The organism is Cyanobium sp. Maggiore-St4-Cus (assembly GCF_024345615.1).
GTDB classification, from domain to species: Bacteria; Cyanobacteriota; Cyanobacteriia; order PCC-6307; family Cyanobiaceae; genus Cyanobium_A; species Cyanobium_A usitatum.
This window is the reverse complement of the sequence record NZ_JAGQBL010000001.1, coordinates 1-54800: the sequence shown is the minus strand read 5'-3', so window position 1 is coordinate 54800 and position 54800 is coordinate 1. Positions and strand designations below refer to the sequence as shown.

Below are 54800 nucleotides of genomic sequence, written 5' to 3'. Positions count from 1 at the left end.
GAGGTCATCGAGCAGGCTGATCCCAGCGCTCTGCAGCCAGGTGGTAACACCGCTGGCGGCCCGCAACCGGCTGCGGTCCACCGGCGGGCTGATGCTGGTGGAGATAACGCTGGAATGGCGTTCGTTGCTATCTGAGTCAACCGTGCGGCACACCACATTGATCCTGGGGGTGTAGAGATCGCCGGCCACGTTGAGAGAGTCGATTGCCCCAAACCGCTGTTGAACCATGCAGGGGTCATGGCGAAAACGTTGTTCCACCTGTTGCATGAGCAGCTTGAGCTGTTGCTGGTTGTAGAGCAGAGCGGTATAGACCACCGCTGAGATGGCTGCCACCAGCACAGCCGCAATCAGAAAGAAATGCCAGTAGGCCAGCACAAAACCCAGGCCAAGCAAAGCCAGCAGGCCACCGCAACCGATACCGCAACCATTGTTCTGCTGGGCCATGGCTGCCTATAACCAACCACCAGCTTGGCCTGCTGGGCAATGACCACCAGAGAGCTATCGCAGGAAAGCCCGGAGGGAGGGAAAGAAGGGTGGCGGTAATGGCTGGGCTGGCGAACGACACAGCCGTCGCGCCTTGGCAGCTCAAGGGCACGCAGCGACTCGCGACAGCCCTTGCGGGGCGCGCAAGCCGGGGCAGACCGTGTGGCGTGATCGCCAGCGCCATGGGCTCACAAACCATCCAATGGATAGCCGCTAGCTAAAGACTTGGCCTGCCTGACGTACTGCGCCAAGTGGACCGATTTATGCAGTCGCCGCATAAAAACGACGAGGCAGATAGGCAGGCCCAGGCCCTCGCCGCACCCGCGAGGACGCTTCCTCAATTGTCACATTATCCCAAAGATAGTCTAATGAGAGCATTTTAAGCCCCCTTGCGCTGCAAGGGATCTCGGGGATTGGCGATATTTCGAGATACACGGGCCCGTAGTGCGCAGCCCTGAAAAACTCGTTTGCACGCCATCACAACGCGCGAGTCTATGCACAAACACCAAAATTTAGCAACATTTCGCAACCCTACGCCCGCTGGCACTGTCGCTGGTGTTAGTCACGCGTTGCACACCCCACCGGTGCTGCCAAACTGATTTGACACCCGACAGGGACTGGCTTCGCTCGGTCTTCCGGGCAGGGAGCCCTGGGTCTTTCCAAAAGGAAAGGCCCAGGGGCTTCTACCTCCCTGAGCCTCCCCTTGAAGGGTGCTCCCTAACAAGAGCTGCTTAATGGTGACTCATCAGAAGCCGGACGGCGAGTCCGGCGTACACAACTTGTCAGTGGCTCATGGCGCCTTGACGGTTCCCGCAACGAGCTTGACGCCTTCCGTGGCTTGTTCGGGGGGCAGCTCCTGCTCTTCTGAGCAGCGCTTGGTCGCTTCAGTAATGGGGTGGCGGTGATGCCTGCGCCCCAGCCAGAACGCTATCTGCTGAACAGGGTCGAGGCATACGGGGTCTCCGCAACGGGTGACCCCTTTGCCGACGTATTGCTGATCCATCCACAGGGCGGCACCTGCAAGGCCAAGGCCTTCAGCAGATGCTTCGGCGATCTAAATGAGCTGCATGCCTACGAAGGTGCTGAGGTGAGCGTGCAGTTGTCACCCACAGGTCTTCAGCTTGGGCCCATTGCAGAGCAGGCCACGCCAGGTCTGGAGCCGTCTGCCGTTTCCGGCCATCACCACGGCTGGGCATCAGAAGGTTCCGTGATGGATTCAGAGTCACCCTTCTTCCCGCCCGAGCCGGTCGCCGAAGAATCCGCCCTCAGTCAGGGCTGCAGCACAACTCGAACGGTGCAGGAGGTCGCCACAACTGTGGCCAACTTGGCTCGGGATCTGAACCTGCCCACCGTCATCTGGTTACACCTACCTGGTCGACAGGAGCATCATTCCCTGAGCTGCACCGTTGCTCCACGGCGCACAACCACCCCCCATTCCAGACACTTCGCGCCCTGACGCGACCAAGACCACTCCGGGCTATGTAGCCACCACCTGCTGGTGTTGCACCAGGTAGGACTCGATCCAGTCGTGATGCTGCTTCTGCAGGATCCGATCGGCGATTGATGTGGCCTCCTCCGGCACCTGAAACCGCTTGCGGAAGGCTTTGGTGAACCCCTCCAGCACCGGCCGGGGCAGACCGCGCAAGATGGCGAGGATCTGGCGGGTGGTGGCCGGGTCGAGGGGTGTCAGGCTTGGGTCGTTGGTGGGGGTAGGAGCTGCTAGCGAGGGGCGGCGATGGATTAATCGCGTGCCGTTGCTGGCGCTGGTCGGGGGAGGAGTGCTGCTTTCCCCTGCCGAGCTGGTGACCTCTCGCTGCTGCTTGTCGTAAAGCGCCAGCCCGAAGGGATTGCCAAAGGTCATCAGGGCGCGCTTCATGGCATCGGTTTCGGCCTCCTTGAGGGCCGATTCATGGGCCTGGCCCAGGTCCACATCGATGCCATGGCCAGCCCCACTGCCTTCTCGGATCAGGGCCGGCTGGCCGGCGGTGCTGATGCTGATGCGTACGCGGGCGGTGTAGGTGACACCCCAGCCAGGGCGGTTGTCGCGGCCGATGGTGCGTTCGCTCTGGTTGACGCAGCGGAGGGCGACGGTTTCGCGCTGCCAGCCGTCAAAGCCAAAGATGCGGTTGGCTTCTGCGATCGCTTGCCAGCCTTCTAGGTAAGAAACTTTGGTGCGGCCCTGCTCGCGCTGCTTGACCTTGGCGCGATCGAGCGGTGCTGATAGAGCAGCGATCTGCTCAGGGGAGAAAACGATGGTGTTCATGGACATGCTCCGGGTGAAAAGGTGTGGAGATTGGGATTGAGGGATACGGGCCCGCTCCTGCAGCGGGCCATATCGAGGAGGCCTCTGCCCCCCTCCGGTCAGTGGATGCGCCAGGAGCGGCGAGAGAGCAGCTGAGCGCCATTGATCTGGCGGCCGGCTTTGAGGGCTTCCTTGATGGCGTTCTTGTCGGGCTTGCTTGTGGTGGAGAAGGTGAGCCACTCGGGATCGAGGGCCTGCTCGTCGTCGATCACCACGGCCTGGGACTTGCGGCTGCTGAGCTCGTGATCGGGGAAGGAGAAGCGTGTCGCCGCTGGCTGCAGCTGGGTGAGGACAAAGATCAGCGATTCCTCCAGGGCATCAGCCCTGCCGGCATCAGAGCGGGCCAAATCGGCGAGCCGCTTGGCCTGCTGACTCCGGTAAGTGGCCTGACCGCGCAGGTGCTCAATCACCCAGCAGGTGGCATCGGCCTTAGCGGCGAGAGCCTGCTTATTGCCTTCTTCTGCCAGTAGGGCTGCCTCCAGCTCGGCCAGGGCCAGTGCCCGCTGCTCGGGATCATCAGCTTCCAGTTGCTCGGCTAGCTGGCCGATAGCGGTGGTGAGCTCCTGGGCCTCGCTGCCCAGCTGCCAAAGGGAACCGGAACGCTGCAGCGAGCAGGCAGGGCCTGCAGCGGTAGGAGCAGCTAGCGGTGTAAAGGCAGCGCCGGGGATAGGAGTGAGAACAGCCATGGCACGAATGAGGAGAAAGGGGAATTGGGGAAAAGGGGGCAATGCCCAGGTCAGGTATCAAGGGAGGGTGGGGGCGTGGCTGATCTGCGCCACAGAGAGCGGCACTGGCGCACGGGCTGCCAAACGGCGGGCTTCTCTCACCAGCGAGGCGGTGCCAGCGCCACCGGGGAACGCCACCACCAGCACCGAGACCGGTGCAGCAGCGGAGCCGAGGGCCTCGGCCCGGCTAATTGCCAGCTCGAGTAGCTCCCGATTGCGGATTGGCCCGGCAGCGCGGCCATGGCGGTGCCAATCGGCGGGGAGCACCTCAACCGACCAGCCCAGCTGAAAAGCGGCGCGACCGATGGTGCGATCAGCGCCGCGGGCCCCGCCATGGAGCAGCCCATGCACGAGTTGACCGCTGGTGCGGGCCAGCAGGACAGCAGCGATCTGCGCAGGCAACCAGAGCAGATCGCGGCCACCGCCGGCCACGATCACTAAAGAACGGGATGGGGCTATTGCAGGGCTAGATGAGAGATAAAGATCCATGAATCAGCTGCCAGAGGTGACAACTAATCGGGGCAACACACCGCAAATAAAAGAGCGGCTGTGCTGGCGAGATCAGGGGATTGGATTACCGCAGGCGATGGGCTTGGGGCCTTTGGCGCAGCCCTTATTCTAGCAGTACAAGTGCACTTATGAGACGGCAGAGCCGCTGCGGAGCAATGGATCTATGTAAAACCTGGCCATGCTCGGAGGGATCTGCAATTGATAAGCAGGCCCACCAGATTTAGCTCTTAATACCCAACCTGCCGCGCAGCTGCGCGAGGAGACTTGGAACCTTCCCCTTCCCCATCAACGCGGGCGAATGCCCGGCCACCGCAGCCGCGGGGAAGTGGCCCTGCCTTCCACCCCCAAATCACCGGCCCCAGAGCGGAGGGCGGCGGCGGCTGGCCGATGCAGGCCACGGCCCAGCCGTGGCACGCTGAAGGACGGCCGCTGCCGAACGGAGCTCTTCGGTGTCTGCAGAGCCTTGCGGCGTGGCCGCTACCAAGTCAGAGCCCATGAAGCAGAACAATCAGAGCCGATCGGTGCTCCTGGCACCCAGCGTGGATGTGGGCTTCTGCTCGAACCTTGATTTGGTCCGCGCCCAATTAAAGGCAGCTCCCTTTCCCTTGAATAAGAGGCCCTGGCCACGAAGCCCTCATCGCTCAGCCCGCGGCATCGGAACTGCATGATCCCAACCCTTGAATACCGTCAATCGAGCAGCTGCCTACGAAGCAGCTGCTCGATCCCAGGACTTTCTTGAGAAGCTCCAGAGGGCGCGAAACCCCCAAACCTTCTCACAAACCTTCTCACACCCAAGGCACTAGAGCCACAGACGCCAACCATCGCAGTGATTTTTGGGGATCACACGCTGAGCCTTCTAAGCAGCCGGTCGTTGGTTCGAATCCAACAGGGGGCGTTTCGATCAGCTGCGGGGACGCAGCACCAGCCAAATCACCAGCAGCAGGCCAGTGATGCTAACGGCAGTGAAAATCCAATCTGCGTAAGGAGTCCAGGGCATTGGGCAAGCCTGCCAGAGCCTCAGCGCTCCACCAGAGACCAGAAGCTCCAGCGGCCGCCAAAGGTCTCCCGAATGCGACCAACGAAGCTCTCGTGGCGCTCCACGGCCTGCCAGTCGTCGATGCGGGCGGCCAGCAGCTCACAGCTGCCCAGGTGCTCGGCGGCGTGCCGGTAGCGCTTGGTGCGGCCCGTCGACAGGGCAAAAAGCAACATCGCCCGCAGCAGCACAGTGGCGGCCAGCGGCTGCTCAGCGCTGAGCCGCTCAGCCGCTGGGGCAAGGATTTCGAAGGACTCACCATCCCAGTCGGTCCCATGGGCGAGCACTAGGCGCCCAGCCCGCGCTACCGCGGGCCAGCGCACAAGGAAGTCGAGGGCCAGCAGCCGCATGGGATGGTCCTCTGCCACCGCAAAGGCCCGCTCCTCCACCTCTACGTCCTCGAAGGCAGCAAGCCGTTTGAGGTGGTCGCGCAAATGGCAAGCCGAGAGGGTTTTGGCAAAACAAGCCCAACGCAACTGCTGGGCCTCGTCGTTGCGGCCCAGGGCCTCAAACACGGCGATGCGGGTGTCGTGCCACTCGGGGGAATGCCAGGTAGCAGCAGCACTGGCGGCGCCATCCAGCACGGCCAGGGCCTGGTGGCTGCGGCCCGCCTGCAGCAAATGGCCTGCCACATCCGCGGCGGTAGGGGGCCAGGCCAATTGCTTGGCATCAAACTGGGCCACATAGCCATCCACATCACCCAGGCATTCAGCGATCTGCAGCAGGGCTGGGTGACCAGCGCAGGCACCCCGGTCGCGGCAGCCTTGCTCGAGAAGTCGCAGGCCCGGATCGCCAAGGGCATCAGCCACCGCCGGGATCAAGTCGTCAAATTGGCCGTAGCCGTTTTCAAACACCAGCTCCAGCAGCTGCTCAGCCAGCGCTTCGGCGGGCATGGCGGCCGCGCTGGCCAGCGGCCCGAGGTCAAGCACGGCCCTCTGAAACAGGCCAATCACGATGCCCGTGCTGTCGGAGCAGCGATCGAGCACACCATCTGCCAGCTCGAGAAAACGCAGCAGCAACTCCAGAGCCAGCGGCGGATCCACTGCCGCCACCGGTCCAGCGATGGCCTGGTGCTGGGCCTCCAGATCAACCACCAAGGCTTTGCGCTTGCGCGAATCGACATAGGTGGTGGCGCGGGCCAGGGCTGCCAAGCGCTTGCGCACCTCCTGGGCCGCTCCGCCGGCACCCTCAGCCGCAGCTAGCGCCAGCCGCAAACGGCGCTGCATCACCGCACTACCAGCGCTCACCTCAATCAGCAATTCGGCGAGGACGGCCGCGCCTAGGCCTTCGAGGTTTTTGGCATTGAGGGTGCGCTTGGCAGCCATTGCTCCTTAAAGGGCTGGTCGCTTGGGGCAGCACTTGGGTGCTCGAACCCGTCTAACACCACCAAGCCTGGAGCGGCGCCAGCGAGGCTCTCCAAACGCAAACGAAGTTCCGCCAGCAACTGCAGCACTTGGGGAGCACGCTCGTATTGCCTTGGCACTAGGAGGGCATCGCCAACCTCTAAAGGCAGCTCTAGAGGCAGCACCCTGCAGGAATCGTCACTTAGAAGCAAGGAGAGGGGAGTGGCGAAACCAACAATGAGATCTTCAGAATTAACCTGCTGAGATTCCGAAGAATTTCGAATCGGTTTAGGGGTTGTGCCGCCATTCCACAAGCCACAGGCTTCCAGAACAGCCTGAAATCTAGGAAAGGCGCCATCAGGCATGGGCATACAGGGATAGGCAGCCACATCAGCAAACGTCACCTGCTCACCAAGCTCCAGCAACGGGTGAGATTGATCGACCACCAGCCAAATCGGCATTCGGCTCAAGCCAATGCAGGCAATGGTGGGGTCAGTGGCAGCTGGCACATCGGGGTAGGAAGCAACCCAGGCGTCAATCACACCTTCCCTCAGCAGCTGCAGCGGCTTTTCGTATTCATGAAAGTGAAAACATCCAGCAATCCAACCTGCTGGAACCGGCTCACAGAGCAAGGGGCCCGACCAATGCTGCCCCTCCAGACGCAAAGGCCCGCCACGGGTCCACCGCACAGCCTGGTGAACGCGGCGCTCAAGATTTAGGAGTGTCGTATCACCATCGAGCTGCCACTCGGAGCCTCGCCTGGCCAGGGAGAGGCCAAAAACATTGGCGCACCTGCGACTCAAGCGACTCACGCTGGACTGACCGATCTGAAGCCTGGCCTCCACCTGATGGCCAGTGCGCAGCCAAATCAGACCGTCTAGGGCAGCCAGCCAATCGAGCTCGACCACCACCTACCCCCCCCCCAAAAAAAAACAAGCTCAACCAATTCTAACGCAAAAAAGAAAAACACCAGATCGAAAGTAGTAAATCATACAAAATCTTTCAGTTTCCGCATAATTAATTATTTGCGGCCTCCTTCTGCAGCCGGCGGCAACTCAGCGTGTCAGCGATTGCACCAACCACAAACTTATAAAAACTAGTAATTGTCGAGCAGCTGAATATCGCCGTGTCGCTCAGCTAAACCAGCGAGACGGGAAAGCAGCAAAGCCTGCAAGGAAAGCAAACGAGGATGATCAATAAAATCTCGGCGACATACAAGCACCTCCCCAGAGGCAAATGGCAACTCCAGGGGCAGCTGGACTAAATCACCCCCAGAAACTTCCATGCTGAGCGAAGTGGCATAGCCGATAGTGAGCTCCGCCTCCGTTTTGCCCTCCCAATTTTCGCGCTTTTAGCGAAACATTCGCACATGATCGTTCCAGAAGCCGAGCTTCTTTAAGCAAGCCTCAACCCTGGGATAGGAGCCTGGCGGCAAACCAAGGGTTGGATATTGGGCAATATCATCAAAAGATAGCTGGGCTTGATTAATCAAAGGATGACCCGGCCTAACAACAAAAAATACCGGCATCTTCGACAGGGCAATCGAAGTCAGCTCGGGGTCATCGGCAGGGGGGCAATCAGGCAAGCCGGTGAGGCAGACATCAACAATCCTCTCCCTAACTAGCTGAAAATTTCGCGGCACTCCAACAATATTGGCAAGGCCAAGAATCCAATTGTCCGGCACAGGAGTACACAACAAGGGGCCTGACCAATAGGTCGCCTCCAGGCGCAGGGGCCTACGCCCCTGCCACCTCGCCACTTGATGAACGCAGCGCTCAAGCGCCAAGATCGTCGCATCGCCAACGGTGTTCCACTCGCCCTCTATGCGCTGGAGATCAAGACCAAAAAGATCCAGACATTTCCGCGATTGCCTGCTGACGGTGGCCTGACTTAGGCCGAAGCGCTTAGAGACCTCTTCACTCGTACGCAGCCACTGCAGGGCATCGAGCGCCGTAAGCGCATCAAGATCAACCAATTCCGCGAAAACTGACAATCGAATTTAAGCCAGATCTGAGCCATGAAAGGCTTTACCGACTCTGATGCCCAGTAGCAAAATGCCTACTAGCGAAATTCCCAGTGGCGAACAGGCGCTGGCACTTGAGCGGCTCAGCCGTCGCCAGGGCTCCGCGATTACGGCAGAGCAGCTGTGTGGCCGCTGGCGGCTCCAGCTGCTCTGGGGCAAGGGCAAGGCCCAACCCAACCCCGCCACGGCAGCCCTGCTGCGGGGCCTGCAGGCAAGTCTGAGCATCGCCACTCCGGATGCCCCTTCTCTGGAAAGGGGTGATCTCAAGGTGGTGAACAGCGTTCAGCTCGGGGCGTTGCAGCTGCGCTTCAGCGGCAGCGGCAATCTGCGGGGCCGCAGGCCGTTATTGGAGTTTTGGTTTGACCAACTGGAATTGCGGCTCGGTCGCCAAAGCCTCTGGCGCCAAGCGATCAGCCGGCAGCCGGAGCCACGCCGGCGCCCATTTTTCGCCCTGATCGCTCGCTCCGGCGCCGCCAATAACGGCTGGCTGCTCGCCAGGGGGCGGGGCGGCGGATTAGCCCTGTGGGTTCTCGATCCCCAGCTGGAAAAAGCAAGCGACGCCTAGAGGCAAGCGCTCAACTCCCGCTGCAGCAAGGCGAACAAATAATCGGGCTCGCGGTATTGAGTCGGCAGGCAATTGTGCAGGATCTCCAGCCGCTGCCAGCAAACGGTGCGGCGCACCTTGGCGATCGTCTTACCCTCGCGAATCAACAGGCGCATGGCCTTGCAATAAAGCGGATAGTTCGCTTCCAATTCACCAATGGTGAGACCTGGTGCGGGGAGGGATGTGGTCATGGCACTCCGGCTGGGCGGCCGCAAAGAACCCGATCGGGCCTAGCTCGAGTGTGCGCTTCTGGACAGGATTACCGAGCCCCCCATACGGGGACAATCTGTAATGCGTTAGAGCTGCACCATGCCGCAACGCATGCCCTTGAGCACGGCCTGCAACCTGTTAGTGACGTCGAGGGTCTTAAGCAGTCGCTTGGTGTAGGTCTTGGCAGTTTCCTCGCTCACCACCAGTCGCTCAGCAATCTCCCGATCGGTGAGGCCGCTGGCCAGCAGATCCAGCACTTCGTATTCGCGCTTAGTGAGCCGCGGGCAGCTCAGGTAGGGCAGGGTGCCGGAACGCAGCGAGGGGCTGCGGTAGGAGTGCTGCCCCATCACCGCCAGCACCGCTGCCTGGAGGGGCCGCTGATCGCCGATGAAATCGGCTTCCGCCACTACGGCCTCCAGCCAGGAAGCCTCAACGTATTGGGCCGGAATCACATCCCCCAGGGCCAGCACTACCACCCGCAAGCCCTGATGGGCACTGCGCGCCTTGCGGGTGAGCTCGAAGCCATTGCCGTCCTCCAGGTAGTCGGTGCAGATCAGCAGCTCGTAGGGCTCCCGCGCCAGGTAGGCCAGGCAGGTGGCCTCATCGGTCACGGCACAGCCGATGCGGGTACGGTCTTGAAAGCTCTCGCACACTGATCGCAACAGAAAGCGACCCTTCATGGCGATCGCCACCTTGCCGCTGATCGCAATCGACAACAGCACCTGGTCGAGGGTGGTGCCCTCCAGGCTGCTCAGAAAAGGGGTGAGATCCATCGACCCACAACTCTTGGCAGGGGCGTCTAATTACCCTAAGACCCCTGGCGGGTTCAGCAAATGCGGGGCAGCAGCTCGCCGCTGAGGGGCAGCAGCAGGCGCTCGGTACCAAAAGAGGTGGTGAGCAGCACCCGCGCTCCCTTGCTGGCTGGCCGCACGCTGGCTATCCAGGCTCCGCCACTGGCCGCCAGCAGGGTCTGGGCCTGATCGCGGGCCTGGGGCGGCACCACCACCAAAAAGCGACCCTCATTGGCCAGGTGCAAGGGCTCAAAGCCCAGCAGCTCACAGGTGCGCGCCACAGGCTCCAGCACCGGCAGGCGTGCCTCTTCAATCGCCAGCTCCACCGCGGCCGCCTCCGCTAGCTCATGCAGGGCACTGGCCAGGCCGCCGCGGGTGAGGTCGCGCAGGCAGTGAATGCGAACCCCGGCCTCCAGCAGGGCCCGCACTTGGGGCCAGAGCGGCGCGCAGTCGCTGAGCACGGGCGGCACTAGGGCCAAGCCATGGCGGGCGGCCAGGATGGCCACGCCATGGCGGCCCAGGTCGCCGCTCAGCAGCAGCTGATCGCCCGGGCGAATCGCCGTGGGGTGGATCAGCGTCGGCGCCTGCACCGCCCCGATGCCACTGGTGGTGATGAATATGCCGTCGGCCTTGCCCCGTTCCACCACCTTCGTGTCGCCGGTAACGATCGTGAGCTCGCAGGCTCGGGCCGCAGCAGCCATCGAGGCCACCAGGCGCCGCAGCAGCGGCAGCGGCAAGCCCTCCTCCAGCAGCAGCGCCACACTCAGATGCAGGGGCCGGGCGCCCGCCATCGCTAAATCATTGGCGGTGCCGATCACCGCCAGGCTGCCGATATCCCCACCGGGAAATTCCAGCGGCTGCACCACGTAGCCGTCGGTGCTGAAAGCGAGCGGGCCGGGCGGCAATTCGAGTCGGGCCGCATCGTGCAGCACCTGGGCCGGATCGGCGTAGAGGGCCCGCAGCTCCTGGTTGATCAGCTGCTGCATCAGGGTGCCGCCGCCGCCATGGGCCAGCTGGATGCAGTCGCTCATGGGGCCGGCCGCCGGTAGCGGTGATAAGCGGCGCAGGCCCCTTCGCTCGACACCATCGGTGCCCCCAGCGGCCGCTCCGGGGTGCAGGCCGCCCCGCCGTCAGCCGCACCCCAGTCCCCTGCCCCCTGCCACTGCAACTGGGGCCCACAGGTGGGGCAGCCGATCGTTTCGGCGTGGAAGCGGCGATCTGTGGGGTCGTCAAACTCCCGCTGGCACTGAGCACACAGCGGAAAGCCCGCCAGGCTGGTGTGGGCGCGGGCGTAGGGCTCGGCGCTGGCGATCGAATAGCGCGGCCCGCACTGGCTGCAGCTGATGAACGGGTAGCGGTAGCGGCGGTTGGCGGGGTCCTGGAGCTCCGCCAGACAGGTGGGACAGGGGGCCAGATCGGCGACGAGAGACGGGGCAAGCAGGCCAGGCGGCGCCGGAACGAGGGGCGGGAGCCACTTGGGCGCCAGTGGCTCAAGAGCGCCGGGGGGCTGCAACGCCTGGGGCAACCGCCGCACCAGCAGCTCCAGCAACCGGCGCTCCCCCTGCAACTCGAGCCTTACGGCGCCAGCGACGTTCTCCACCACGCCCACCAGCTCCAGCTCGGCGGCCAGGCGGTGCACCAGGGGCCGAAAACCCACCCCCTGCACCACGCCGCGGCACCACAGGCGCAGCCGGGCCGCGCTCATCGCGCCAGGGCGTTGATCAGGGCGTCGAGGCCGGCGCCGCTGCGGGCCGAGGTTTCCAGCACGCGGGCGTGGGGGGCGACCCGGGCGATGGCGGCGTGGGCGGCGGCGCGATCAAAGCCCACCACCTCGGCCAGGTCGATCTTGGTGATCAGCACCAGATCGGCGCCGTGGAAGATCGGCGCGTATTTGAGCGGCTTGTCTTCTCCCTCGGTGGTGGAGAGCAGCACCACCCGCAGGCTCTCGCCGAGGTCGTAGGCGCCGGGACACACCAGGTTGCCGACGTTCTCGATCACCAGCAGTTCAAGCTGCTCAAGGCTGGTGCCCTGGTGCTGGAGGCGATGCAGACCCTCAGCCACCATTGGCGCCTCCAGGTGGCAGGCCTGGCCGGTGGTGATCTGCACCGCCGTAAGCCCGGCAGCCTGCAGGCGGCGGGAGTCGTTGTCGGTGGCCAGATCGCCCACGATCACTGCCAAGCCGGTGGGATCGAGGCGCTGGGCCAGGGCTTCGAGCAGGGCGGTTTTGCCCGAGCCGGGCGAGGAGAGCAGATTCACCACCGTGACGCCTGCGGCTTCGAAGCGCTGGCGCAGGCCGGCGGCCTGGGCATCGTTGCGCTGCAGCAGGGCCGTGTGCAGGGGTAGCTGGCGGGTTGGTTATGGGAGCGGCTGAGGCGCCGGCTGTCCGCAGGAGCAGTCGCTGCACATGTCGGTAATCGGCAGAGGCCAGTTCCAGGCTAGGCACCACGTGAACCCTTCCGGAATGAGGGTCATGGGGCTCCGTGCCTGCAAGGTTCAGAGCACCACGAGTGCAGACGGTGATCAGGTCATCTGAATGCGAATCAGGCTGTCCCACAGTCGCGTTGGCAGGATCCGGCTGGCGATCACTGAGGCCGACTGGTGACCGCAGAGGTAACGAGCTGATGGGCTGGGGTCGGTGAGGGCTCGCTCGATTGTTAGTGCCACCTCTAGCGGCTGGGAGGCACCCCGGTAGACCGCATCCCAGCTCTTGCGAACGGCACGCATCATGTTGCCGTAGGTGCTGCAAGACAAAGCCCCCTCGATCGAGGGGGCAGCCACATTGGCAAAGTCGGTAGCTATCACGCCCGGCTCAACCACCACCACGTTGACGCCAAAGGCCTTGAGCTCGAGTCGCAAGGCATCACTCAGGGCCTCCAGCGCAAACTTGCTGGCCCCATACCACCCCGATCCGGGTGAAACCCAGCGACCGGCAATAGAGGAGATATTGACGATGCGACCACGACCTCGCTCGCGCATGGCAGGTAACAACTGCTGGGTGAGCCCCATCAGCCCAAAGACGTTGACTTCGAAAATCGCCCGGGCTCGATCCAGGGGCAATGTCTCGAGCGGACCCACTTCACCGAAGCCGGCGTTATTGACCAGCGCATCGAGCGCACCCACCTTGGCGGTGAGCTGCTCAGCGAGCTCGCGGCGTGAGTGCTCATCGCTGAGATCCAACGCCATCACCTCGGCACCCAAGGCTGCCAAGGGCTCCATTGCTTCCAGCCGCCGAGCAGCGGCAAACACACGCCAGCCGCGCTCTAGCAAAAGGCGGGCTGTCTCCGCACCAATTCCGCTGGAGGCTCCGGTTACAAGAACGGTTGGGGCTGGCATTACAAGCTCTGAATTGGATTCATCAGGCAAAAATTCCGATGAAACGAACTACCAGCAATCTAATTGCTCCGCCAATTGGGCTTGTTACTTGGTGCTGTCATCCAACTTGGCATCGATGAGGTTTGAAGCTGAAAAAATGCCAATGCTGCTTTCAGCTGAGCTCCAGCGAGGTCAGCTCCAACTCGCGGCCTTGCAGCAGCCGGCGGCTGAAGCTACCGCAGCGGAAACAAAGACAATCGCCCTGTTCGCTATCAAAGCCCTGCTGACAGGACTCACAAAAAAAGCTGGCGATCACAACCTCAATGCGCAGCTCGGCGCCCGATGCGATCGTGCCGGCCATCAACACCGTGTGCGCGAAGCGCAACGCCTCCGGTTCCACACCGGCCAGGCTGCCGATGCGCAGGCTGATCGCGCACAGCCTCCATCAGACTGAGTTCATGCATGGCGCAGCAGGGTCAGGGCCTGCGTGGGGGCGCGGGCGCACGGGGGCACGGGGGCACGGGGGCGCAGCTTGACTACCAAAACTCCAGCGTGAAAGTCTGCCTCAATTCATCAACCATACGTGTCCGCGCTTATATCTTGAGGCCCAGCTCCCTGGCAATACTGGGGCGGCGATCCACCAACTCCTTAGCCGCTTCAGAGATGATCAAGATCATCTCAAGGTCTTGAGTGGCATGGATAGCCACAGGATTGGGCCGATGACCTGAACCATCGAGAGCCGAGGCATCAGCATTAGCCGCGATAATGGAATAAAGAACCATTAGCCTTGTAGCAGGCAAAATCTACAATTTTTACAAGCCCCTTTGCTTTTGTATTAATAGCCGCATTGGCGATATCTGCGATGCTTAATATCGCAACAGGGCCCAGTCACCAGACCCATGCCAAAGCCAACCTCCTTCTCAATCGAGCAAATAATTACACCGCTTTCGGGGGCCTACCAGGAATAAGTGATTGCAGTCCAATAGATCATAATGTTTTTGACAGGCGAGGAGGGAGCTGATCTTTGCAATAGCTATTAATGGAATTTAACCAGACCCCTGGAATTAACTAGGCAGCAAGCTCACAACTCCAGTGCCAATATCACAATAGGAACTATGTATAGCCAGCTTCCCTTCTGCTTCTGCGAATTTCAGCACATCGCTGCGTCTGGTGAGCTCGGTTGCTGAATGGCGAGCGTTGGCCTGAACAGCTTTGCTCAGATCATCACCACTTTGAAGACTTGCCTTGATCGGTGCCACTAGCTGCTCGAGCAAGGGCGTCAGCGGTGCCGTGTCCATGGCCGCCTTAACCGCGCCACAGCCACTGTGACCCATAACCAGTATCAATGGAGTACCGAGAACGGACACGGCATATTCCAAGGAAGCAATGGCCTCATCAAAAGCTGTGTTTCCTGCAGATCGCACTTCGAAGAGCTCACCGGAACCACAGGCAAACAACCAGCTGGGATCTACCCGGGAATCCGCACAAGACAATGTGGCCGCAAACGGCTTCTGCCCCTGGGCAAGCGCCGCAGGATCAATCTGACATTCGTTTTGCCAGATCCTGTTGAGCACCTGCATGCGCTCGACCGGTGTGGCGATGTCACTGGCCGCTGCCCAAGCCTTGGCGAAGCGCCCATTGCCGCTCATCAGGCGATCCAAAGCATCCTTTGGGGTGCACACCTGAAGGCTGGCCAGCAACTGGGCATCGATCGGATCGGAGGCCCAGGCACGCTGGGCCCCGATCATGGACCAGGCTGCCGTTGCCACACTGAACGCCGTGCCCGCCAGGAGATCGCGCCGGTTCATCCCCATAAGACCTGGCCAGCTGCTGGCACGTTAATCAACACCCCTCAGACAACACTAAAAGCGCAAATAAAGCAGGAAAAAATTTAGGAAGCTGAGCCCACCAGGCCATCTTTCCGTATTGAAGAAAACAAATTAAGGAGCCACTTCCACTCCAAAGAGCGCAGGTATGGGGCTCAGCTCATGCATGGCGCCTCAGCCAGCCCTGCATGAGCGCCTGGGCACGAGGCAGGGCTGCCTGGATCTCAACCGACAGAGTGTTGCCGTGCTCAAAAGCATGGGCCTGGAGGAGGAGCAGGCAGGCTGCAGGAGGTGCTGCTCCATGGCAAACCAAAAGAGGGGGGAGGCGAGCTCCTAATTGTTGGCGGCGATGACCTGATCCGCAGCAAGGCGTTGCTTAGCCAGGACCTAGTTAATCCTGCGAGCAGCTTCCGCAGCCCCTCCAGCAGCGACCATTTGCGCCGCCAGCGCCTGGGCTGCGGCCCGATAGGACGGGTCGGTGAGCACCTCCTGCACCGCAGCACGAATAGCGGTGGGCTGGGGGTGAGCCGTGCCGAGATCCAAGGAATCTCCGGTGCGTCGGAGACGAGCACATACCTCCGGCTTGTCCTCGCCGGCACCGGCCGTCACTAAGGGGCACCCCGAAGCTCAAGGCGGCCTGCACGCCCCGATAGCCGCCGTTGGCGATCATCAGGGCCACCTTGATTAGCAGGAACCCGTAAGGGATATAACCAGCCGCTCGCACGTTCGCAGGCAACGCGCCAAGCGCCTCAATGGATCCATCTGGCCGGCCGGTGGAGACCACCAGCTCAATACGCAGCGGCGTCTGGCCCGCCGCGTGGGTGGAGCAGGAGAGGCAGGGGTCAAAGCAGCGGATTCGGCCTGCAGCCGGTTGAGTAGGGACTCAGGAATTTCGGCGCCCTCGGCCAGCGGTGCCTCGCTCCACCCCGTGCTGGGCCACCAAGCTTTGCCGCAGGCCCACCTCCAGCCGCTCCGCCCCCCGCACAAAGCAGGAGGTACCACGACACACCACACAACGGTGCAATGGCGGAGGAACAAGCCGAAACAGGTGATAAAAACTGGCCACCCCCATCACATCGCTAAGGGGTCGCTGCATGGCAACCGCCAGCTGCTGCAGCTCAGCTCGCGGCAGATAGCCATGCCGCTGCTGCACAACATGCAGGCGTTCGATCAGCGAGGCATCCAGGGCATGGCAGCCGGGGCGATCAGGTGTCGTTGCCACCAAGGTCGTCCTCAAAGCCCTGATCGGGATCAAACTCGCTCCAGCCGGGGCTGGCGTCGTTAAAGAGTCCATAACGGGCCGCCTCGTCATCCATCTGGGTATTGCCGGTGGGACGGGTGTCGCAGCTGATGCCGCCATCGGCGGTGGGCTGGCAGTTGTCAAACTCCACCCCAGCCCGGCCTGGCTGCCCCACGAGCAAACCAGTGCTGATGACCCCCACTGCAAGGGCTGATCGAAATATCAGAGCCATGGGAAATATCCGTGCCATGGGGATCGTCAACCAGAACGGCTTACTGGGATGATGGCTCCGGTTTGGCCTCTGAGCGATGTACACGGACTGGACTGCCGTGATTTTGCTGCTGTTAACTGCGGCGCCCCTAGCCGTGGTGGTGGCTACCGCAGCCTTCTTCATTTGGCGGAAGAAGAAGCAGAAAGGCTGACCTGAAGCCCGGCCCGTCCTTGAAGAAGGGCGCCGACGGTGGTAGCACCAATGGCCTGCAGCACCTTGCCCTGCCCTAAGCAATCAAGGCAGGTGCGGTAGCGCTGATCGTCCAGCCGCAGCATGCCGCTGCCTCCGCATTGCTGACAGCGGCAGGAATTTGCGTGGCTTGCCCGCTGCAGGGGCCCATCGGAGTAGGTCATCGAAATGTCCCCATTCGAGGACTTAGAGCTATCCACCAGTGTGATCTGCTTTTCCCCACTTGATCCCGAAACCTTCCTTAAGCCTGGGCGCCCCGGAGCACTTGGTCCAGCCGCTCTGAGCTGAGTTGCTGCAGTAATTCAGCGGCTGAAAGGCGGCTGCCAGCTGGCACCAAAGCCGCACTGGCAGCTAGCTGGCCCACCACTGCCGCTGCGTCCATGCCGAGCTGGTGGTAGCCCGCTAGCCCCTCGGCGCCCTCTCGCTTGCTGAGCCTCCGCCCGCCCCCATCGCACCAGAGCGGCACATGGCCGTAGCGGGGCGGGGGCGCGCCCAGGGCCGCCATCACTGCCACCTGGGCACCCGTGGCTCCCCAGAGATCGTCACCGCGCACCACATCGCTAATTCCCAAAACCAGCTCATCCACCGCTGTTGCCAGGTGGTACGCGAGGTAACCATCAGCCCGGCGCAACACCACATCACCAACAGCAGCTGGCCCATCGAGCTCCCCAGGAGCGCCATAGCTCTCCAGCCAATGCAGGCTCCCGGGCTCCAGCCGCAAGCGCCAGCTGGGCAGTCGCCCCTGCCCCGGCCCCCAGCCGCCACTGGCTGCCCGGCAGGTGCCCGGATACACAGCAGCAGCGCCGTGGGGTGCGGAGATATCAGCCAGCAGGCGACGACTGCAGCGGCAGGGATAGAGCAAGCCATGGCGCCGCAGGGCTGACAGGGCCGTGGCGTAGAGCCCGCGCCGCTCGCTCTGACGCAGCACCGGGCCGTCCCAATTGAGGCCCAGCCAGGCCAGATCGGTCAGGATCGAAGTCTCAGCACCGGCCCGATTGCGGGGCGTGTCGAGGTCGTCGAGGCGCAGCAACCAGGCGCCCCCCCGCAGCCGGGCGTGCAACCAACTCAGCAGGGCCGTGCGCAGGTTGCCGCGGTGCAGAGCGCCGGTGGGGGATGGGGCGAAACGGCCGCGATACCCCAGCTGGCGCTGGGCCAGACCGGCCTCAACCAGGGCCTGCAGGTGGGATGGCAGCGGCGCAGCAGCCAGCAGGGGGAAGCATCAGTGAGGGGCCCACTTTGCCCTGGGCACAAAAAAAGCGGCCCCTAGGGGCCGCCGTGGCAGGAATTACTTGCAACCAGATCAGCCCTGGACGCGGTCTTTGAACATCTTGCCGGCGGTGAAGGCAGGCACCCGCTTGGCGGGGATCTTGATCTTCTCGCCGGTCTTGGGGTTCAGACCCTGGCGGGCAGAGCGCTCACGGGGCTCAAAGGAGCCGAAGCCCAGGATTGACACCTTCTTGCCTTCTACGACCGAGTCGATGATGGTTTCGATGGCGGCGTCGACGACTTGGGAGACGTCGGTCTTGGTGAGCTCGGTGCGGGCGGCAACGAGGTTGACGAGATCAGCTTTGTTCATGGGAATAGGAAGCCTCGGGGGTGGCGGTCGTGTTGCGACGAAAGGTGGCGAGTCGGAAAACCCCGACCGGCCCTGAGATGAGCGCGCCAATGGTATGGGGCTCTGGCCGCTGCTGCAACACAGAAGTGCTCCGGCGCAACGGTTTTCGTGACAATTTCCCCACATGGGGGGTCCAAGGAGGCTCCAAATGGCTCAAAAGACGAGCCCAGACAGCAGCTCCGCACCCCCATTGACGAGTTTGTCGCCGCGCAGGGCACCAAGCCCACCACCACTGGCGATCCAGTCGGGAGAGCCGGCCGGCAACCAGCTGCGCAGCCGCTCCAAACTGGCCAGCTGGCGGGGCCAATGGAAGGTGCGCGCCGTGCGCAAGGGCGCCAAAGCCGCTGGTCCGGTTGGCAACAGCAATCGCCCACAAAACAGGCCATCGACTGCTCCAGCACGCACCAGCAGCACGCAGGAGCCCGGCGTGGGCCCTGGGGTCCAGAGCAGTTGGACCCCAGGCGCCAGGGTCAGCTGCTCGCCAAAGCTGGTGCACCCCTGCACACCCGGCAGCAGGTAGGCCTCCTGCTCCTGCACCAGCACAGACCAGCCCAGGGCCTCCTGCCAGCGCCGGCAGCGGCCGTGGCCCTCGCGGCTAGTGAGCACAAGCCTGCCTGGCCCCACCAGCTCAGTGCGCTGGCGCAACATGGCCAAATTTGCCTCAGTGAATCCCGGACAATCCACCAGCAGATCTCCGCCACCTCCATAAGCAGCGGCCTCCAGCAGCCAGCTGCTTCCCCCCTGGCTATCGCGGCTGGGGGCGAACAGCCACAGACCAGGGCGCACCTGCTGGGGCGGCCGGCCGGATTCGGGGGGTTGGGTCAACTGGGTCAACTTGTTTATGCAGCGGGAGCGGGCAAAAACAGGGCAAGGAGTGGAGCGCGATCCGTCCGGAGACGGGCACCTCAGGCGACTGCCTGCTGCCCCGGCCAAGATTCGCGCCTAGCGTCACCGCAGCAGGCTCGGCCCCTTGACGGTCCAATTCAACAGTCCTGAGCTAGCTCCACCCCCGAATCACCACCAAGGGATTCACATCGGCCACCCCTGGCCGCTGGGGGCAAGCCTCACCAGCCGGGGTGTCAACTTTTCGGTGGTGGCCCCTCTGGCCACCCGGATTGAGCTGCTGCTGTTCGCCGACGGTGAGGCGAGCGAGCCAGCTCGGGTGGTGGAACTGGACCAGCGGCACCGCTCTGCTGATCACTGGCATGTGGAGGTGGAGGGTCTGGGCCTGGGCAGCTGTTACGGCTACCGGGCATTTGGGCCGCTGCAGCCGGGTGGCCATGGCTTTAATCCGTCCAAGGTGCTGCTCGACCCTTGCGCCCGAGCGATCGCCGGCTGGCAGAGCTATCAGCGTGGCGGCGCCGTTGGGGCGGCACCCAACACCGGCCACTGCCTCAAGGGAGTGGTAACTGAGCGCGACCGCTTTGATTTCAGCCACGCCCCCCGGCCGCGCCACAGCTGGCAGAAGAGCGTCATCTATGAACTGCACGTGGGTGGCTTCACCCAGGGACCGGGCTGTCCTGTGCCAGCGCAGCTGCACGGCAGCTTGCTTGGGCTGATTCCCACCATTCCCTACCTGAAGGATCTGGGCATCACCACCATCGAGCTGCTGCCGGTGATGGCCTTCGATCCCAACGACGCCCCGGCCGGACGCCACAACTATTGGGGCTACAGCCCCTTGAGCTGGATGGCGCCCCATCCCGACTATCTGGTGGGCGATGACCCGCTCAGCGCCCGCGACCAGGTGCGTCAACTGGTGACCGCCTGCCACCGGGCCGGCATCGAAGTACTACTGGATGTGGTCTACAACCACACCACTGAGGGCAATCAGGATGGGCCCACCCTCAGCTGGCGCGGATTCTGCGACCGCCTCTACTACCAACAGAGCGCCAAAGGCGATTACCAAGATGTGAGCGGCTGCGGCAACACCATTGCGGCCAATCGGCCGCTGGTACGGCGGCTGATCCTGGAATCGCTGCGCTGCTGGGCCACGGAGCTGGGAATTGATGGCTTCCGCTTCGACCTGGGCATCGCCCTCAGCCGCGGCGACAACCTGGCCCCCTTAGACGCGCCGCCCCTATTTGAGGAGATGGAAGCCGATCCAGATCTCGGCGACCTGAAACTGATCAGCGAACCCTGGGATTGCGGCGGCCTCTATCGCCTCGCCGACTTCCCAGCCCGCCGGGTGGCCACCTGGAATGGCCGCTTCCGCGACGACCTGCGTCGCTTTTGGAAGGGTGATGAAAAAACCTGCTGGACCATGGCCCAGCGCCTGAGCGGCAGCCCAGACCTTTTCACCAACACACCGGTGCATCCGGGTCAGTGCATCACCTTCTTGACCGCCCACGACGGCTTCACCATGGCCGATCTGGTGAGCTTCAACGGCAAGCACAACCTGGCCAACGGTGAGGACAACCGCGACGGCGATAATCACAACAACACCTGGAACCACGGTGTAGAGGGCCCCAGCTCCGATCCAGCCATCACGGCCCTGCGCGAGCGCCAGCTGCGCAATCTGCTCACAAGCCTGCTACTCGCACCGGGAGTGCCGATGCTGTTGATGGGTGATGAGGTGCGCCGCAGCCAGGGCGGCAACAACAACACCTGGTGCCAGGACAACCCCCTCGGCTGGATGCACTGGCAACCCGATACGGGCGACCTGGCCCTGCGGCTGTTTCTGCAACGCCTGCTGCAATTACGGGCCCATCTGGCCGGGCTGTTCAACCCCGAGCTGCCCCTTGATGACAAACCCCAGCGGCGCAGCGGCGATCGGGGCCACCTCTGGCGCCAGTGGCACGGTGTCGAATTAGCCAGCCCGGACTGGGCGAGCTGGTCCCACACCCTGGCCTGGAGCCTCAATGACAGTCACCAGGGGCCCTTGGTTTGGTGCGGCATGAACGCCTCCAGCAAAGCGATGCACTTTGAGCTGCCCAGCTGCCGCCAGGGCTGGCTACGGGTAATTGACACGGCCCTACCCCCCGGCGAAGACCTGCCTTCCAAGCCTGAGGCCTGGCTGCCCACCGGCGCACCCCTGCAAAGCCGCAGCCTGATGCTGCTGGTGGCTGCCCCCCTGCTGGAAGGCCGAAAGCTTTAAAGAGCGGGCGGCGGGATGAAGACCTAGAAGGCCAAACAACTGACTCAGCGGGAGAAGAAGATGCTCTAGCCGCAGGGCTGGTCCACACCGTGGCGCAAACCACCAAGCCCGTGCAACCGCTGCTGCTCACCGGAGGCAGTGAATGCTTGCCTACAACGGTGCCGCCAAAGATGCAGTCCGTCGGTGAATCACGAAACTGACGAACATCAACGCCAGGTACAAAAATCCCAGCGTGCGATGGCTAAGCAGAATTGCAAGGAACGTCATCAGCGAGAGCAGCAGGGCAATCCATGGGAAGAAGGGATAGCAAGGGGTAAGGAATGGACGCGGCAGAGATGGCTCCTTTACCCTGAGAACCAACAGGGAAATCATCGCTAAAAAGTATAAAGTTAGCGCTCCAAAAACCGAGAGCAGGATCAAATCGCTTGTACGTCCAGACGCAAGAGCCAGCAAGCCAATGGCGCAGTTGAGCTTGAGGGCATTGGCAGGTGTTTGTTGGCGCGGATCAAGCTTGGCAAGAAATGCAGGTGCATGGCGCATACGTCCGAACTCAAGTGTGGATCGACCCGAGGCCAAGATCAGCCCGTGAAAGGACCCAACCAAGCCAAACAATCCGGCCACATAAAGCAATTGGTAGAGGGGATGGTGGGTGCCCATCACCTTGGCAAGGGCCATGGGAATAGGAGAATCCGAAACACTGCCATCAAGCTTGAACACAATTGTCTGCCAGCCATCCACCCCTGTAGCCCCAATGAACGTCAGGAGGGCCAATACGGCCAGAGTGAGAAACGCTGCGATAAAAGCTTTTGGCAATGTGCGCTGCGGATTCACTGTTTCTTCTGCCATATTCGCAATGGCCTCGACCCCCAGAAAGCACCACACTGCGAATGGAATGGCAGCCACTGCCCCCTGCCAGCCATGGGGCAGGGCATCTGTTGTCAGGTTTTCCAGCTGCAGGTGCGGCAGTGAAACAATACAAAAAATAATTAGCGATGCCACTGCAACCGCAGTTATAACAAGCTCAGCCATAGCGGCAGCCTTGACCCCACGGATATTTAACCAAGTAAATAAGACATAGGCAGCAAAAGCAATGGACAGAAGGGGTAATCTTGGGGCAAACAGATGAAGGTAGTCACCGATGGCAAAGGCGATCGCTGGTGGTGCAAAAATAAACTCCACATTTTGAGCCATACCGGCGCAAAAACCCCAGCTCCTGCCGAGGGCGCGGTCGGCGTAGGACATGACTCCGCCCGCCCGCGGGATCGCGCAGGACAGCTCGGCATAGCTCAAGGTGAAGGTTAGGTAGAGAAGCGACACCACCACCAGGGCCAGGCCAAGCCCCAATGTGCCCCCCCTGGCCAACCCCAGATTCCAGCCGAAAAACAACCCAGCGAAGGCACAGCCAACCCCCATCGCCCACAGCATCAAGGGCGTGATCGAGCGGTTGAGCTCGGCCATGGAGCAAGGGTCGAAGACGTCCCAACTATGGGGTCCACCTGAACCTTTGTAGAGGCAAGTCGACTTGAGGCCTCCCGATTCTTCCGCCAGCGTCAGAGATCGGTTAAAGCAGAACTTGTGCAGCAGCGAGTTCGACTATGGCGGCCATCCTCGCCTTCGGAGCCCATCCCGATGACATTGAGTTCGGCTGCGGCGGCACCTTGCGCAAGCTAATTGAGAAGGGTTGGAGTGCTGTCCATGTGTGCGTGACCTCAGGAGAAGCGGGCAGCAGCACGATCGATCGGGCAACGCTGGCCGCCACCCGTGAGCAGGAAGCACTTCGGGCGGCTGAGGTGCTGGGGTCCGAGCGTGTGCATTTCCTTCGCGCAGCTGATGGGCTGACGCACTACTCGCGGGATCACAAGATCGCCGTGATCAACCTCATCCGGGAGGTGCGGCCGGAGATCCTGTTTGTGCATTCGAGCAGTGACCAATTCCCGGATCACAAGTTGATCCATGAGCTGGTGATGAGCTCCGTGGCAGGAGCCGCCGGCCCCTGGTACCAGGAATCCATAGGCGAGCCGCACCTAGCCGGCACCATTCTTGGCTACGAGGTATGGCATCCCCTCAACACCTTTCAGCTCTCGGTGGACATCACCACCACCGTGGAGCGGAAGCTGGCCGCCCTCCGCTGCCATCAGTCTCAGATCGAGTCGACTCACTATGACGAAGCCTCCCTCGGGCTGGCCCGCTACCGCGGTGTTATGAGCTTCTCCAGCACCCACGCCGAGGTTTTCGAAGTGCTGCGAACCTCCCTGAACCTCCCTGAAGGGCTCGCCTGACACCGGCCGCTGATCACCCACAACCGACCCAGGCTCCAGCCGATGATCGTGACCATGTCCCCAAGCGTTCCCCCCGCCTGATCAAAGCCATGTCCAAGCCCCTGATGGCCGCCATGGCTTTCACCACCGCTGCGATCAGCAGCGTTGCTTCGGCCTTGGCCCATCCAGTGGCGGTGGTGCCGGAGGCCGAGCGGTTAAAAATTCCTTCGGCTGGGGTCGTCGATGCCCCCACCAGCAACGCTGGGGTCTTGGCGGTGCGCAGCCTCGGCAGCCAGCCCCTCGGTGGAGATTTCAGTGCCCTGAAGGGACGGGTGCTGCGCCTGCGGGAGATCACCATCGCCCCCGGCGGCCACATCGGCCTGCACCGCCATGACAGCCGGCCCGGGGTGGCCTATCTGCTGGAGGGAAGCCTGACCGAACGCCGGGGAGCTTCCTACAGCCCGGTGGTGCTGAAGACCGGGGAAGCGGCCTTTGAAACCACAGGTGTCACCCACTGATGGCGCAACGAAACCAGCCAGCCGGCGCGGGCCCTCGTTGTCGACATCGTCGAGGAGTCAACTCCCTGACCAGGATGATCGCTTGGCGTGCGGGCCCCTCAGTGAGCCAGCCATCAGCGAGAGTTGTGTTCTTCTCGATCACCCCCTCTGGGCACGGGCTATGCCCTGGGGTCCCGGTCCAACAAATCTTCTGAACTGGCCGAAGCGGCTCAGTCCACCGCAATCGCCAGGACAGTCCTCCCTGCCACACAGGAGGGGCTGGACCTTACCGGCGGATCGGTTTTCCCCGTGGCGTCATACCAGCTCTGGGAACCCTCGTACCCGTGAGGGAATGAAAGCAGCGCCACCGGGCACATTAGGAAGAATGGGCGCAGGGTTGCCCCCACCTATGTAGTTGACATCGAGCAGCCTGGGAAAGATGGATCGGAAGCTCCGAACCCCACCCAAACAGCTGATGCCCGATGGAGGGCCACTCTCCCTGCGAAATATCTTTTCCATCGCCCATGCCAGCCCCTGCCCTCCCCTATTTCGACCAGGTTCTGCAGCGACTTGCGGCGGGAGATCCCCAGCTTGAGCGCTGCTTTGGCAACCATGTGCACTGGGGTTACTGGAAGGATCCCAACCCCTCCAAGCGGTCTGCCCTTCAAGAGTTTCCGCAAGCCGCTGAAGCCCTGACCCGATTGATGCTGGACCAGGCCCCCATCCAGGCCGGCCAGAGTGTGCTCGATGTCGGTTGTGGGTTTGGTGGAACCATCGCCAGCCTCAACCAGCACTGGGATGGCCTTGCCCTTACGGGACTCAATTTGGATGCTCGCCAGATCGAGCGGGCCCGCCAGCTTGTGCAACCGCGAGCCGCCAACACAATTGAGTGGATCGTGGCTGACGCCTGTGCCCTGCCCCTGGCCGCAGACAGTCTGGATGTGGTGCTCGCTGTGGAGTGCATCTTTCACTTCCCAAGCCGGCAGGCCTTTCTGCAGGAAGCTCAGCGGGTGCTTCGCCCAGGAGGGCGCCTTGTGCTGAGTGATTTTGTGCCCTGTCGTCCCCTGGCGATCCTGCTGCGTGCGCTGCAGAGCCTGCACGGTGCTCCCTTCAGCAACGACACCTACGGACCGATCGATTGCAGCTGGGATCAACGCCGATATGCGAGCCAATCCAAGAGCCTTGGCCTGGAACTCAGCAACGATGTGGACATCACGGTCCATACCCTGCCCACCTACGCGGTGGTGCGCGAGCTGTTTAGGGCCATGGGTGCGGATCGTGCAGTGCGTGACACAGCCCAAATCGAGCAGCTGAGCCGCTGGGGCTGGATGCGCTACCGGATTCTCACGTTCAGCAAACCGATTGCAGCTGGTCCATGAAGCTGCGCGTGGGGCGGCAGTGTTCTGAGCAATAGCGCACCTCCGCCCAGATCCGGGCGAGTTGTTCCATCAACTCCTTCCCGTTCTGAAGCGGCAAAGATGCCGCCATCGTTTCAAGCACGAGTTTCATGTGGTGCCGATGAAGCCAGTACCTAAGAGCAGGGCTAGCTTCTGAATTGAGCACTCCCAGACCAGTGCCTGGAGCGATCGGCCACGTCAGAAAAAGGAACGGATGGGTGGCTCCCCAATGCCCCCCTGCTGGAAGGCCGAAAGCTTTAAAGAGCGGGCGGCGGGAATCGAACCCGCATCATCAGCTTGGAAGGCTGAGGTTTTACCACTAAACTACGCCCGCGGCAGTACATGCGTACGAGTCACATGCCTGTTGCTGTTACCGAAGTAACCCAGCTCAAACATTATGGCCTGCCCACCCCAAGTAGTAAGCGGCCCCGATGATTACAGCTGAAGAACCAAGCTTGGGGCGGGCAGCCCGGCGTCGCCTGCTGTGGAGCTACGGCCTCGGCGACATCGGCACCGGCATGGCTGCTACCCAGCTGGGCTTCTACCTATTTGTTTTTTACACCGGTGTGGCCGGGCTGCCGGCCTGGATGGCGGGCCTGGTGCTGATGGTGCTGAAGGTGTGGGATGGCATCAACGACCCCCTAGTGGGCTGGCTCAGCGACCACACCAAGCACCCCTGGGGCCCGCGGCTGCCCTGGATGGCTGGCAGCGCCATTCCCCTAGGCCTGGCGCTCGTAGCGATGTGGTGGGTGCCTCCGGGGGGGGACTGGCAGAAGTTCGCAATTTTGGTGGTGATCCAGCTGGTGGCTATGGCGCTGTACACCTGCGTCAACCTGCCCTACTCGGCCCTAGCCGCCGAGCTCACCAGCTCCACCCAGCTGCGCACCCAGCTGAATGCCAGCCGCTTCACCGGATCGATCCTGGCTGGATTGGCCGGCTTGGTGCTGGGGGCCCTGCTGGTGGGCCAGGGCGCGGAGGGCTACCTACGTATGGGCTGGGTGTCAGGACTAACCCTCACGGTGTTCACCCTGCTGTGCTGCTGGGGACTAGCCCCCTTCGCCCGCAACTGCCAGCGCCCTACGGGCCACCCGGAACCAATCCGGCGCCAACTACAGCGCATCTCCGCCAACCCTCGCTTTCTCAAGGTGCTGGGGCTTTACCTGCTGCTCTGGTGTGCCCTGCAGCTGATGCAGCCGGTGTCGCTGATTTTCCTGGCCGTGGTGATGCAACTGCCGGAGAGCTGGAGCACCTGGATCCTGATTCCCTTCCAGCTCAGTGCCCTGGCGGGGCTGCAGCTATGGAGCCGGGTGGCAGGGCGCCACGGCCGCGTCTGCGCCCTGCGCTGGGGCACCGGGCTATGGATTGCCGGCTGCCTGGGGGCAAGCCTGCTGGTGCCCCTCGATGGCAGCACTGCTCCCATGGGCAGCTTCAGCAATGGCATCTCCCTGGGCCTACTGGTGCTCACGATCATGGTTACGGGTCTGGGAGCCTCCACCGCCTACCTGATCCCCTGGGCCCTTTTGCCCGACGCGATCGATGCCGACCCCGACAAACCGGCCGGGCTCTACACCGCCTGGATGGTGGTGACTCAGAAGCTGGGCATCGGTGTGGCCGTGTTTGCCCTTGGTAACGGGCTGAGCCTCAGCGGCTACCAGGCCTCCCTGGAACTGGCCCAGCCGACTACTGCCCTCAACACAATCCGCCTATGCATGGGCCTGATTCCGGCCGTGCTGATCGCCGCTGGCCTTCTGGTGATGCGACGCTGGCCGGAGAAAGGCCTGCACCGCCAGCCATGAAGCGCCCCGCCTGGCTGACAACACCGCGCTGGCTTCGGCGCCTAGGAGCCAGCCTGCTTGTTGGCGGCCAGGCGGTGAGCGCCATCGCCAAGGGGCGCATCGGCTTCAACGATCTGATGCAAGAGCTGATGGAAGCCGGCCCCGGCAGCTTCCTGATCGTGCTGATCACGGCCTTGGCTGCGGGCACCGTGTTCAACATCCAGGTGGCAGCGGAACTCTCCAAACAGGGCGCCAGCGCCACGGTGGGCGGTCTACTGGCCCTGGGGCTGTCACGGGAGATCGCGCCCCTGCTCACCGCCACCCTGCTCACCGGCAAGGTGGCCACGGCCTATGCAGCCCAGATCGGCACCATGAAGGTGACCGAGCAGATCGACGCGATCACGATGCTGCGCACCGATCCGGTGGAGTACTTGGTGGTGCCCCGGGTAATAGCCATGGTGATCATGGCGCCGGTGCAATGCCTGCTTTTCTTCTGGGTTGGGATCTGGTCGGGCCAGGTGAGCAGCACGTTGCTTTACAACATCCCCCCGGCGGTGTTCTGGAACTCGGTGCGCACCTGGATGGAGCCCGACGACCTGCCCTCGATGCTGCTCAAAGCTCTGGTATTCGGGCTGCAGATCGCCGTGATCGCCTGCGGCTGGGGACTCACCACCCGGGGGGGGCCCAAGGAGGTGGGCACCAGCACCACCGGTGCCGTGGTCATGATTCTGGTCACAGTCGCCCTGATGGACGCCCTGCTCACCTCGCTGCTGTTCACCTGATGACCTCCCCTGCTCCCGGAACTAGCGGCGTGGTGCTCGACCCCGCCTACGGCGTATCCCTTGGCGTGATTGGCCTGGGACTGGCAGCACTGGCCCTATCACCACTGTGGGCTGGGGCCATCTGGCTCAGCCTGGTCGTAGCGGTGTTCGGTTTGTTTCTGCTGCTGCAAACCCGCCTGCTGCGGCTGGAATTTGGCGGCGATGCCCTGCTGGTATGGCGTCAGCAGACCCTGCTGCGCCGCTTCCCATACCAGGAGTGGCTGAGCTGGACAATCTTTTGGCCGGGGCTGCCAGTGCTGTTTTATTTCCGTGAACAGGCCAGCATCCACTTCCTGCCAGTGCTCTTTGATGCAACCAGCCTGCGCCAGCAACTGGAGCAGCACCTGAGCCAGCTCCCCCCCGCAGCACCTCCCGATTCCCCAAGCGATGTCTGACGACCCCAGCCAGGCTTCCCCTACCCCTGACACCCCTGAGATCCCTTCACCAGCCCCCTGGCAGGAGCTGGCCCTTACGGAGCTGCAGCAGCAGCGCACAGCCCTGCTTGAGGAGATCCGCCAGCTGGAAGCTCGCCGCGGCCAGATCCAAAAGGAGATCGAAGCGAGCTTTGCTGGCCAGGCTGATGGGGTGGCCAGGCGGCTCAAGGGCTTCCAGGACTACCTGGTTGGAGCCCTGCAGGACCTCGCCGTGGCCGCCGAGCAGGTGGAGCTGGTGCCCCAGCAGGTGCTGGTGCAGCCCTCCCCCCTCGACCAGATCAGCAGCACAGCAGAAGCGAGCCAACCCTTAGCGGCTGTAGCGGCCGCAGGGCTGTTCGGCCCTGACGAAGTCCTGATTCGCGAGCGTCTGGCCGGCTTTGGCGGCCAGCCCGACTTCTACGCCGATCCCTGGCAGCTGCGCCGCACCCTGGATGCCAGCGGAGCCGCCCTGCTCGACGACTGGTTCCTGGGCCAGGGCGGCCGGGGTGCCCAGCCCAGCTGCGGTAGCCGCAGCCGCAATGCCCTGGTGGCCGCCGCCGCCATCGCCATCCTCGGCGAGCTCTATGGCGAACGCTTCCAAACCCTGGTGCTGGCCAGCCAACCGGAACGACTGGGGGAATGGCGCCGCGGCCTGCAGGACTGCCTGGGCCTTTCCCGCGAGGATTTCGGACCCAGCAGCGGCATCGTGCTGTTTGAGCGGGCCGATGCCCTGGTGGAGCGGGCCGACCGCCTCGAAGAGCGGGGCGAGCTGCCCTTCATCGTGGTGGATGCGGGCGAGCCGGTGATCGAGATCCCGATCCTGCAGTTTCCGCTCTGGCTGGTTTTCGCGGCCGGCCCCGGCGAACTTATGGCCGACGAAACCTATTAAGCCCAACCACCGTGACCCTGCCAACAGCCGTGCCCCTGCTCACCCTTGCCATGCTGATCGCCGGCTACCTGCTCGGCTCAATCCCCAGCGGTTACCTGGCAGGGCGCTGGCTGGCTGGCCTCGACATCCGCCGCGAAGGTTCCGGCTCCACCGGTGCCACCAACGTGCTGCGGGTGGTCGGCAAGGGGCCGGCCCTAGCGGTGTTCCTGGTGGATGTGCTCAAAGGAGCCGCCGCCGTGCTGCTGGCCAAGGCGCTGCTGCAGCCCCCTGGAGCACCGCTATTGGGCACCGGCACGAGTGTGACTGACACAGGTGTGGTCGCGGCGGGCTTAGCGGCCCTGGCCGGCCACATTTGGCCCATCTGGCTCAACTGGAAGGGGGGCAAGGCCGTGGCCACCGGGCTGGGGGTATTGCTAGGCCTGGTACCGACGGTGGGCATGGCCTGTTTTGGCATCTTCCTCACCGTGTTGAGTGCCACCCGGCTGGTGTCTCTCGCCAGCGTGGTGGCGGCAATCAGCCTGCCACTTCTGATGATGGGGGCCCATGGCATGCGGCCTGCTTATCTAGCCCTTGCCGTGCTCACTACCCTTGTGGTGGTATTGCGGCATCGCAGCAACATCCAACGCCTTCGCGCGGGCACCGAACCGCGCCTGGGCCATGCAAAGCCGGAATCCTGACCAATACCCTGCCCCAAACAACCCAATCCGCCCCTGGCTTCCTCCCTGTCGACCCTCTCCTCAGCCAACGTTTCACAAGCCAGGCTGACCCCGCGCTCCCTGGCAATGGTTCTGCTGCTTGCGAGCCTCTTGACCCAGGCCACCAGCCTGTGGACTGGCCACAGGGCCCTCAACAGCCAAGCCCAGCTGGCCCGCGAGCGAGGTAGATCAGACGCCCTCGACCAACTCCAGGATGAGCAGAACCACCTTGCCCTTGCAGAGCGCCTCCTGGGCAACCCTCTGGCCAATGAGAAAGTCCGAAGGGGTCTGATTTCCCAGATGGTCCAGGGGCAGCGTGCCCGCGATCAGGCCCTCCGCGACCTGCTGCGAGCCGACACGACGGAAAAACCCGCCGGCGTCGCCCATCAGCCCTTGTCGTATGCCCAACTGGAGCAGGCCCTCCAGCAATGGGACCGGGGCCATCACGCTCTGCTCAAAACCCAGGCACCCTTGCTGAACACGGGTGGGCCCCTAACCCCCCAGGCGCGAATCAGCCTGCCCGCCTTTCAGGCCATGCAACGCCTGGCCCAAGGCCGCCTACAAGCCCAGTGGACAGTGGCGGAGGCCCTGAAGCGAGCCCAGGAAGAAGAGCACAACAGCCAACAAATGACCCTGGCCAGTGTCAACGCCGACCTGAGCACCAGCCAGTCCTCTGGCCTGATAGCCCTGCTTCTTCTGCTGGCAGGCGGGGGACTACTTCTGCAGAAGACCACCACTACATCCTCTGCCGCCACCAACGGCAGCGACGCCAACGCCCAGCCGACACGAAAGGCGGACCATGAAGCGCCCGGCCGCCTGGCGGGAGCTTCCACGGAACCGACGGCTGCCCCAACCCAGCCAGGAGCGCCAGCCCCACCAAGCAAAGATGTAGCAGATCTCGGAGGGCGATCAGCAGCTGTCAACGACGTCACGGCCCCAACCACCGCATCGCCCAATGCGGTCTCATCATCTCTGGGGCCAACCATTCAGCCCCCAGGCCCCGGATCCCCCAGCACGGAGCTGGCGGTGGTGATCCAACAGCTGCTTGCCCTAGCGCCCGGCGTCGAAGCACTTCACGGGGCCCTCGTCCAGCTAAGCCAGGGCTCCACCGCCCAGCCCACCGCTGGCCTGCTCGCCACAGCTCAGCAAGCCAGCGCACCGGCTGACGGATCAGCTAACACCACCATCGATCCGACCGCGGCAGAGCTTCCAACCTGGACGGCCCTGCAGCAGACCCTCGAGGATTTGCTACGCAATCCCTTCAAGCTGGAGGACCGGCAGCGACTCAGGACCCTGCTCCACCACCTACTCAAGACCGCCGGCCCCCAAGGCGACCCAGAGTTGGAACAGGCCTTCGCCAAGCTGATGAAGGAGAGCGGCGATGGTCGCCTGCCGGTGCCCTCCAGGGAGCTCGTGCACGAACTGCTGGGACTGGTGCAACGGCCGAGAACAAGCGATGGAACTTAGTCCCGCCTGGGGCTCAGGCAAGCTGTCGGCTCCGTTCGGCGGCCGCCAGCACCGCCTCCAGCAGAGCCGAACGCACACCACCAGCCTCAAGGCGCCGCAGGCCAGCGATGGTGGTTCCGCCGGGACTGCTCACCATGTCCTTGAGCTGGCCGGGATGCAGATCCTGCTCGTGTAGCAGAGCGGCGGTGCCCGCCAGGGTGCGGTGGGCCAGGCGCTGGGCCAGGGCCCGCGGCAGGCCGGCCGCCACGGCACCATCGGCCATCGCCTCCGACACCACCGCCACAAAGGCGGGCCCAGATGAAGTGAGGGCCAGAAAGGCATCGAGCTGGGCTTCAGGCAGCTCGTGCACCTCTCCCACCTGGGCGAAGAGCTGCTGCACCCAGCGGCGTTGGTCTGGGGGCACGTCGACGCCAAAGGCCAGGCCCGTGAGCCCCGCCCGCACCAGGGCCGGGGTATTTGGCACGGCGCGCACACACTGCCAGCCAGGAAACAAACGCTGCAGCCGCGCCAAGGTGACACCGGCGAGCACGGAGATCAGCAGCCCGCCCGAACCAGCCGCCGCCGCCGGTGCTACGGCCTCGAGCTGCTGGGGCTTAACCGCCAGCAAAACCACCGGCGCAGACCAGGCTGCAGCTGCATCAGTAGCCACAGTCAAACCGTGGGTTTGGGCCAGGCCGGTGGCGGAGGCTTCGCTGGCAACAACGGCCCGCACACCCTCGCGCTGCACCAGGCCTGCTTCCAGCAGGGGAAACAGCAAAGCCTGGGCCATACGGCCCAGGCCCACTACGCCGAAGGTTGGCGTCACAGCCGGCCTAAATGACGGCGTCATGCCGGCCCCAGGCCGGGCTGGGGGCCGCGTCCTGCTGGGGCTCGCTGATCTCGCGGCTCACGATCGTGGGCGAAGAGGCCTCGTCGCTGGCGGCGGTGGTCACCGTGACGCAGCTAGGCGCAAACAGGAAAATGCTTTCACCCACCCGCTCCTGGTGGCCGTCGATAGCAAAGGTGCCACCTGCCACAAAATCCACGGCGCGCTGGGCCTGATCCGGCTCCATCATCGTGAGGTTGAGGATCACGGTCTTGCGCTCGCGCAAGGCCTGGATGGCGCGGGGCATTTCATCGAAACTGCGCGGCTCCATCAGGGTCACCTCGGCAGTGGCCGTGGAAAGGCCGGGCATGCCGATCACGTTGGTGCCGGCAAAAGGATCCTCAGCACCGAAATCGGAACTCAGGGCTAGGGCGCTGGAGCGACTGGTGTAGCTCGGCTCAGGCTGCTCGCCGCCGTCGTAATCGAGCTCATCGTCGTAGTCGCCATCGAGATAGTCGTCTCCTGAGACAACGGCACGCAGGCGGGAAAACAACGACACGAACTGAACCTCACAGGTTGCTTTCCACCTGAATAGCGTCCCACACCAATCGCGGCAAGGCTTTGAAGCGGAGATTGGCACCTTGTGGCGGAATTATTGAATTTGACGCGGCCCAAACAGGCCGCTACCAATACGCACCCAGGTGCTGCCGGCCGCAGCCGCCTCGGGCCAGTCGCCACTCATGCCCATCGAGCGCTCCGGCAGGCCCAGCTGCGTCGCCAGGGCGTCGCACTCGCCAAACAGGGCCCGGCGCTCGGCCTCGCCCAGGCCCAGGGGGGCCAGGGTCATCAGGCCCAGGGGCCGCAGGGGCGCCAGGCCACCCAACTCAGGCCAGTGCTGGCAGAGCTCAGCGGGCTCAAAGCCGGTCTTGGCGGGATCGGGGCGAAATTTCACCTGAAAAAACACCGCTGGCTGGCGCTGCTCCTCGGCGGCGATGCGGGCCAGGCGCCTAGCCAGCTCAAGGCTGTCGAGGGAGTGGATCGTGCCGAAGTGGCGCACCACACCCCGGGCCTTATTGGCCTGCAGCCGGCCGATGAAATGCCAGTCGAGGGGCGCCAGATCGGCCAGCTCGGCCTGCTTGAGCACCGCCTCCTGCAGGCGACTTTCACCAAAGCTGCGTTGGCCGGCGGCCACCGCTTCGCGGATCCGATCAGCGGGCTGACCCTTGCTCACCGCCAGCAGGCGACAGCCTGGCGGCAGCTCGGCCTGGAGGACGGCCAGTCGCCCGGCCAAGGATTCAGATGAAGGTCTGGTCAAACAACTGACGCCAATGGGCGTGGGCCTCGGGACCGTCGCGGCGGGAGCGCACCAGATTTTGCTCAGCAAAGTGGCGAGCATCCATCAGCGGCACTACCTCAAAGGTGGCGCCACGGGGCTGCAGGGTGACGACGAAAAAAATGCGCTGGGCGTAGAGGGTGGCGAACAGATCCCGGCCTTCGGACACCGCCGCCACCCGATAGAGCATCCCGAAGGTGGGATGGTTTAGGTAGCGCTCCGGACTCACAAATGCGCTGCTCGTCAATGCGCTGCTCACCGATGCGGTCGAACTTGGCCATTAAAGGTCACCGACTTTCCAACGCAGCAGGAGCATCAGCAGCAACAATCCCGCCGCCGTGGCGTTGAGCAGGCCCAGGCCCAAGCCCCGCCCCGCAACCGCTGGTCGCAGCAGCTGGTCGGGCGGCAGCCAGACCCCGCCGCGGGCCAGCAGCGCCTCAGCTCCCTGCTCGGCGCGCAGCAACACGTTGGCCAGCAGCCGCTCTCCCAGGGCCAGCACCAAGGCCAAGCCCCCCTTCCAGCCCAGCCGCTTGAAATTCACCGCCCGGGTTGCAATAGATCGCAACAGGTTTTGCAGCTCCTCCTGCACCAGGGGCAGGAAGCGCAGGGAAAGCAGCAGGGTGAAGCCAAGCCGCTCCACCGGCAGGCCCAGCCGGGCCAAGGGCGCCAGCAGCCAGCTGATCGCCCACACCAACTGTTCGGGGGAGGTGCTGAGCAGCAGCAGGTTGGCGCTGTGCACCAGGGTGAATAGCAGCGTGGCGCCGTTGAGGCCCAGCTCAGCTGAACGGCGGGTGACCACCAGGGGGCCAGCGCGCAGCAGCACCCAGGGGGCGCCAGAGCGCTCTGGCGGCGGGCTGCCAGGGGGGCCGGGCTGGATGCGCAACTCCGCCGGCGGCCGCTGCAGGGCTGCGGGTGCCGCCGTGCCCGCCGGCAGCAGGGCCGCCAGGGCACCCACCAATAGGGCAAGGGCCAGTAGCAGCGGCACGCTGCGGCGCCATAGCCGCCAGCTGAGCCCGCTAGCGGCGGTGATCAGCAGCAACAAGCCCACCAGGCTGAGACGCCAGAGCGGTCCTGCCAGGATCGGCGTTACTAGAAAAATCAGGCTCCAGGCCAGCTTCAGGCGCGGATCAAGCCGGCGCAACCAGCTGCCGCCTGTGGCCGCCTCCGCCGGATCCGGGGCGGCAAATTGGCCGATGGGGATCTGGCGTAAGAAATCCACCTAAGCGCAGGCCCTAGCGCCCACGAGTCTGGCTGCGGGCCAGCTCCTTCTCAGCATCTCGCTGCTGCTTGCCGCGCCAGAAAAGCTTGATCGGCGTGCCCTCAAAGCCCAGCCCCTCGCGGATCTGACGCTCCACATAGCGGCGATAGGTTTCACCGAACAGCCTCGGCTCATTGACAAACAACGTGAAGCTGGGGGGCCGCACCGCCACCTGGGTGCCGTAGTAAAGGCGGCCCTGGCGGCCACCACGGCTGGTGGGCGGTGTGCGCCAGCTGAGCGCCTCGGTGAGCACCTCGTTCACCACCGAAGTGGTGACACGGCGGCGGTGCTGCTCCACCGCCAGCAGGGCCAGGGGGAAGATCGCCTGCACCCGCTGGCCGCTGAGGGCAGAGGTGAACAGCATCGGCGCCCAGTCGAGGAAATAGAGCTTGGCGCGGAGCTCCTTCTCCATCGCCGGCATGGTGTGGCTGTCTTTTTCAATGGCATCCCACTTATTCACCACCACCACGCAGGCTCGGCCGTCCTCTTCGATGCGGCCAGCCAGGCGCTGATCTTGCTCGGTGACGCCATCGAGGGCGTCAATTACCAGTACGCACACATCGGAGCGCTCGATCGCCTTGAAGCTGCGACTGATGCCGAAGTATTCGGGGCCGTAGCTCACCGAACGGCGGCGGCGGATGCCGGCCGTATCGAGCAGCTTCCAGGTTTTGCCCTCCCGCTCGATCGTGGTGTCGATCGTGTCGCGGGTGGTGCCACGAATCGGGCTGACGATCGCCCGGTTTTCACCGCACACCGCATTGAGCAGGCTGGATTTACCCACGTTGGGCCTGCCGATGATCGCCAGCTGAATCGGCTCTTCGCCCTCGTCTTCTTCGGTAGGGGGCAGATAGCTCACCACCTTGTCGAGCAGGTCGCCGGTGCCGGCACCGTGAATCGCCGAAATCGGGAAGGGCTCGCCCAGGCCCAGGCCCCAAAACTCGGCCGCCATGGCCAGGCCCGCATCGGGCGACTCGCACTTATTCACTGCGAGCATGGTGGGAACCCCCTGGCCCCGCAGCCACTCGGCAATCGACTGGTCGGCGGCGGTGCAACCCTGCTGACCATCAACAACAACCAGGGCCACGGCCGCCTCGGCCAGGGCCAGGTTTGCCTGCTCGCGAATCTCCGGCAGAAACTCGCTGTCGTCGTCAAACACCAAGCCGCCGGTGTCGACCACCCGGAAGGTGCGATCAGCCCAGTAACCCTCTTGATAGGTGCGATCCCGAGTCACGCCGGGCGTGTCGTGCACGATCGCTTCGCGGCTGCGGCAGAGCCGGTTCACCAGGGTGGATTTGCCCACGTTGGGGCGTCCGATAATTGCAACGACCGGTAAGGCCAAGGGAGGTATTCCTACGTCTGTCCTGTATTGACCCTACAGAGAGACCTAAACCCCAGCAATTAGCTAATGGGCAGGTCACCTGGATGCCCCAGCACCGGATCGGCCGGCGCCACCAACAGCAGCGGCAGTGGCCCGCTCTCCGGCAGGGCTTTATCTCGCTCGGCCAGATAGGCCAGCAACCAGTTCACGGCTGTAGCGCGGCGGGTGCGGCGCGGGTAGAGCTCGCCGATCGTGTAGCCCGCAAAACCCAACTGCTGCTTGAGCAGTTGCTTGTGCACCTTGGCGATCGAGCGGGTGAGGGCCACCGAGGCGGGCCGCTCAGCGATGAACTGGGGTTCGATCGGGAAGGACTCCCGCCAGGCAGCGCTGGTGGCCGGGCCGGCGCTCCAGGTGCCGGAGCCATTCAGCTCGTATCCCAGGCGCGGCCAGATCAGCTCACACACGAAGCGATCGCTGGTGCGGTCGGCGAGCACCGCCTCCAGCAACTCTCGGTTTAAGGGGTAGGGCACGGCAGCGGGGGCGGCCTGAGCGGAAGCCATCGGCCTGAAGCATCACAATCGATTCACCATGATCACTGGTTCACCGATCACCGCTCTGCCCCTGCAGCTCTCTGGCAACGGCACGCCCCGCGCCCTGCGCTGCCGCGTCTTGCAGTCGCCGCTGGCGGGGGTGAGCGATCGGATTTTTCGCGGCCTGGTGCGGCGCTGGGCGCCCGATGCCCTGCTGTTCACCGAGATGGTGAACGCCACCAGCCTGGAGCTGGGCTTCGGGCTACAGAAGGTGGAGGAGCTGGGCAGCGAGGCCGGCCCGATCGGTGTGCAGCTGTTTGATTTCCGGCCCGCCGCCATGGCCGAGGCGGCCAAGCGCGCCGAGGCCGCCGGCGCCTTTCTGATCGACATCAATATGGGCTGCCCGGTGAAGAAGATCGCCAAGAAAGGCGGCGGTAGCGGCCTGATCCGCGATCCCGAGCTGGCGGCCCGCCTGGTGGAAAGCGTGGCCGCGGCCGTGGCGCTCCCGGTGACGGTGAAAACGCGGCTGGGCTGGTGCGATGGCAGCGATGCGGTGAGCTGGTGCCAGCGGCTCGAAAATGCCGGTGCCCAGCTGCTCACCCTGCACGGCCGCAGCCGCGAACAGGGCTTCAAGGGTCAGGCCGACTGGGCCGCCATCGCTGCGGTTAAGGCGGCGCTAACGATCCCGGTGATCGCCAATGGCGACATCAACAGCCCCGAGGATGCGGTGCGCTGCCTGGCGCAGACGGGCGCGGATGGGGTGATGGTGGGCCGGGGCACCATGGGCTCCCCCTGGCTGGTGGGCCAGATCGATGCGGCCCTCAGCGGCCGGCCCATCCCAGCCACCCCCGGCGCCCTCGAGCGCCTCGCCCTGGCGGCGGAGCAGCTTCAGTCCCTGGTGGCGGCCAAGGGCGACCATGGCCTGCTGATCGCCCGCAAGCACATGGGCTGGACCTGCCAGGGCTTCGTCGGCGCCCCCCAGCTACGCCATGCCCTGATGCGGGCGCCCACCCCTGGCGCAGCCCTGGAGCTGCTGGCGAGGGCATCGGAAAGGATCCGGGCGAACGGCCCCTGATCGGCCCTCGGGTGCTGCGGGGATCGGCGCGTCCCCCTAGCGCTGGGCCAGGCCCACCAGATCGCGGCAGCCGGTGATCGCCTGGACCGCCAGCAGCACCGCCATCAGGAAGGCGGCCGCCACATGCAGCCGGCGCAGGGCGGGGCGATGGGCGATCTCCGGGGCCGCCGCCATGGCGAAGAGGAGCAGGCCGCAAAGCAGCCAGCCCGACCAGAAATGCGACTGCCAGAAGGCCGGCTGCAGGGGACTGTCGGCCAAGCGCCAGACCTCAGGCTGCAGCCCCACCAGCAGCAGGGCGCCCCAGCTCAGGAGGGCCGCGGCGGCCCGGCGACCCGGGCGTCGCAGCCGCCACAGGGCCCCACATCCTGCCAAGGCCATGCCCCCCAGAAGCAGGAGGCGCAGCAAGCGCCCCTCTCCCCATGGGAAGGGGGTGCCAGCTTCTACTTGGTGCAGAAACGACCACAGCAGGGCGATCAGCACGGCTATCACGGAACCGGTGGTGACCCAGCGGCCGTGGTCGGTGTGCTCCACCGGCACGGTGGGGGGCAAGGGATTGATCTGGAGCCGCCGCTCCCGCACCAGTATCCCCAGCCTGACCGTGGCCCCCACCACGGGATACACGAACAGGATCATCAGCACCGGATGGAGCAGGGCCAGCCAGTCGAGGGGGGTCATCGCATCCGGCCGGAAACCCGTTGTGGAAAGAACTCCATGCAAGCACCGGTCCGGCAGGAGCAGACTCAGGGACGGGCCTTCTCCGATTCCATCCAGACAGGTGTGGTCTCGGCGCGAAGGAGTTCCGTGGGCACAATCACATTCAATTGAATGGCCGAAGGCCAGGGATCAGGGCTGACCAATTTCTGAACGCTGGACCGGTCGCGCACAACCACACCAATCGCGATCAAAGAAGGGAACAACAGCGTGAAGCCAAACGAGGCAAGCGCCACACGCAACTCCAGTCGACGTCGAGGCAGACCGTCGAGGGCGCCGAGGGATTTGGCATTCCGATACAACCAGGTCACAGCAAAATTGTTGATCGTTATCAGACCAAAAAGCGCCAAAAACCAGACATCAGTGAGCACCAGGTAGCTCACTGAAGGGCGAAAGACCCTGGAGGCGAAGTAAAGACTGATCGCCGAGAGGATCCCCGACGTGCCAAATCGGGTGGCCGGGCTCGACTCCCGCCAGAAAAAGCCAAGCCAGGTATTCACCACAATCACGCCCATCGGAATCAGCAGCATTAAAAGCACGCTCAACAACAGGCGCCGGCGGGTATAAAAAGTATAATGATTTAAAATCTGATAGCCCTGCGGCGATCCCTGCTTGAGGCCGCCGGGTCGGTAAATAGTTTGATTCATTATGGTGTCCCAGAACATCTCGCGTTGGGATGTGCCATATCCGACAGCCCGCAATTCCAGGGTTGATTGCGGATTGCCCAGGGCTGGCACATAATTCACATCAAACAGTCGCGTTCGCAGCCAACCCTTGGACAGAAAACGATCGCCTTCGTTGCCAAGCAGGTCCGAAACCTGAAAAATCATCGGCACCACATGGGTGTCAAAAGGAAAAAACTGATACTTGGTGGAGACAACGGTTACATTCTGCTCAAACCTTCCCTGCCAAAGCTTTCGGCCGTTGCTGAGAGTCACCACACTCTGCTGACCAAAGCGGACGGGTTCATAGTGCTCACGATTGAGCACCTTGAGGCGGTTGGGATCAAAGTTGGGACGAGCTTCTGGGGACCAACTCATGAGCAAGGCTCCACTGACCTGAAACTCATTAGGGCGGTTGATATCATCAGTAATGGAGTAAATTTCCAACGCGCAATCAATCTCCTGCCTTAGACGCTCTTGGCGCATCGCACTCACCTTGGCCTGCGATTCAGCGCGGGCGTCATCAAACGCCGGCATACCGAGCGGCGCGGCAACGGCGCCGCTCGATAGCAGCAGACTGATCAACAGGGAGAGGCGCTTCATCGGATGATCTCAGGGCTTGCCAATGCAGTGATGCTTGGGCTCAGCGGCGTGCAGAACAGCCAAGGCTTTGGCGTATTCATCGGGCCGAAGCGGCAAATAATTAGTCAACGTAGGCACACTGTAAGCTGGATTCAGAATAACTGCCACCGCAGAAGCACTAAAACAAGATTTCATCATGACCTCGCGAGTTGCCAAACCACGCACCGAAAGACGAAGCCGTGTTGGGTAGGTTCCATCCATCACCGTGGCCTCGGATAAGGGAACAGGCTTACCCTGAACTTCGCCCACGGCAAGGGCGCGTACGGGAATGCCCCGATCCCGGGCTTCTAGAAACGTATTGTAGGTAACAACGCCCAAAAGTGTTGGATCGGCACCAATGCGATCCAACAGCTTCAGAGGATCATCAATGCCTAAAAAGTGTGAAGGTCGATTGGTTGTCCACGCACCAAACAAGATATCGCCAATCGAGGCTCCATTCCAACCAATCCGCAGACTGGTTCGAGGCCAGCGAGGATCAAGATCGCTCCAAAGAAGTTGACTGCCAGCCTTGGGAAGGATTTGGGCCAATCGCTCCAGCTGAAGGCTTTGGGCATAAGGATTGTTATCCGCCACCACAAAAGCGATGGCACTGTTGGCCATGGGAATCTCGATCAACGGTGGAACCCCATGGCGCGCACAGAGGGCCAGAAGATCTTTGGGAACGGGCTGGGTGCTGACAACCATGCTGTAAATGCCACGCCAATATTCCTTGCAATAGGTCTCGATTGATCGACGGCTTGTGACCGGGAAAATAGTTAAAGACCAATTCTCACCAAGCCAGGACGAGTTGTTATTCTCCTTGGCCAAATCCATCATTTTAAGGGCCGCCACGCCGATCATGGAAGAGGCCTGGGTTGAGCCGAGAATGATTTCCGTATGAATCAGCGTTGGGCTGTTCCGAGACGACTTAGCCGTCCCTGCCAAGGGAACACCCGGTCCATCGAACAGGGCCGTTTCCCACGGTCGCCAAGGTGCCTGGCAGCCACCAAGCGCAACCGAGAGCAGGCTGGCCAGGGAAAACCCCATCAACCGAAACGGGATGGACCTAGGCAAAACAAGCTGAGGAATTTCAGATCACCATGCCATGAAACCTACCCAACAATCACGCTGAACAGATACCCTCGGCTCGGGCATCACCGTGCTAGCAGATCGCGGTTGACCTTCTGCCCGTTGAGGAGCAAGGCCCCATAGCGGTCGCCGGGTCGCCAAAGAGAGGTTGTGGGCCCTCAGGTCGCCGTGCACCAGAGTCAAGGTGCGGTTCCCGCAGGGGCCAGGGTGCGCTCGCCGATCCACGGCCGTCCTCAGCCTTGAAACGCTCGACAACCGCGCCGGAGCAACCTCAAGGCAGCACCTCTGGCCAGCTCTGACGAATAAGCAGTAGCGAAAAGTAGGGCTGTTCATCGGCGGGCACCTCGGCCGCCGGCGCCAGTAGCTGGTCGGGCCAGCCCACCCGCTGGGCAAACAAGGCCCCTGCCAACAGGTTGCGCTGCTCCAGCAGGGGCCGCACCCAGGCCCAGCGGTGGCCGAGCTTGAGCAGGGCCAGCACCGTGGCCGATGCCGCCGCCTCAGCCAGCAGCGCCTCGAGCTGGGCGGGATCGTCGGGCGTGGGGCGAATCAGCAGGGCGTCCTGCTGCAGGGCCAGCGGCCAGGGCAACCCCTGGGAGGAGGCAGCGGCGGCGGCGGCGGCCACCGCCGTGATGCCGGGGATCACCGCCACCGGACAGCTGGGATGGCGCTCCGCTAGGGCCAATAGGGCGTAGGAGGCGCTGGCATAGAGGGAGGCGTCCCCCTCGCACAGCAACACCACGGCCTGGCCAGCAGCCACTTCTGCGGCCAGGGCAGCGGCGGCGGCATGCCAGGCCTGGCGGCGCGGCTCCGCCTCGCTCACCATCGGAAACAGCAGCGGTAGGCGCCGTTGCTCGGGGCCCATCCAGGGGGCGGCGATCTGGGCCGCCATTCCCTCCGCCTCGAGCCGGGCCACCGGGTAGGCGACCACCGCCGCGGCCCCAATTGCCCGCACCGCCGCCACGGTAAGCAGCTGGGGATCACCGGGGCCAACGCCTACCACGGTGAGCCCTGCCACCGGCGCCAGGGCTTCCGGAAATTTTGCCGAAAACACGAGTGGCCTGCTGCTGCAGCCTTTCTAGGCTGGGAGGAGCCCGTGATCTAGCCCGATGACTCTTCTGCAGGTATTTGGCACCGGCCCAGCCGCATCAGCCTCGCCAAACCTCAGCAGCAGTGATCCGGCCGCAATCGCCGCCACCCTGGCACCAATGGGCATTGGCTTTGAGCGCTGGCAAGTCCAGGGCTGCTTGGCCCCGGAGGCCGATCCAGCCGCGATCCTGGCTAGTTACGCCAGCGAAATCGCTCGAGTGCAGGCCGGTGGGTCGTACCCCACGGTGGATGCGATTCGCCTCACACCAAACCATCCCGACCGCCAGGCCCTGCGCCAGAAGTTTCTGGCCGAGCACACCCACAGTGAAGATGAGGTGCGCTTTTTCGTAGAGGGCCGCGGCCTTTTCTGCCTGCACATCGGCGATGTGGTGCTGCAGCTGCTTTGTGAAGCGGGCGACTGGATTTCCGTGCCCGCTGGCACGAAGCACTGGTTTGACATGGGTCCAGAACCGCATTTCTGCGCCCTGCGCTTCTTCGACAACCCCGCAGGCTGGGTAGCCGAATTTACCGGCGATCAAATCGCCGACAACTACCCCCGCCTCGACGAATTAGGCGCTTAAAGTTTGAATTGAAGCTGAAAAGAAAAAGTTAGGATTTTCTCTCGAAATGACATTTCCGGCCAGCCATCTCGCCCTACTGAGCCCGAGAGGAACAAGGAAGCTGCCAGCCTGATCCGTCAAGTTGGCGATGACCTCAATTTCAGGCTGCGCCAGCTGCACGAGCAATTGTTAGAGCAGGTTCCTGACGTAGATCGCATCGCCTGCGCTCTCTACGAACCCAAAGTTTAGCGCAGCATTGAAGCTTACAACACCCTTATCAGCCTGACAATCTCAAACGAATTAAATTTAGTTCGCTCGATCACCACATCTGCTCAGGTTGCTCGCGAATTTGCCAACCTTCGCGGCCTTGAAACCGGCAATCAGCCACGACTTAAGCGATGAATACATTGAGCACCTTTATTTATTTGCGCCATTGCATGACGTTGGCAATCTCGATGGCGATTGCGTTCAAGCCCTGAAGTGTCATCTCCCGGAGGTCAACATAATCCGCGACCGGTTCAAAGACAGCTGAGCTAATGCTCCAGACTTAATCAAGCTGGAGAGGCTCTTGCGGCAGGGGCTCTAACTGCAGGGTCGAATGATCGATGCCCAGCTGGGCCAACTCAGCTTTTGCTCTATGCAGCAGGGCCATGTCGTCCACCTGCTGGGGATCGCGCAGGAGGTGCGCCGTCAGGGCCGTTTGGGAGGTGCTCATGCCCCAAATATGAATGTGATGCACCGCCGCAACCCCTGGTAGCTCGGCCAAGGTGCGTTCCACGGCATCTCGATCGATGCCTGGCGGGATCCCGTCGAGGCTCACCAGCACCGACTGACGCAGCAGGGTCCAGCCGGACCAGGCCACGGCCAAGCCCACGCCAATACCGGTGAAGGGATCAAGCCAGTGGATGCCGGTGAACTGAATCAACAGGGCGCTGACCAGCACCGCAGCACTCACCGCAGCATCGGTGAGCAGGTGCACCACCGCAGCTCGGCGGTTGAGATCGTGGCTGTGGTTGTGGCCAAACAAACGGGCCGAGCCCAGGTTCACCGCAATGCCCAACAGGGCCGCCACCGCCACCGGGCCAGGGGTTAGCTCCACCGGCTTGGCCAGTCTTTGCACGCCCTCAACGATCACAACGGCGGATGCCATCAAGATCAAGGCCGCGTTGATCATCGAAGCCAGCTGGGTGCTGCGGCCAAATCCGTAGGTGAATTGCCTGTTGGCGGGCAGGGCGCTGAGGCGCTCGGCCCCCCAGCCCAGCAGCAACCCCGCCACATCGCCGAGGTTGTGCAGGGCATCGCCGATCAGGGCCAAAGAGCCAAAGCCGATGCCAATGGCCAGCTGCAAAGCGGAGAGGCCGCTATTGAGCAGCACACTCCAGCGAAAGGCCGCCGGATTGCCATCTCTGTGTTCGTGCTGGATGTGGCGTGGCAGCCGCTGGCGGCCCACCGCTGGATGGCTCATAAACCGTTTGTAGATCGGGTGGGCGGTGCTGTCTGCCGAAGTCAGCTCACCAAATCAATCCCCACCGAGTGCATGCGCACCTGATCTGCGGCGGCGAGATCGCCTGTGAGGGCTGCGACTTCCGCCGCCGCCAGCTCCTGCAGCCGCTCCACCGTGGCCCCACGGCCGAAGCGCTCTTCGCAGAGCAGCCAGTAGAGGCCGAAATGGCGCGCTTCGCTGGCCAGCAGCTCTCCATACAGCTCTCGCAGCTCGGCATCGGGGCTATGGGCCGCCAGCAGGGCCATGCGCTCATGGCTGCGGGCCTCAATCAAGCCAGCCACCAAAAAGGAATCGAGCATGCGCTGGGGTTCGCCCTTGCGCACCTGGGCCGTGAGGGCCGAGCCGTAGGCCGGGGCCGGCAGGGAGCGCAGGGATGCGCCGCGCCGTTGCAGCAATTGCAGCACCTGCTCGAAATGCTCCAACTCCTCCCGTGCCAGGGGGCTAAGGGCGGCCGCCAAGCCGACCTCGCTGGGATAACGAAACATCAGCTGCAGGGCTACGCCGGCAGCCTTGCGCTCGCAGTGGGCGTGGTCAATCAACAGCAGCTCTGGCTGGGCAATTGCCTGCTCCAGCCAGGCGGGGCTGGAGGGGGCCGCCAACCACTTCACCCGGGCCATCAAGGCTGGGCTCGCAGGTGGGCCACCAGGCCCTCCAGGGCCAGGGTGTAACTGAGCGGCCCGAAGCCACAGATCACGCCCAGGGCCTTATCGGCCAGGGTGGAATGGTGCCGAAACGGCTCGCGGGCGTGGGTGTTGCTCAAGTGCAATTCCACGAAGGGAATCGCCACCCCCAGCAGGGCATCACGCAGGGCAATTGAGCTGTGGGTGTAAGCGCCGGCATTGATCAAAATGCCATCCACGCTGCCGCGGCCCTCGTGGATGCGATCCACCAGGGCGCCTTCATGGTTGCTTTGAAAGCAGCTGATAGCCGCCCCCAGGGCCTGGGCGCGACTCTCGAGCTCAGCGTTGACCTGATCAAGGGTCTGACTGCCATAAACACCCGGCTCGCGGGTGCCCAGCAGGTTGAGATTGGGACCGTGGAGAGCGAGCAGCTGCATGGAGAAGGTCGGCTGGTAAGTTCTTCGGGTGTGGTTCGGGTCGGTGCCCGAGTGGTTAATGGGGGCGGACTGTAAATCCGCTGGCTCTGCCTACGTTGGTTCAAATCCAACCCGGCCCACCTTCCACATGCCCTTGTAGCTCAGTGGTAGAGCACTCCCTTGGTAAGGGAGAGGTCACGAGTTCAAATCTCGTCAAGGGCTTACAAAAAGAGGGGCTGGCACCGCCCCTCAAGCACAGTGGTATACCGGCACCATTTGGGTGACCCTTCGCTGCCTGATCGTGGAAGACCAGGTCATGGTCCTGCAGCTGCTTTGCAAGATGCTGCAGGCGCTGGCCTGGCTCTGAGCAACCGAAGCCTCAAGCAATTTGCCAGCTTGGGCTGACACGCGGCCTGCCCCTTGACCTCCGCCCCAAGCGCCACCCCGCTCCTGGCCACGCCGATCACGGCAATGCGGGCAGCCGTCAGCACGGGGCTCACCCGCAGCCTGGCCTGGCGGCTGGAGCAGCTAGATCGCCTGGAAGGCCTGCTGCACGATCAGGAGGCGGCAGTGCTCGAAGCCTTGGCGGCCGACCTAGGCAAACCGCCCCTCGAGGCCACCTTTGAGCTGATAGCGGTGCGTCAGGAGCTGACCCTCACCCGGCGTCAGCTGAAGCGCTGGATGGCACCGCGGCCGATTGGGCTGGATCTGGCCCTGCGGCCCGGCCAGGCCTGGGTGCAAACCGAACCTCTGGGCTGCGTGTTGATCATCGGCCCCTGGAACTACCCATTCCATCTCTGCCTGCGCCCGCTGGTGAGCGCCCTTGCGGCTGGCAACACGGCCGTGATCAAACCCTCAGAGCATGCGCCCCACATCTCCGCACTCCTGGCCCGCTGCCTACCCCTGGCCTTTCCTGCCGAAGTGGTGCAGGTGGTCACTGGCGATGGGGCCGTGGCAGCCGAGCTGCTGGAGCAGAAGTTTGACCACATCCTTTTCACCGGGGGCGGCCGGGTCGGCCGGCTGGTGATGGCCGCCGCCGCCCGCCATCTCACCCCCGTGACCCTGGAGCTGGGCGGCAAGAGTCCGGCGATCGTGCTTGCCGATGCCAACATCGCCACCAGCGCAAAGCGCCTGGCCTGGGGCAAGGGTCTCAATGCTGGTCAAACCTGCATCGCGCCCGACCACCTGCTGGTGCAACCAGCCGTGCGGGAAGCGCTAGTTGCAGCTATCGCTGCCGAATGGCAGCGCTTCTACGGCAGCGATCCCCTCGCCAGCGAGGACATGGGCTCCATCGTCAATGAAGCCCAGTTCCAGCGACTGGAGGCCCTGCTGGCGGGAGCCCGCAGCCGCGGCCAGGTGCTGGCTGGGGGGCGCAACGATCCCAGTCGCCGGCGCATCGAACCCACCTTGGTAGCGATCGAATCCGGCGACGATCCGCTGATGCAGGAGGAGCTGTTTGGCCCAATCCTGCCCGTGCTGGCAGTAGCCAACCTGGAAGCGGCCCTGGCCGAGGTGAGAGCAAGGCCCAAGCCCCTTGCTCTCTATTTATTTAGCCACGATCGAGCCGCCCAGCAGCGCACCCTGGACACCACCAGCTCGGGTGGCGTCTGCTTCAACGATGTAGTGATGCAGGCGGGTGCGGCGGCCCTGCCCTTAGGCGGCGTCGGCGAAAGCGGCATGGGCAGCTACCACGGCGAGGCTGGCTTTCTAACCTTTTCGCACCGGCGCACGGTGCTGAGGCGCCCCTTCTGGCTGGATCTGCCCTTCCGCTACCCCCCCTATGCGGGCAAGTTGGCCCTGGTGAAGCGGCTGCTGGGCTAACTGGGGCACGGCGACGGGGGGGGGCGAAGGCAGGGCGATCAGAAGCTTTGATGCCCCGAAAGCGATCCGGGGACTGGATGGGACGAGGCAACGCCCTTAACGTTCCCGTACCTACACGTGGTGCCGATGCGTCGCTCCCTTGCCGCCCTGGCCCTAGCGATGGTGTTGCCCTTCCCGGGTCTGGCCCCTGCGGCAGCCCTGGCAAACGTGGTGGTAAAGCCAGGCGAAACCCTCTCGGAAATTGCCGACCGCCACGGCGTCAGCCTCACCCGACTGATGCAGGCCAATGGCATCACCAACCCCAACCTTGTGGTGGCGGGCCAGAGCTTGCGGCTGCCAGGCAGTAGCGCCGCTGGCGCTGGGAGCTCCAGCGGCGCCAGTGTCACCGTCCAGCCCGGAGATACCCTCTCCGACATCGCCGATCGCCAGGGGATCAGCCTCAACCAGTTGATGCAGGCCAACGGCATCACCAACCCCGACATGGTGGTAGCAGGCCAAAAGCTGGTGCTACCTGGATCTCGCCGGGCAACTGCGGCCGCCGCTCCCCGCGAGCTGCCCACCGCCCCTTACACGGTGAAAAGCGGTGAAACCATCTCAGAAATCGCCGATCGCTTTGGCACGAGCACTGAGCGCCTGATTCAGTTAAACGGGATCAGCAATCCAAATCTGGTGGTGGCGGGAACACGCCTGGCTATCCCTGGGCGTCCGTCCTCATCGGCCGCCCCCCGCAGCACAGCGGCCCCGCGCAACGCCAAGGAACACGTGGTGCGCAGCGGTGAGAGTCTCTCCACCATCGCCGACAGCTATGGGCTGCCGGTTGAGCGGCTGGTTGCCATCAACAAAATCGATGACCCCGATCTGGTGATGTCCGGCGCCCGCCTGAAACTGCAGGCCCCGCCTCCGGTGAAGGCCACTCCAAAGCCAGCCACTCCAAAGCCCGCCGCCGCCCAAGCCAAACCGCAGACCAAACCCAATCCCAAGCCGGTGGCAACTGCAACTGCAACTCCAACTGCAGTGGCAACGGCAACGCCAGTAACAACACCAGTGGCAGTGAAAACGCAAGCACCCACATCCACTCCCCGGCCCACACCCACCGTTCAGCAGCCCATACAACAGGCCATACAAAAACCTGTTCAACAAGCTGTTCAACAGCCAATGCAAAAGGCTGCTGAGAGGGCTGTACAACCCGCAGTACAACCAGTCGTACAAGCGGCGGTCCAGCCGAAAATCCAACCCACTCCGAAGCCCTCCCCAGTCGTTGCCACGCCGATCGCCAAAGCCTCAACCACTTCGACTACCGCAACCACCTCCCCCGCCAGCCGGCCGAGCACTGGCAGCAAGCCCAGCAGCAGCAAGCCTCAGGGTCCCGACTGGCGCAGCTATGGCCCACTGCAAGTGGACTGGGCCAACTGGCAGCCCATGGGGGGCAGTTTTGTAGCCCCAACCCTCAATAGCGATGGCAAGCCCGTTTATTTGGCGGTCAACTGCGGAGCCCGCAAGCTCAATGCCACCAGCCAATCAGGCCAATGGAAAAGCTGGGATGCACCCCAGAGCGACTTTGAGGAGCAGCTAATCAGCGATATCTGCAAAGCCCGGGCCAGCTAATCCAACCGGCTAGCCAAGCACCACCAATCAGGCTGCCCACTCAGGCAGCCCAGTGAAGTGGCCAGGGCTGGCGCACGTAGCGCCGGCCCGAAGCGCGCAGATAGAGACGCTGGGCGCCGTCATCGCTTTCGCTGAGCAATTCCTCCTGGGCCAGCCGCCGCAGCAGCCACCCCCAGCTCGCTTCTTGCTGCTGTCGCTGCTCAACCGACACTCCGGATGCGAGCTCCTCAGCCAGGTTGCGTAGATCGCGGCCGGGACGAAGCTCCAGCACCTCCAGCGCCTGGTGCGCCTCAACAGACCAATCCCGGCTTTCACGGGGACTACGGCAGTTATCGCAACGGCCGCAGGCAGCCGCCAGTTCCCCTACGGCCAGCAGCAGCGCCTGCTCCCGGCAGCCCTCGCCCTCCGCCACCGCTTCCATCCGCCGCAATTGTTGCTGGGCCAGCTCCAGCCGTTGCTGGTCCTGCTGGCGCTGGGCCCCCACGCCCCGAATTGCCCAGCCCAAGCTGGTGCGATCAGCCGGGTCGTAGAGCACCAGACAGCGCGCCAGTTCCCCATCCCGGCCGGCCCGGCCCGATTCCTGCAGATAACCCTCCGGACTGGCCGGCAGGTCCAGGTGCAGCACTAGTCCCACATCCGATCGGTCCACTCCCATGCCGAAGGCCACGGTGGCCACCAGCACCGGCCGCGGCTGCAGCTGGAAATGCTCCAGGGCCAGCTGGCGGCTTTCGGGGTCCATGCCGGCGTGATAGGCGATCGCCTCCACCCCGACCCCTGTCAAGCGAGCCGCCCATTGCTCCACCGAGCGGCGGGTGCGCGCATAAATCAGAACGGCGCCCCGGGATGCCCCCAGCTCCGCCAGCACCAGGGGCAGGGGATCGGGCGGGCGCACCTGCATGCCGTACACCAGGTTGGTGCGGCGGGCCGAACGCACCTGGATCAGCGGTCGCCGCAGCTGCAGCAGGCGAATGATGTCGGCCCGCACCTGGGGGGCTGCGGTGGCGCTGAGCGCCACTAGGGGCACCCCGGGGCACTGAGCCCGCAATTGACCTAGGCGGCGGTAGTCGGGGCGGAAATCATGGCCCCAGGCGCTGATGCAGTGGGCCTCGTCAACCGCAAGCGCCACCAGCTGGCCGCTCTCCAGAACGTCGTCGAGCAGCTGGCGGGTGGCTTCCCCCTGCAGCCGCTCCGGGGCCAGATAAAGCAGCCGCAGCCTGTGATCGCGCAGCCGCTGCAGCAGCTGGCGCCGCTCCGGCAAGGCCAGGCCGCCATGCAGGCAGGCGGCAGGGATGCCTCGGCGTTGCAACTGGCTTACCTGGTCCTGCATCAGGGCAACCAGGGGGGAAATCACCAGCACCAGCCCACCACGCACCAAGGCGGGCAGCTGATAGCAAAGCGACTTGCCACCGCCAGTGGGTAGCACCGCCAGGCAGTCCTGGCCGGCCAGCAGGGCCTCCACCACCGGCCTCTGACCGGGACGGAACTCGGACCAGCCGAAATGGCGCTCCAGGGCCAGCGCCAGGGGATCAGCGGGGCCAGAAGGCAATTGGGCCCTACCCGTAGTGCTCACTGACCATAGCGACCACCAGATGCGGTGCTACGGGCCGGTCTTGGCAGGGGTGGTCATGGCCGGGCCGGTCATGGCAGAGGTGGTCATGGCAGGGGTGGTGGCGGTAGCTGCTCCGGTGACTCCTCCACTAGTTGCAAGCGCACCCGCTTGCCCCCCGCCAACTCCCCCAGGGACACCCGCAGGGTGCTGCCGCTGAGCGACTGCAAGGCAGTGAGCAGTTCGCGCAGGTGGGGCGTGCTGCTGCCGCTCTCCACCCAGAGGCGCTCCTGCAGGCCCCCGAGCCGCCGCCAGCTGGTGTGCAGCTTCAGCACGGCACTCTCCAGGGCCTGGGCCTGGCCCACCGCATCGGCCAGCAAGCCCAGGGCATCGAGTCGTTGAGCCTCCTGCAGCGCCTTCTCGAAATCCAGCTCCCCCTGCTGAAAAGCCCGCACCGCCAGAGCTGCCTCCGCCGCCTTGCTCAACCAGCGGGCCGTGCAGGTCACCTCCTTGACTCGCTCCAGCTCCGGCTCCTCGCGCAACACCTTGCGCAGGTCCTCCTGCTGGTCTTCTGGCAACTTGGCCAGCTCCTTCACCAGGGGAGCCACAGCCCGCGGTGGCAGGAGATTGTCAGCTGTGCGCTGGCGGATCTCCTCGGGCAAAAGGGGGCTGGTGGCGGCTGTGAACTCATCACTAAGACGGCGCACTTGCTTGCGGGTGATCTGCTGACCCTCATTGGCCGCCTCGCTGATCATCTGCTGCACCTCCGGGTCGGCCTGGGCAGTCTCCAGAAAGGCCCGCTTCGAAAAGTTGTTGACGCTGGTTTCCTCAAGCAGGCCGCCACCAACCAAGCTTTCAGCCGACTCAGCCAGCTGGATCAAGGTGTAGGCCCGGGTCTTGCTGATTTCCCGCTCCCGCAGCCACTGCAGAAAGCCCGTGCCTCGCCCTTCGCCGCCGCGCTTCTCCCGGTCCCGCACCGCCGCCAAAATCCGCCCGCGCCAGATTTCGGTCTGCAGGTCAAAGCGGTCGCACACGGCCCAGGCTTCTTCAAGCCTGGCCAGAAATTCCATCGTGCTGATGGTGTCGCTTTCGGGGTCGGGCAGCTCGAGGTTGAGCACCGGCGGCGCCGGGACCTCCATCGGGTCCATGGCCATGGGAAAGGACGGGCTGCTGTGCTGTCGATGGTGCCATGGGCAGCCAACGTCTCACCAAGGGCGACGAATCGTGACGCCCTTGGTGAAGCCCACCTCCTGCACGGGTATCTTCGCTTTGGCAGCCAACCGATCTAAAGCGCAGCGATGGCAATCTCCCGCGGCGACAAAGTGCGCATCAAGCGCCCCGAGTCTTACTGGTTCAACGAAGTCGGCACCGTCGCTTCGATCGACACTTCCGGCATCCGCTACCCCGTGGTGGTTCGCTTTGAGAAGGTGAACTACAACGGCTACAGCGGCTCTGAAGGCGGCATCAACACCAACAACTTCGCCGAGAGCGAACTCCAAAAGGCCTGAACCGCATCAGCCTCTTGGGATCAAAGTTGCAGGACGATTCCCAGGCCTCTCTAAAGCCCGTACAACTTTTGGTTGCACGGGCATTTTGCTGGGCAAGGGCCTAAGGCAATGCCGGAATTACCTGAAGTTGAAACCGTGCGGAGGGGTCTCGAGCAGCAGACCCAAGGCTTTGAGATCAGCAGGGTTGAGGTACACCGGGCTAGGGCCATAGCCAGCCCGGTCAACCCTGCTGCATTCGCTGCGGCTTTGTGCGGTTGCCGAGTTGGCACCTGGTCTCGACGTGGCAAATATCTGATGAGCGAGCTCAGTCGAGGGGGGGAGGAGGCTGGCAGCTGGGGCGTGCATTTGCGCATGACGGGCCAATTCCTTTGGCTGGAAACCCCGAAACCGGCCTGCTCCCACACCCGAGTGCAACTATTTGCTGCCGGCAATCAGGAACTGCGGTTCGTAGACACCCGCAGCTTCGGCCAGATGTGGTGGGTTCCTCCCGGCGAACCGTTGGACTCGGTAATAACGGGCCTGGGGCGGCTGGGCCCCGAGCCCTTCAGCCCAGCCTTCAACGCGGCCTACCTTGCCGAGCGGCTGCGGGGCTCGAGGCGGCCAATCAAAAATGCCCTGCTGGATCAGGCGCTTGTCGCGGGGGTGGGCAACATCTACGCCGATGAGTCCCTGTTTGCTGCAGGTATTCGACCCGCCACCAGCAGCGGCAGCCTTGGCGTCTCGCAGCTGGAGCGCCTCCGCCAGGCGCTGGTGGAGGTGCTTGAAACCAGCATCGGCGCCGGCGGCACAACCTTCAGTGACTTCCGCGACCTCAAGGGCAACAACGGCAATTACGGGGGCGTGGCCTGGGTCTACAGGCGTGGTGGCGAACCCTGCCGCCGCTGCCACACCCCCATTCAACGCGAGAAACTCGGCGGGCGGAGCAGCCACTGGTGCCCGAGCTGCCAGCATTGAACCAACCGCAAGCTTGCGTGGAAACCGCCGCATCACAAACTGCCGAGTTAGCGCAACAGCTCAGCGCAACGATGGCCGCAATTCATCGCCGCGGTTGGTGCGATGGCACAGGAGGCAACTTCAGCTGCGTTCTGCGGTGGCAGCCGCTGGAGCTGCTGATGGCTCCTAGTGGGGTGGATAAGGGCAGCGTTGCCCCGGAGCAGCTGATCGTGGTGGATGCTGCTGGGGCGGTGCTGAAAGGCACCGGGCGGGCCAGCGCCGAAACCGCCCTGCACCTAGCCCTTGTGGAGACCTGTGGAGCCGGTGCGGTGCTGCACACCCATTCTCAAGCCGGCACCCTGCTGTCCCAGCACTACGCACCCACCAAAGCAGGGGCTGCCTTCCTTGTGCTGCAAGACCTGGAGATGCTTAAAGGACTTGAAGGAGTCGCCACCCATGCCACCAACGTCTCAATTCCAGTACTGGGTAACGATCAGGATCTGGAACGACTGCGCGGCAACGCGGAACCGCACCTTGCGGCAGCGCCCTATGGGCTACTGATAGCGGGCCATGGCCTCTATGCCTGGGGCAAAGATCTGACAACAGCTCGAAGACATCTCGAGATTCTGGAGTTTCTGCTGGAGCAACACTGGCGCCAACTATTGCTTCAGGGGCTAAGCGGCAGGCAGCACGGCAGGGCAGTTGTGCAACGGCATGGCGTGAGCCATGTGTTGCTTGACATTGAGGGCACTACCTGTCCGGTGAGCTTTGTATCGGACACCCTTTTCCCCTATGCGGCTGAGCATCTCGGCAGCTTTTTGAACGAGCAACAAAAGGAACCGCAGGTTCAAGAGTTGCTAGAAGAAGTAGAAAAAGCCTGGGCGGAAGATCCAGACCCCGAAGCTCAGTCAATGCGGCAACAGGGCCAATCAGAGGGGAAGGACGGTGTTTTGAATTACCTGCGTTGGCTGATCAAGATGGATCGCAAGCTCGCGCCACTCAAAGAGCTGCAGGGGATGATCTGGGAAATTGGCTATCAGAGCGGCAAACTGCAGGGCCCGCTGTTTGAAGATGTACCAGGCGCCCTGCGGCAGTGGCATGCAGCAGGACTGCAATTGGCGGTCTATTCATCTGGATCAGTTGGAGCCCAACAGCTGATTTACAGATACAGCAGTGGTGGAGATCTAAGGGAGTTGTTTGGGAACTGGTTTGACACCCGCGTGGGCAGCAAGCGTGATCAAAGCAGCTACAGAAAGATTGCCGAGTCGCTTGATGTTGCCAGCCACCAAATATTGTTCATAAGCGACGCCCTGGCCGAATGCGAGGCGGCGGCTGCGAGCGGCATGCAGGTGCTGCTAAGCATCCGCCCAGGCAATCCGGCACAAGCGGTGAGTCGATTTGAGAGGATCAGCTCATTCCAAGACCTGGAGCTAAACCCATGAACCAAGACGATAAGGAAATTGATGCCAAAGCTGGGGCACCGCAGACAAACGAGCAACAGTTGATCTGCCTCAACCAAAACCTGCTTGAAAGCGTAGTAAGCGGTGATTGGCTGACCTATTCGAGCCATTGCAGCTTGGATCTCACCTGTTTCGAAGCAGAGACAAATGGAATCCTCGCAGAGGGACTTGCCTTCCATCAATTCTATTTCGACCTACCAGCAGCACCACTAAACAGCCCTCCAGCTCCAATACAAGTGAGCATGGCAAGACCACACATTCGCTGGATCAGTCCCGACGCTGCCGTATTGAGCTACACCCGTCTCACTCAGAAGATGGTCGACGGAGCAGCGGTTACGGCTAGCTGCTGCGAGACCCGTGTTTGGCAGAGAATAGATGGCACCTGGAAACATGTCCACGTGCATCGTTCCTGAAAATCATGTTTAGTCACCAAACCCCACCAAGAAGCTTAACCAACAAAAAAGCCACCCCTTCGGGTGGCTTTTGAGTAAACTGCTCTATCCTCTATCAAGAAGATGGAACAATTTTTTAGGATGAATGTTTTACCTGGCATCGA

The 54800-nt window shown here is 63.3% G+C and carries 59 protein-coding genes, 3 tRNA genes and 2 pseudogenes (1 of these 64 running past the window's edge); 23 read left to right on the top strand and 41 right to left on the bottom strand.

Going from position 1 to position 54800, the window contains the following annotated elements; genetic code table 11:
* Positions 1-444, bottom strand: partial view of a hypothetical protein gene (locus tag KBY99_RS00325; protein WP_254996642.1) — the 5' portion only. 408 nt of this gene lie to the left of the window's left edge; the window shows 444 of its 852 coding nt (coding positions 1-444); the start codon lies at positions 442-444; its stop codon lies off the left edge, out of view.
* Positions 445-1387: 943 nt separating this feature from the next.
* Between KBY99_RS00325 and KBY99_RS00320 the strand changes: the two genes are divergently transcribed.
* Entirely contained in the window at positions 1388-1939 is a 552-nt protein-coding gene (locus tag KBY99_RS00320) for a hypothetical protein (RefSeq protein ID WP_254996641.1), read from the top strand.
* 21 nt (positions 1940-1960) lie between these two features.
* On the opposite strand, the gene KBY99_RS00315 is transcribed toward KBY99_RS00320, so the two are convergent.
* The 6 genes from KBY99_RS00315 to KBY99_RS00290 form a co-directional block, all read right to left on the bottom strand.
* On the bottom strand, positions 1961-2746 hold the full coding sequence (locus KBY99_RS00315) for an RAD52 family DNA repair protein (RefSeq protein ID WP_254996640.1): 786 nt from the start codon (positions 2744-2746) through the stop codon (positions 1961-1963).
* Between the two features lie 98 nt (positions 2747-2844).
* Positions 2845-3471: a siphovirus Gp157 family protein gene (locus tag KBY99_RS00310; RefSeq protein WP_254996639.1), complete on the bottom strand. Its 627-nt coding sequence runs from the start codon at positions 3469-3471 to the stop codon at positions 2845-2847.
* Positions 3472-3528: 57 nt separating this feature from the next.
* The gene (locus KBY99_RS00305) at positions 3529-3999 is read right to left on the bottom strand and encodes an SLOG family protein (protein WP_254996638.1); all 471 of its coding nucleotides are present in this window, start codon (positions 3997-3999) and stop codon (positions 3529-3531) included.
* A gap of 1038 nt (positions 4000-5037) precedes the next feature.
* Entirely contained in the window at positions 5038-6378 is a 1341-nt protein-coding gene (locus KBY99_RS00300; RefSeq protein WP_254996637.1) for a DUF6880 family protein, read from the bottom strand.
* A complete protein-coding gene (locus KBY99_RS00295; protein ID WP_254996636.1) occupies positions 6333-7307 on the bottom strand; it encodes a hypothetical protein in 975 nt (324 codons plus the stop codon). The genes KBY99_RS00300 and KBY99_RS00295 overlap by 46 nt, the downstream gene beginning before the upstream one ends.
* Positions 7308-7747: 440 nt before the next feature.
* The gene (locus KBY99_RS00290; protein WP_254996634.1) at positions 7748-8371 is read right to left on the bottom strand and encodes a LysR family transcriptional regulator substrate-binding protein; all 624 of its coding nucleotides are present in this window, start codon (positions 8369-8371) and stop codon (positions 7748-7750) included.
* A 79-nt stretch (positions 8372-8450) separates the two neighbouring features.
* Between KBY99_RS00290 and KBY99_RS00285 the strand changes: the two genes are divergently transcribed.
* Positions 8451-8984, top strand: a complete 534-nt coding sequence (locus KBY99_RS00285) for a hypothetical protein (protein WP_254996633.1) — start codon at positions 8451-8453, stop codon at positions 8982-8984.
* On the opposite strand, the gene KBY99_RS00280 is transcribed toward KBY99_RS00285, so the two are convergent.
* The 9 genes and pseudogenes from KBY99_RS00280 to KBY99_RS00240 all read right to left on the bottom strand — a co-directional run bounded on the left by KBY99_RS00280 (position 8981) and on the right by KBY99_RS00240 (position 15144).
* Positions 8981-9214 (bottom strand): DUF3136 domain-containing protein, encoded by a 234-nt coding sequence (locus KBY99_RS00280; RefSeq protein WP_254961008.1) that lies wholly within the window; start codon positions 9212-9214, stop codon positions 8981-8983. The two genes, KBY99_RS00285 and KBY99_RS00280, sit on opposite strands and share 4 nt — an antisense overlap.
* A 105-nt stretch (positions 9215-9319) precedes the next feature.
* The gene (locus tag KBY99_RS00275; protein WP_254942124.1) at positions 9320-10006 is read right to left on the bottom strand and encodes a response regulator transcription factor; all 687 of its coding nucleotides are present in this window, start codon (positions 10004-10006) and stop codon (positions 9320-9322) included.
* Positions 10007-10059: 53 nt separating this feature from the next.
* A complete protein-coding gene (gene hypE, locus KBY99_RS00270) occupies positions 10060-11055 on the bottom strand; it encodes a hydrogenase expression/formation protein HypE (protein WP_254996632.1) in 996 nt (331 codons plus the stop codon).
* Positions 11052-11150: pseudogene (locus tag KBY99_RS00265) on the bottom strand (hypothetical protein); the annotation flags it as partial. The gene hypE and the pseudogene KBY99_RS00265, both read right to left, overlap by 4 nt.
* 45 nt (positions 11151-11195) lie before the next feature.
* A pseudogene (locus tag KBY99_RS00260) lies at positions 11196-11729 on the bottom strand (acylphosphatase); the annotation flags it as partial.
* A complete protein-coding gene (hypB, locus tag KBY99_RS00255) occupies positions 11726-12361 on the bottom strand; it encodes a hydrogenase nickel incorporation protein HypB (protein WP_254996941.1) in 636 nt (211 codons plus the stop codon). The pseudogene KBY99_RS00260 and the gene hypB, both read right to left, overlap by 4 nt.
* 183 nt (positions 12362-12544) lie before the next feature.
* The gene (locus tag KBY99_RS00250; RefSeq protein WP_254929941.1) at positions 12545-13357 is read right to left on the bottom strand and encodes an SDR family NAD(P)-dependent oxidoreductase; all 813 of its coding nucleotides are present in this window, start codon (positions 13355-13357) and stop codon (positions 12545-12547) included.
* A 151-nt stretch (positions 13358-13508) separates the two neighbouring features.
* Positions 13509-13760 carry a hydrogenase maturation nickel metallochaperone HypA gene (locus tag KBY99_RS00245; RefSeq protein WP_409996508.1) on the bottom strand — a complete coding sequence of 84 codons (252 nt, stop codon included), beginning with the start codon at positions 13758-13760 and terminating at the stop codon, positions 13509-13511.
* 640 nt (positions 13761-14400) lie between these two features.
* The gene (locus KBY99_RS00240) at positions 14401-15144 is read right to left on the bottom strand and encodes a carbonic anhydrase (RefSeq protein WP_254929944.1); all 744 of its coding nucleotides are present in this window, start codon (positions 15142-15144) and stop codon (positions 14401-14403) included.
* Positions 15145-15453: 309 nt separating this feature from the next.
* On the opposite strand from KBY99_RS00240, the gene KBY99_RS00235 reads away from it, so the two are divergent.
* Positions 15454-15774, top strand: coding sequence for a hypothetical protein (locus KBY99_RS00235; protein ID WP_254929945.1), 321 nt, complete (start codon positions 15454-15456; stop codon positions 15772-15774).
* 271 nt (positions 15775-16045) lie between these two features.
* On the opposite strand, the gene KBY99_RS00230 is transcribed toward KBY99_RS00235, so the two are convergent.
* From KBY99_RS00230 to KBY99_RS00205, 6 genes are all read right to left on the bottom strand, one after another.
* Positions 16046-16384 (bottom strand): NAD(P)H-dependent oxidoreductase subunit E, encoded by a 339-nt coding sequence (locus tag KBY99_RS00230; RefSeq protein WP_254996628.1) that lies wholly within the window; start codon positions 16382-16384, stop codon positions 16046-16048.
* Positions 16368-16634 carry a hypothetical protein gene (locus KBY99_RS00225; RefSeq protein ID WP_241518144.1) on the bottom strand — a complete coding sequence of 89 codons (267 nt, stop codon included), beginning with the start codon at positions 16632-16634 and terminating at the stop codon, positions 16368-16370. The genes KBY99_RS00230 and KBY99_RS00225 overlap by 17 nt, the downstream gene beginning before the upstream one ends.
* A 158-nt stretch (positions 16635-16792) precedes the next feature.
* Complete coding sequence (locus KBY99_RS00220) at positions 16793-16948, bottom strand: hypothetical protein (RefSeq protein WP_254996627.1); 156 nt, start codon at positions 16946-16948, stop codon at positions 16793-16795.
* Positions 16949-17103: 155 nt separating this feature from the next.
* Positions 17104-18072: a tRNA glutamyl-Q(34) synthetase GluQRS gene (gene gluQRS, locus KBY99_RS00215; RefSeq protein ID WP_409996507.1), complete on the bottom strand. Its 969-nt coding sequence runs from the start codon at positions 18070-18072 to the stop codon at positions 17104-17106.
* A gap of 90 nt (positions 18073-18162) precedes the next feature.
* Positions 18163-18438: an HU family DNA-binding protein gene (locus tag KBY99_RS00210; RefSeq protein WP_006911342.1), complete on the bottom strand. Its 276-nt coding sequence runs from the start codon at positions 18436-18438 to the stop codon at positions 18163-18165.
* A gap of 192 nt (positions 18439-18630) precedes the next feature.
* Positions 18631-19302, bottom strand: a complete 672-nt coding sequence (locus tag KBY99_RS00205) for an MBL fold metallo-hydrolase (protein ID WP_254961003.1) — start codon at positions 19300-19302, stop codon at positions 18631-18633.
* Between the two features lie 202 nt (positions 19303-19504).
* On the opposite strand from KBY99_RS00205, the gene KBY99_RS00200 reads away from it, so the two are divergent.
* Complete coding sequence (locus tag KBY99_RS00200; RefSeq protein ID WP_254996938.1) at positions 19505-21571, top strand: glycogen debranching protein; 2067 nt, start codon at positions 19505-19507, stop codon at positions 21569-21571.
* Positions 21572-21721: 150 nt separating this feature from the next.
* Here KBY99_RS00200 and KBY99_RS00195 read toward each other — a convergent pair whose 3' ends face one another.
* Positions 21722-23029, bottom strand: coding sequence for an amino acid permease (locus KBY99_RS00195; protein WP_254996626.1), 1308 nt, complete (start codon positions 23027-23029; stop codon positions 21722-21724).
* A gap of 137 nt (positions 23030-23166) precedes the next feature.
* Between KBY99_RS00195 and KBY99_RS00190 the strand changes: the two genes are divergently transcribed.
* The 3 genes from KBY99_RS00190 to KBY99_RS00180 all read left to right on the top strand — a co-directional run bounded on the left by KBY99_RS00190 (position 23167) and on the right by KBY99_RS00180 (position 25705).
* Positions 23167-23850: a PIG-L deacetylase family protein gene (locus tag KBY99_RS00190; RefSeq protein ID WP_254996625.1), complete on the top strand. Its 684-nt coding sequence runs from the start codon at positions 23167-23169 to the stop codon at positions 23848-23850.
* A gap of 89 nt (positions 23851-23939) precedes the next feature.
* Positions 23940-24347 (top strand): hypothetical protein, encoded by a 408-nt coding sequence (locus KBY99_RS00185; RefSeq protein WP_254996624.1) that lies wholly within the window; start codon positions 23940-23942, stop codon positions 24345-24347.
* Positions 24348-24850: 503 nt separating this feature from the next.
* Entirely contained in the window at positions 24851-25705 is an 855-nt protein-coding gene (locus KBY99_RS00180; RefSeq protein WP_254996623.1) for a class I SAM-dependent methyltransferase, read from the top strand.
* Positions 25706-25986: 281 nt separating this feature from the next.
* On the opposite strand, the gene KBY99_RS00175 is transcribed toward KBY99_RS00180, so the two are convergent.
* Positions 25987-26057: transfer RNA gene (locus tag KBY99_RS00175), tRNA-Gly, on the bottom strand.
* A gap of 97 nt (positions 26058-26154) precedes the next feature.
* Here KBY99_RS00175 and KBY99_RS00170 point away from each other — a divergent pair.
* The 5 genes from KBY99_RS00170 to plsY are packed head-to-tail and all read left to right on the top strand — an operon-like array spanning position 26155 to position 30298.
* On the top strand, positions 26155-27519 hold the full coding sequence (locus KBY99_RS00170; RefSeq protein WP_254996622.1) for an MFS transporter: 1365 nt from the start codon (positions 26155-26157) through the stop codon (positions 27517-27519).
* Positions 27520-27533: 14 nt separating this feature from the next.
* Entirely contained in the window at positions 27534-28280 is a 747-nt protein-coding gene (locus KBY99_RS00165; protein WP_254929972.1) for an MlaE family ABC transporter permease, read from the top strand.
* The gene (locus KBY99_RS00160; protein ID WP_254929949.1) at positions 28280-28714 is read left to right on the top strand and encodes a DUF3119 family protein; all 435 of its coding nucleotides are present in this window, start codon (positions 28280-28282) and stop codon (positions 28712-28714) included. The genes KBY99_RS00165 and KBY99_RS00160 overlap by 1 nt, the downstream gene beginning before the upstream one ends.
* On the top strand, positions 28707-29621 hold the full coding sequence (locus KBY99_RS00155) for a DUF3086 domain-containing protein (protein ID WP_254929950.1): 915 nt from the start codon (positions 28707-28709) through the stop codon (positions 29619-29621). The genes KBY99_RS00160 and KBY99_RS00155 overlap by 8 nt, the downstream gene beginning before the upstream one ends.
* An 11-nt stretch (positions 29622-29632) precedes the next feature.
* Positions 29633-30298 carry a glycerol-3-phosphate 1-O-acyltransferase PlsY gene (plsY, locus tag KBY99_RS00150; protein ID WP_254996621.1) on the top strand — a complete coding sequence of 222 codons (666 nt, stop codon included), beginning with the start codon at positions 29633-29635 and terminating at the stop codon, positions 30296-30298.
* A 207-nt stretch (positions 30299-30505) separates the two neighbouring features.
* On the opposite strand, the gene KBY99_RS00145 is transcribed toward plsY, so the two are convergent.
* Positions 30506-30703 carry a hypothetical protein gene (locus KBY99_RS00145; RefSeq protein ID WP_254996620.1) on the bottom strand — a complete coding sequence of 66 codons (198 nt, stop codon included), beginning with the start codon at positions 30701-30703 and terminating at the stop codon, positions 30506-30508.
* Positions 30704-30709: 6 nt separating this feature from the next.
* On the opposite strand from KBY99_RS00145, the gene KBY99_RS00140 reads away from it, so the two are divergent.
* Positions 30710-31783 (top strand): hypothetical protein, encoded by a 1074-nt coding sequence (locus KBY99_RS00140; protein ID WP_254996619.1) that lies wholly within the window; start codon positions 30710-30712, stop codon positions 31781-31783.
* Positions 31784-31796: 13 nt separating this feature from the next.
* Here the strand turns inward: KBY99_RS00140 and proC are convergent, their stop codons facing one another.
* From proC to KBY99_RS00105, 7 genes are all read right to left on the bottom strand, one after another.
* Complete coding sequence (gene proC, locus KBY99_RS00135; protein WP_254996618.1) at positions 31797-32612, bottom strand: pyrroline-5-carboxylate reductase; 816 nt, start codon at positions 32610-32612, stop codon at positions 31797-31799.
* Entirely contained in the window at positions 32596-33147 is a 552-nt protein-coding gene (locus KBY99_RS00130; protein WP_254996617.1) for a cell division protein SepF, read from the bottom strand. The genes proC and KBY99_RS00130 overlap by 17 nt, the downstream gene beginning before the upstream one ends.
* A 93-nt stretch (positions 33148-33240) precedes the next feature.
* Positions 33241-33903, bottom strand: coding sequence for a YggS family pyridoxal phosphate-dependent enzyme (locus KBY99_RS00125; RefSeq protein WP_254996616.1), 663 nt, complete (start codon positions 33901-33903; stop codon positions 33241-33243).
* Positions 33884-34150, bottom strand: a complete 267-nt coding sequence (locus KBY99_RS00120; RefSeq protein ID WP_106502177.1) for a PipX family protein — start codon at positions 34148-34150, stop codon at positions 33884-33886. The genes KBY99_RS00125 and KBY99_RS00120 overlap by 20 nt, the downstream gene beginning before the upstream one ends.
* 51 nt (positions 34151-34201) lie before the next feature.
* Complete coding sequence (locus KBY99_RS00115; protein WP_254996615.1) at positions 34202-35140, bottom strand: CbiQ family ECF transporter T component; 939 nt, start codon at positions 35138-35140, stop codon at positions 34202-34204.
* 13 nt (positions 35141-35153) lie between these two features.
* Positions 35154-36518, bottom strand: a complete 1365-nt coding sequence (gene der / locus KBY99_RS00110; protein ID WP_106502008.1) for a ribosome biogenesis GTPase Der — start codon at positions 36516-36518, stop codon at positions 35154-35156.
* A gap of 59 nt (positions 36519-36577) precedes the next feature.
* Positions 36578-37057 (bottom strand): DUF1823 family protein, encoded by a 480-nt coding sequence (locus KBY99_RS00105; RefSeq protein WP_254929958.1) that lies wholly within the window; start codon positions 37055-37057, stop codon positions 36578-36580.
* 28 nt (positions 37058-37085) lie between these two features.
* Here KBY99_RS00105 and dusB point away from each other — a divergent pair, with 28 nt between their 5' ends.
* Positions 37086-38102 (top strand): tRNA dihydrouridine synthase DusB, encoded by a 1017-nt coding sequence (dusB, locus tag KBY99_RS00100; RefSeq protein WP_254996613.1) that lies wholly within the window; start codon positions 37086-37088, stop codon positions 38100-38102.
* Between the two features lie 36 nt (positions 38103-38138).
* Here dusB and KBY99_RS00095 read toward each other — a convergent pair whose 3' ends face one another.
* The 4 genes from KBY99_RS00095 to cobI form a co-directional block, all read right to left on the bottom strand.
* Entirely contained in the window at positions 38139-38777 is a 639-nt protein-coding gene (locus KBY99_RS00095) for a DUF4079 domain-containing protein (RefSeq protein WP_254996612.1), read from the bottom strand.
* A 65-nt stretch (positions 38778-38842) separates the two neighbouring features.
* Positions 38843-40078 (bottom strand): hypothetical protein, encoded by a 1236-nt coding sequence (locus KBY99_RS00090; protein ID WP_254996611.1) that lies wholly within the window; start codon positions 40076-40078, stop codon positions 38843-38845.
* Positions 40079-40087: 9 nt separating this feature from the next.
* Positions 40088-41143 (bottom strand): hypothetical protein, encoded by a 1056-nt coding sequence (locus tag KBY99_RS00085; protein ID WP_254996609.1) that lies wholly within the window; start codon positions 41141-41143, stop codon positions 40088-40090.
* A 313-nt stretch (positions 41144-41456) separates the two neighbouring features.
* Complete coding sequence (gene cobI / locus KBY99_RS00080) at positions 41457-42236, bottom strand: precorrin-2 C(20)-methyltransferase (protein WP_254996608.1); 780 nt, start codon at positions 42234-42236, stop codon at positions 41457-41459.
* 55 nt (positions 42237-42291) lie between these two features.
* Here cobI and KBY99_RS00075 point away from each other — a divergent pair, with 55 nt between their 5' ends.
* Positions 42292-42852, top strand: coding sequence for a 1,2-dihydroxy-3-keto-5-methylthiopentene dioxygenase (locus KBY99_RS00075; RefSeq protein WP_254996607.1), 561 nt, complete (start codon positions 42292-42294; stop codon positions 42850-42852).
* A gap of 526 nt (positions 42853-43378) precedes the next feature.
* Here KBY99_RS00075 and KBY99_RS00070 read toward each other — a convergent pair.
* From KBY99_RS00070 to aroQ, 3 genes are read right to left on the bottom strand one after another with little or no spacing between them, the layout of a single operon-like run.
* The gene (locus KBY99_RS00070; RefSeq protein ID WP_254996606.1) at positions 43379-44296 is read right to left on the bottom strand and encodes a cation diffusion facilitator family transporter; all 918 of its coding nucleotides are present in this window, start codon (positions 44294-44296) and stop codon (positions 43379-43381) included.
* Between the two features lie 41 nt (positions 44297-44337).
* Positions 44338-44952 carry a tRNA-(ms[2]io[6]A)-hydroxylase gene (locus tag KBY99_RS00065; protein ID WP_106502003.1) on the bottom strand — a complete coding sequence of 205 codons (615 nt, stop codon included), beginning with the start codon at positions 44950-44952 and terminating at the stop codon, positions 44338-44340.
* On the bottom strand, positions 44952-45392 hold the full coding sequence (gene aroQ / locus KBY99_RS00060) for a type II 3-dehydroquinate dehydratase (protein ID WP_106502002.1): 441 nt from the start codon (positions 45390-45392) through the stop codon (positions 44952-44954). Before aroQ ends, KBY99_RS00065 begins: the two co-directional genes overlap by 1 nt.
* A 37-nt stretch (positions 45393-45429) precedes the next feature.
* On the opposite strand from aroQ, the gene KBY99_RS00055 reads away from it, so the two are divergent.
* The 4 genes from KBY99_RS00055 to KBY99_RS00040 all read left to right on the top strand — a co-directional run bounded on the left by KBY99_RS00055 (position 45430) and on the right by KBY99_RS00040 (position 48797).
* Positions 45430-45511 (top strand) — tRNA-Tyr (locus tag KBY99_RS00055).
* 10 nt (positions 45512-45521) lie between these two features.
* A tRNA-Thr gene (locus tag KBY99_RS00050) sits at positions 45522-45593 on the top strand.
* A gap of 249 nt (positions 45594-45842) precedes the next feature.
* Complete coding sequence (locus KBY99_RS00045) at positions 45843-47192, top strand: aldehyde dehydrogenase family protein (protein WP_254996936.1); 1350 nt, start codon at positions 45843-45845, stop codon at positions 47190-47192.
* Positions 47193-47318: 126 nt separating this feature from the next.
* Positions 47319-48797 carry a LysM peptidoglycan-binding domain-containing protein gene (locus KBY99_RS00040; protein ID WP_254996605.1) on the top strand — a complete coding sequence of 493 codons (1479 nt, stop codon included), beginning with the start codon at positions 47319-47321 and terminating at the stop codon, positions 48795-48797.
* A 40-nt stretch (positions 48798-48837) separates the two neighbouring features.
* On the opposite strand, the gene KBY99_RS00035 is transcribed toward KBY99_RS00040, so the two are convergent.
* Positions 48838-50343, bottom strand: coding sequence for a RecQ family ATP-dependent DNA helicase (locus KBY99_RS00035; RefSeq protein WP_254996604.1), 1506 nt, complete (start codon positions 50341-50343; stop codon positions 48838-48840).
* Between the two features lie 107 nt (positions 50344-50450).
* Complete coding sequence (locus KBY99_RS00030; RefSeq protein ID WP_254942585.1) at positions 50451-51491, bottom strand: hypothetical protein; 1041 nt, start codon at positions 51489-51491, stop codon at positions 50451-50453.
* A 150-nt stretch (positions 51492-51641) separates the two neighbouring features.
* Here KBY99_RS00030 and KBY99_RS00025 point away from each other — a divergent pair, with 150 nt between their 5' ends.
* The 4 genes from KBY99_RS00025 to KBY99_RS00005 all read left to right on the top strand — a co-directional run bounded on the left by KBY99_RS00025 (position 51642) and on the right by KBY99_RS00005 (position 54657).
* Positions 51642-51851 carry a photosystem I reaction center subunit IV gene (locus tag KBY99_RS00025; RefSeq protein ID WP_106502000.1) on the top strand — a complete coding sequence of 70 codons (210 nt, stop codon included), beginning with the start codon at positions 51642-51644 and terminating at the stop codon, positions 51849-51851.
* Between the two features lie 108 nt (positions 51852-51959).
* Positions 51960-52805, top strand: coding sequence for a DNA-formamidopyrimidine glycosylase (locus tag KBY99_RS00020; protein WP_254996603.1), 846 nt, complete (start codon positions 51960-51962; stop codon positions 52803-52805).
* On the top strand, positions 52784-54226 hold the full coding sequence (gene mtnC / locus KBY99_RS14850) for an acireductone synthase (RefSeq protein WP_315857915.1): 1443 nt from the start codon (positions 52784-52786) through the stop codon (positions 54224-54226). The genes KBY99_RS00020 and mtnC overlap by 22 nt, the downstream gene beginning before the upstream one ends.
* A complete protein-coding gene (locus tag KBY99_RS00005) occupies positions 54223-54657 on the top strand; it encodes a DUF4440 domain-containing protein (protein ID WP_254996602.1) in 435 nt (144 codons plus the stop codon). The genes mtnC and KBY99_RS00005 overlap by 4 nt, the downstream gene beginning before the upstream one ends.
* The last annotated feature ends 143 nt before the right edge of the window (positions 54658-54800 follow it).

Bases quoted from the DNA above. Each gene is read 5' to 3' on its own strand.
- hypE (WP_254996632.1), bottom strand. From the start codon at position 11,055: ATGAGCGACTGCATCCAGCTGGCCCATGGCGGCGGCGGCACCCTGATG.
- KBY99_RS00280 (WP_254961008.1), bottom strand. From the start codon at position 9,214: ATGACCACATCCCTCCCCGCACCAGGTCTCACCATTGGTGAATTGGAA.
- KBY99_RS00275 (WP_254942124.1), bottom strand. From the start codon at position 10,006: ATGGATCTCACCCCTTTTCTGAGCAGCCTGGAGGGCACCACCCTCGAC.
- KBY99_RS00155 (WP_254929950.1), top strand. From the start codon at position 28,707: ATGTCTGACGACCCCAGCCAGGCTTCCCCTACCCCTGACACCCCTGAG.
- KBY99_RS00190 (WP_254996625.1), top strand. From the start codon at position 23,167: ATGGCGGCCATCCTCGCCTTCGGAGCCCATCCCGATGACATTGAGTTC.
- KBY99_RS00320 (WP_254996641.1), top strand. From the start codon at position 1,388: ATGCCTGCGCCCCAGCCAGAACGCTATCTGCTGAACAGGGTCGAGGCA.
- KBY99_RS00020 (WP_254996603.1), top strand. From the start codon at position 51,960: ATGCCGGAATTACCTGAAGTTGAAACCGTGCGGAGGGGTCTCGAGCAG.
- KBY99_RS00045 (WP_254996936.1), top strand. From the start codon at position 45,843: ATGCGGGCAGCCGTCAGCACGGGGCTCACCCGCAGCCTGGCCTGGCGG.
- KBY99_RS00180 (WP_254996623.1), top strand. From the start codon at position 24,851: ATGCCAGCCCCTGCCCTCCCCTATTTCGACCAGGTTCTGCAGCGACTT.
- KBY99_RS00090 (WP_254996611.1), bottom strand. From the start codon at position 40,078: ATGAAGCGCCTCTCCCTGTTGATCAGTCTGCTGCTATCGAGCGGCGCC.
- KBY99_RS00225 (WP_241518144.1), bottom strand. From the start codon at position 16,634: ATGGCTCTGATATTTCGATCAGCCCTTGCAGTGGGGGTCATCAGCACT.
- KBY99_RS00195 (WP_254996626.1), bottom strand. From the start codon at position 23,029: ATGGCCGAGCTCAACCGCTCGATCACGCCCTTGATGCTGTGGGCGATG.
- KBY99_RS00145 (WP_254996620.1), bottom strand. From the start codon at position 30,703: ATGGGCGACGCCGGCGGGTTTTTCCGTCGTGTCGGCTCGCAGCAGGTC.
- KBY99_RS00315 (WP_254996640.1), bottom strand. From the start codon at position 2,746: ATGAACACCATCGTTTTCTCCCCTGAGCAGATCGCTGCTCTATCAGCA.
- KBY99_RS00185 (WP_254996624.1), top strand. From the start codon at position 23,940: ATGTCCAAGCCCCTGATGGCCGCCATGGCTTTCACCACCGCTGCGATC.
- KBY99_RS00075 (WP_254996607.1), top strand. From the start codon at position 42,292: ATGACTCTTCTGCAGGTATTTGGCACCGGCCCAGCCGCATCAGCCTCG.
- KBY99_RS00210 (WP_006911342.1), bottom strand. From the start codon at position 18,438: ATGAACAAAGCTGATCTCGTCAACCTCGTTGCCGCCCGCACCGAGCTC.
- KBY99_RS00300 (WP_254996637.1), bottom strand. From the start codon at position 6,378: ATGGCTGCCAAGCGCACCCTCAATGCCAAAAACCTCGAAGGCCTAGGC.
- KBY99_RS00025 (WP_106502000.1), top strand. From the start codon at position 51,642: ATGGCAATCTCCCGCGGCGACAAAGTGCGCATCAAGCGCCCCGAGTCT.
- KBY99_RS00240 (WP_254929944.1), bottom strand. From the start codon at position 15,144: ATGAACCGGCGCGATCTCCTGGCGGGCACGGCGTTCAGTGTGGCAACG.
- KBY99_RS00095 (WP_254996612.1), bottom strand. From the start codon at position 38,777: ATGACCCCCCTCGACTGGCTGGCCCTGCTCCATCCGGTGCTGATGATC.
- KBY99_RS00220 (WP_254996627.1), bottom strand. From the start codon at position 16,948: ATGCTGCGGCTGGACGATCAGCGCTACCGCACCTGCCTTGATTGCTTA.
- KBY99_RS00040 (WP_254996605.1), top strand. From the start codon at position 47,319: ATGCGTCGCTCCCTTGCCGCCCTGGCCCTAGCGATGGTGTTGCCCTTC.
- KBY99_RS00070 (WP_254996606.1), bottom strand. From the start codon at position 44,296: ATGAGCCATCCAGCGGTGGGCCGCCAGCGGCTGCCACGCCACATCCAG.
- KBY99_RS00285 (WP_254996633.1), top strand. From the start codon at position 8,451: ATGCCTACTAGCGAAATTCCCAGTGGCGAACAGGCGCTGGCACTTGAG.
- KBY99_RS00030 (WP_254942585.1), bottom strand. From the start codon at position 51,491: ATGGACCCGATGGAGGTCCCGGCGCCGCCGGTGCTCAACCTCGAGCTG.
- KBY99_RS00085 (WP_254996609.1), bottom strand. From the start codon at position 41,143: ATGGGGTTTTCCCTGGCCAGCCTGCTCTCGGTTGCGCTTGGTGGCTGC.
- proC (WP_254996618.1), bottom strand. From the start codon at position 32,612: ATGACGCCGTCATTTAGGCCGGCTGTGACGCCAACCTTCGGCGTAGTG.
- KBY99_RS00105 (WP_254929958.1), bottom strand. From the start codon at position 37,057: ATGGCTTCCGCTCAGGCCGCCCCCGCTGCCGTGCCCTACCCCTTAAAC.
- aroQ (WP_106502002.1), bottom strand. From the start codon at position 45,392: ATGCAGCTGCTCGCTCTCCACGGTCCCAATCTCAACCTGCTGGGCACC.
- KBY99_RS00005 (WP_254996602.1), top strand. From the start codon at position 54,223: ATGAACCAAGACGATAAGGAAATTGATGCCAAAGCTGGGGCACCGCAG.
- KBY99_RS00310 (WP_254996639.1), bottom strand. From the start codon at position 3,471: ATGGCTGTTCTCACTCCTATCCCCGGCGCTGCCTTTACACCGCTAGCT.
- KBY99_RS00305 (WP_254996638.1), bottom strand. From the start codon at position 3,999: ATGGATCTTTATCTCTCATCTAGCCCTGCAATAGCCCCATCCCGTTCT.
- KBY99_RS00250 (WP_254929941.1), bottom strand. From the start codon at position 13,357: ATGCCAGCCCCAACCGTTCTTGTAACCGGAGCCTCCAGCGGAATTGGT.
- KBY99_RS00160 (WP_254929949.1), top strand. From the start codon at position 28,280: ATGACCTCCCCTGCTCCCGGAACTAGCGGCGTGGTGCTCGACCCCGCC.
- KBY99_RS00065 (WP_106502003.1), bottom strand. From the start codon at position 44,952: ATGGCCCGGGTGAAGTGGTTGGCGGCCCCCTCCAGCCCCGCCTGGCTG.
- dusB (WP_254996613.1), top strand. From the start codon at position 37,086: ATGATCACTGGTTCACCGATCACCGCTCTGCCCCTGCAGCTCTCTGGC.
- KBY99_RS00170 (WP_254996622.1), top strand. From the start codon at position 26,155: ATGATTACAGCTGAAGAACCAAGCTTGGGGCGGGCAGCCCGGCGTCGC.